The 57,671-nt window shown below is 38.2% G+C and carries 58 protein-coding genes, 2 pseudogenes and 1 other annotated feature (1 of these 61 running past the window's edge); of the genes and pseudogenes, 47 read left to right on the top strand and 13 right to left on the bottom strand.

Going from position 1 to position 57,671, the window contains the following annotated elements; all coding sequences use genetic code 11:
• Window positions 1-128: 128 nt before the first annotated feature.
• Entirely contained in the window at window positions 129-953 is an 825-nt protein-coding gene (comER, locus tag ACSU6B_RS20640; protein ID WP_410888178.1) for a late competence protein ComER, read from the bottom strand.
• A gap of 87 nt (window positions 954-1,040) precedes the next feature.
• Between comER and ACSU6B_RS20645 the strand changes: the two genes are divergently transcribed.
• From ACSU6B_RS20645 to ACSU6B_RS20655, 3 genes and pseudogenes are all read left to right on the top strand, one after another.
• Window positions 1,041-1,679 carry a helix-hairpin-helix domain-containing protein gene (locus tag ACSU6B_RS20645; protein ID WP_410888180.1) on the top strand — a complete coding sequence of 213 codons (639 nt, stop codon included), beginning with the start codon at window positions 1,041-1,043 and terminating at the stop codon, window positions 1,677-1,679.
• 73 nt (window positions 1,680-1,752) lie between these two features.
• Window positions 1,753-2,199 (top strand): annotated as a pseudogene (locus ACSU6B_RS20650) (ComE operon protein 2); the annotation flags it as partial.
• Between the two features lie 88 nt (window positions 2,200-2,287).
• Window positions 2,288-4,615: a DNA internalization-related competence protein ComEC/Rec2 gene (locus ACSU6B_RS20655; RefSeq protein ID WP_410888182.1), complete on the top strand. Its 2,328-nt coding sequence runs from the start codon at window positions 2,288-2,290 to the stop codon at window positions 4,613-4,615.
• A 75-nt stretch (window positions 4,616-4,690) separates the two neighbouring features.
• Here the strand turns inward: ACSU6B_RS20655 and ACSU6B_RS20660 are convergent, their stop codons facing one another.
• Window positions 4,691-4,825, bottom strand: coding sequence for a YqzM family protein (locus ACSU6B_RS20660; protein WP_026563518.1), 135 nt, complete (start codon window positions 4,823-4,825; stop codon window positions 4,691-4,693).
• Between the two features lie 300 nt (window positions 4,826-5,125).
• Here ACSU6B_RS20660 and holA point away from each other — a divergent pair, with 300 nt between their 5' ends.
• Window positions 5,126-6,142, top strand: coding sequence for a DNA polymerase III subunit delta (gene holA, locus ACSU6B_RS20665; protein WP_214998461.1), 1,017 nt, complete (start codon window positions 5,126-5,128; stop codon window positions 6,140-6,142).
• 42 nt (window positions 6,143-6,184) lie between these two features.
• Here the strand turns inward: holA and rpsT are convergent, their stop codons facing one another.
• The gene (gene rpsT / locus ACSU6B_RS20670) at window positions 6,185-6,445 is read right to left on the bottom strand and encodes a 30S ribosomal protein S20 (RefSeq protein ID WP_088089041.1); all 261 of its coding nucleotides are present in this window, start codon (window positions 6,443-6,445) and stop codon (window positions 6,185-6,187) included.
• A 217-nt stretch (window positions 6,446-6,662) separates the two neighbouring features.
• Here rpsT and gpr point away from each other — a divergent pair, with 217 nt between their 5' ends.
• From gpr to ACSU6B_RS20740, 14 genes and pseudogenes are all read left to right on the top strand, one after another.
• Window positions 6,663-7,787: a GPR endopeptidase gene (gene gpr / locus ACSU6B_RS20675; protein ID WP_410888184.1), complete on the top strand. Its 1,125-nt coding sequence runs from the start codon at window positions 6,663-6,665 to the stop codon at window positions 7,785-7,787.
• 126 nt (window positions 7,788-7,913) lie between these two features.
• Window positions 7,914-9,116, top strand: a complete 1,203-nt coding sequence (gene spoIIP / locus ACSU6B_RS20680) for a stage II sporulation protein P (protein ID WP_410888186.1) — start codon at window positions 7,914-7,916, stop codon at window positions 9,114-9,116.
• Window positions 9,117-9,135: 19 nt separating this feature from the next.
• On the top strand, window positions 9,136-9,462 hold the full coding sequence (locus ACSU6B_RS20685; RefSeq protein WP_214998464.1) for a DUF3679 domain-containing protein: 327 nt from the start codon (window positions 9,136-9,138) through the stop codon (window positions 9,460-9,462).
• Window positions 9,463-9,601: 139 nt separating this feature from the next.
• The gene (gene lepA / locus ACSU6B_RS20690; RefSeq protein WP_214731552.1) at window positions 9,602-11,437 is read left to right on the top strand and encodes a translation elongation factor 4; all 1,836 of its coding nucleotides are present in this window, start codon (window positions 9,602-9,604) and stop codon (window positions 11,435-11,437) included.
• An 81-nt stretch (window positions 11,438-11,518) separates the two neighbouring features.
• A complete protein-coding gene (gene hemW, locus ACSU6B_RS20695; RefSeq protein ID WP_410888188.1) occupies window positions 11,519-12,652 on the top strand; it encodes a radical SAM family heme chaperone HemW in 1,134 nt (377 codons plus the stop codon).
• 134 nt (window positions 12,653-12,786) lie between these two features.
• Window positions 12,787-13,818: a heat-inducible transcriptional repressor HrcA gene (gene hrcA, locus ACSU6B_RS20700; protein WP_214731941.1), complete on the top strand. Its 1,032-nt coding sequence runs from the start codon at window positions 12,787-12,789 to the stop codon at window positions 13,816-13,818.
• Between the two features lie 132 nt (window positions 13,819-13,950).
• Window positions 13,951-14,550 carry a nucleotide exchange factor GrpE gene (gene grpE, locus ACSU6B_RS20705; protein ID WP_410888190.1) on the top strand — a complete coding sequence of 200 codons (600 nt, stop codon included), beginning with the start codon at window positions 13,951-13,953 and terminating at the stop codon, window positions 14,548-14,550.
• Window positions 14,551-14,581: 31 nt separating this feature from the next.
• Entirely contained in the window at window positions 14,582-16,414 is a 1,833-nt protein-coding gene (gene dnaK, locus ACSU6B_RS20710; protein ID WP_088089033.1) for a molecular chaperone DnaK, read from the top strand.
• A gap of 122 nt (window positions 16,415-16,536) precedes the next feature.
• Window positions 16,537-17,667 carry a molecular chaperone DnaJ gene (gene dnaJ, locus ACSU6B_RS20715; protein WP_214998468.1) on the top strand — a complete coding sequence of 377 codons (1,131 nt, stop codon included), beginning with the start codon at window positions 16,537-16,539 and terminating at the stop codon, window positions 17,665-17,667.
• A gap of 18 nt (window positions 17,668-17,685) precedes the next feature.
• Window positions 17,686-18,627 (top strand): 50S ribosomal protein L11 methyltransferase, encoded by a 942-nt coding sequence (gene prmA, locus ACSU6B_RS20720; RefSeq protein WP_168245124.1) that lies wholly within the window; start codon window positions 17,686-17,688, stop codon window positions 18,625-18,627.
• 108 nt (window positions 18,628-18,735) lie between these two features.
• Entirely contained in the window at window positions 18,736-19,485 is a 750-nt protein-coding gene (locus ACSU6B_RS20725; RefSeq protein WP_410888192.1) for a 16S rRNA (uracil(1498)-N(3))-methyltransferase, read from the top strand.
• A 5-nt stretch (window positions 19,486-19,490) separates the two neighbouring features.
• Window positions 19,491-20,858, top strand: coding sequence for a tRNA (N(6)-L-threonylcarbamoyladenosine(37)-C(2))-methylthiotransferase MtaB (mtaB, locus tag ACSU6B_RS20730; protein ID WP_410888194.1), 1,368 nt, complete (start codon window positions 19,491-19,493; stop codon window positions 20,856-20,858).
• Between the two features lie 121 nt (window positions 20,859-20,979).
• Window positions 20,980-21,654, top strand: a complete 675-nt coding sequence (gene deoC, locus ACSU6B_RS20735; RefSeq protein ID WP_410888196.1) for a deoxyribose-phosphate aldolase — start codon at window positions 20,980-20,982, stop codon at window positions 21,652-21,654.
• 369 nt (window positions 21,655-22,023) lie between these two features.
• Window positions 22,024-23,397: pseudogene (locus ACSU6B_RS20740) on the top strand (IS1182 family transposase).
• A gap of 244 nt (window positions 23,398-23,641) precedes the next feature.
• Here ACSU6B_RS20740 and ACSU6B_RS20745 read toward each other — a convergent pair.
• Complete coding sequence (locus ACSU6B_RS20745; protein ID WP_410888198.1) at window positions 23,642-24,583, bottom strand: Na/Pi symporter; 942 nt, start codon at window positions 24,581-24,583, stop codon at window positions 23,642-23,644.
• Window positions 24,584-24,799: 216 nt separating this feature from the next.
• Between ACSU6B_RS20745 and rpsU the strand changes: the two genes are divergently transcribed.
• The 22 genes from rpsU to ACSU6B_RS20855 all read left to right on the top strand — a co-directional run bounded on the left by rpsU (window position 24,800) and on the right by ACSU6B_RS20855 (window position 45,403).
• Window positions 24,800-24,973 (top strand): 30S ribosomal protein S21, encoded by a 174-nt coding sequence (rpsU, locus tag ACSU6B_RS20750; protein WP_007087607.1) that lies wholly within the window; start codon window positions 24,800-24,802, stop codon window positions 24,971-24,973.
• Between the two features lie 15 nt (window positions 24,974-24,988).
• On the top strand, window positions 24,989-25,435 hold the full coding sequence (locus ACSU6B_RS20755) for a GatB/YqeY domain-containing protein (RefSeq protein WP_088089026.1): 447 nt from the start codon (window positions 24,989-24,991) through the stop codon (window positions 25,433-25,435).
• A 121-nt stretch (window positions 25,436-25,556) separates the two neighbouring features.
• Window positions 25,557-26,192 carry an NfeD family protein gene (locus ACSU6B_RS20760; protein WP_410888200.1) on the top strand — a complete coding sequence of 212 codons (636 nt, stop codon included), beginning with the start codon at window positions 25,557-25,559 and terminating at the stop codon, window positions 26,190-26,192.
• 17 nt (window positions 26,193-26,209) lie between these two features.
• Complete coding sequence (floA, locus tag ACSU6B_RS20765) at window positions 26,210-27,202, top strand: flotillin-like protein FloA (RefSeq protein ID WP_168245118.1); 993 nt, start codon at window positions 26,210-26,212, stop codon at window positions 27,200-27,202.
• 34 nt (window positions 27,203-27,236) lie between these two features.
• Window positions 27,237-27,686: a hypothetical protein gene (locus tag ACSU6B_RS20770; RefSeq protein ID WP_410888203.1), complete on the top strand. Its 450-nt coding sequence runs from the start codon at window positions 27,237-27,239 to the stop codon at window positions 27,684-27,686.
• An 87-nt stretch (window positions 27,687-27,773) separates the two neighbouring features.
• Window positions 27,774-28,076 carry a sporulation protein YqfC gene (yqfC, locus tag ACSU6B_RS20775; protein WP_168245116.1) on the top strand — a complete coding sequence of 101 codons (303 nt, stop codon included), beginning with the start codon at window positions 27,774-27,776 and terminating at the stop codon, window positions 28,074-28,076.
• Entirely contained in the window at window positions 28,073-29,266 is a 1,194-nt protein-coding gene (yqfD, locus tag ACSU6B_RS20780; protein ID WP_410888205.1) for a sporulation protein YqfD, read from the top strand. The genes yqfC and yqfD overlap by 4 nt, the downstream gene beginning before the upstream one ends.
• Window positions 29,263-30,234: a PhoH family protein gene (locus tag ACSU6B_RS20785; RefSeq protein ID WP_168245114.1), complete on the top strand. Its 972-nt coding sequence runs from the start codon at window positions 29,263-29,265 to the stop codon at window positions 30,232-30,234. Before yqfD ends, ACSU6B_RS20785 begins: the two co-directional genes overlap by 4 nt.
• Before the next feature lie 193 nt (window positions 30,235-30,427).
• Entirely contained in the window at window positions 30,428-32,599 is a 2,172-nt protein-coding gene (locus ACSU6B_RS20790) for an HD family phosphohydrolase (RefSeq protein ID WP_410888207.1), read from the top strand.
• Window positions 32,596-33,066 (top strand): rRNA maturation RNase YbeY, encoded by a 471-nt coding sequence (gene ybeY / locus ACSU6B_RS20795; protein WP_088089019.1) that lies wholly within the window; start codon window positions 32,596-32,598, stop codon window positions 33,064-33,066. Before ACSU6B_RS20790 ends, ybeY begins: the two co-directional genes overlap by 4 nt.
• Complete coding sequence (locus ACSU6B_RS20800; RefSeq protein WP_410888209.1) at window positions 33,050-33,427, top strand: diacylglycerol kinase family protein; 378 nt, start codon at window positions 33,050-33,052, stop codon at window positions 33,425-33,427. The genes ybeY and ACSU6B_RS20800 overlap by 17 nt, the downstream gene beginning before the upstream one ends.
• A gap of 273 nt (window positions 33,428-33,700) precedes the next feature.
• A complete protein-coding gene (gene era / locus ACSU6B_RS20805) occupies window positions 33,701-34,624 on the top strand; it encodes a GTPase Era (RefSeq protein WP_214731518.1) in 924 nt (307 codons plus the stop codon).
• Window positions 34,625-34,815: 191 nt separating this feature from the next.
• Window positions 34,816-34,959: a YqzL family protein gene (locus ACSU6B_RS20810; protein ID WP_066257674.1), complete on the top strand. Its 144-nt coding sequence runs from the start codon at window positions 34,816-34,818 to the stop codon at window positions 34,957-34,959.
• A gap of 34 nt (window positions 34,960-34,993) precedes the next feature.
• Window positions 34,994-35,746, top strand: coding sequence for a DNA repair protein RecO (gene recO, locus ACSU6B_RS20815; RefSeq protein WP_410888211.1), 753 nt, complete (start codon window positions 34,994-34,996; stop codon window positions 35,744-35,746).
• Between the two features lie 50 nt (window positions 35,747-35,796).
• Window positions 35,797-35,980: a binding site (T-box leader), on the top strand.
• Between the two features lie 63 nt (window positions 35,981-36,043).
• Window positions 36,044-37,426, top strand: a complete 1,383-nt coding sequence (locus ACSU6B_RS20820) for a glycine--tRNA ligase (RefSeq protein ID WP_168245108.1) — start codon at window positions 36,044-36,046, stop codon at window positions 37,424-37,426.
• Window positions 37,427-37,539: 113 nt separating this feature from the next.
• Complete coding sequence (locus ACSU6B_RS20825; protein WP_088089014.1) at window positions 37,540-38,172, top strand: helix-turn-helix transcriptional regulator; 633 nt, start codon at window positions 37,540-37,542, stop codon at window positions 38,170-38,172.
• Window positions 38,173-38,209: 37 nt separating this feature from the next.
• Complete coding sequence (locus ACSU6B_RS20830; RefSeq protein ID WP_214998481.1) at window positions 38,210-39,019, top strand: pyruvate, water dikinase regulatory protein; 810 nt, start codon at window positions 38,210-38,212, stop codon at window positions 39,017-39,019.
• Window positions 39,020-39,586: 567 nt separating this feature from the next.
• Window positions 39,587-41,395, top strand: a complete 1,809-nt coding sequence (dnaG, locus tag ACSU6B_RS20835) for a DNA primase (RefSeq protein WP_410888214.1) — start codon at window positions 39,587-39,589, stop codon at window positions 41,393-41,395.
• A 41-nt stretch (window positions 41,396-41,436) separates the two neighbouring features.
• The gene (rpoD, locus tag ACSU6B_RS20840; protein ID WP_168245105.1) at window positions 41,437-42,564 is read left to right on the top strand and encodes an RNA polymerase sigma factor RpoD; all 1,128 of its coding nucleotides are present in this window, start codon (window positions 41,437-41,439) and stop codon (window positions 42,562-42,564) included.
• 576 nt (window positions 42,565-43,140) lie between these two features.
• Window positions 43,141-43,506, top strand: a complete 366-nt coding sequence (cccA, locus tag ACSU6B_RS20845; protein WP_410888216.1) for a cytochrome c550 — start codon at window positions 43,141-43,143, stop codon at window positions 43,504-43,506.
• Window positions 43,507-43,581: 75 nt separating this feature from the next.
• Window positions 43,582-44,301 carry a tRNA (adenine(22)-N(1))-methyltransferase gene (locus ACSU6B_RS20850; RefSeq protein WP_214998484.1) on the top strand — a complete coding sequence of 240 codons (720 nt, stop codon included), beginning with the start codon at window positions 43,582-43,584 and terminating at the stop codon, window positions 44,299-44,301.
• Entirely contained in the window at window positions 44,288-45,403 is a 1,116-nt protein-coding gene (locus tag ACSU6B_RS20855) for a Nif3-like dinuclear metal center hexameric protein (protein ID WP_410888219.1), read from the top strand. Before ACSU6B_RS20850 ends, ACSU6B_RS20855 begins: the two co-directional genes overlap by 14 nt.
• A 37-nt stretch (window positions 45,404-45,440) precedes the next feature.
• Here ACSU6B_RS20855 and ACSU6B_RS20860 read toward each other — a convergent pair whose 3' ends face one another.
• Both ACSU6B_RS20860 and vrrA read right to left on the bottom strand, forming a co-directional pair.
• A complete protein-coding gene (locus ACSU6B_RS20860) occupies window positions 45,441-46,391 on the bottom strand; it encodes a 4-hydroxy-3-methylbut-2-enyl diphosphate reductase (protein ID WP_410888221.1) in 951 nt (316 codons plus the stop codon).
• Window positions 46,392-46,532: 141 nt separating this feature from the next.
• Entirely contained in the window at window positions 46,533-47,192 is a 660-nt protein-coding gene (vrrA, locus tag ACSU6B_RS20865; protein WP_410888223.1) for a VrrA/YqfQ family protein, read from the bottom strand.
• 259 nt (window positions 47,193-47,451) lie between these two features.
• On the opposite strand from vrrA, the gene ACSU6B_RS20870 reads away from it, so the two are divergent.
• Window positions 47,452-48,768: a DEAD/DEAH box helicase gene (locus ACSU6B_RS20870; protein WP_214998488.1), complete on the top strand. Its 1,317-nt coding sequence runs from the start codon at window positions 47,452-47,454 to the stop codon at window positions 48,766-48,768.
• Window positions 48,769-48,789: 21 nt separating this feature from the next.
• Complete coding sequence (locus ACSU6B_RS20875) at window positions 48,790-49,683, top strand: deoxyribonuclease IV (protein WP_410888225.1); 894 nt, start codon at window positions 48,790-48,792, stop codon at window positions 49,681-49,683.
• 27 nt (window positions 49,684-49,710) lie between these two features.
• On the opposite strand, the gene ACSU6B_RS20880 is transcribed toward ACSU6B_RS20875, so the two are convergent.
• Window positions 49,711-49,968 carry a DUF2624 domain-containing protein gene (locus ACSU6B_RS20880; RefSeq protein WP_168245097.1) on the bottom strand — a complete coding sequence of 86 codons (258 nt, stop codon included), beginning with the start codon at window positions 49,966-49,968 and terminating at the stop codon, window positions 49,711-49,713.
• A 173-nt stretch (window positions 49,969-50,141) separates the two neighbouring features.
• Here ACSU6B_RS20880 and ACSU6B_RS20885 point away from each other — a divergent pair, with 173 nt between their 5' ends.
• Genes ACSU6B_RS20885 through ACSU6B_RS20895 form a run of 3 tightly spaced genes read left to right on the top strand, consistent with a single transcriptional unit; the run spans window position 50,142 to window position 52,169 of the window.
• Window positions 50,142-50,915: a metal ABC transporter ATP-binding protein gene (locus tag ACSU6B_RS20885; RefSeq protein ID WP_214998490.1), complete on the top strand. Its 774-nt coding sequence runs from the start codon at window positions 50,142-50,144 to the stop codon at window positions 50,913-50,915.
• On the top strand, window positions 50,912-51,769 hold the full coding sequence (locus ACSU6B_RS20890) for a metal ABC transporter permease (protein WP_214998491.1): 858 nt from the start codon (window positions 50,912-50,914) through the stop codon (window positions 51,767-51,769). Before ACSU6B_RS20885 ends, ACSU6B_RS20890 begins: the two co-directional genes overlap by 4 nt.
• Entirely contained in the window at window positions 51,759-52,169 is a 411-nt protein-coding gene (locus ACSU6B_RS20895) for a Fur family transcriptional regulator (RefSeq protein ID WP_088089001.1), read from the top strand. Before ACSU6B_RS20890 ends, ACSU6B_RS20895 begins: the two co-directional genes overlap by 11 nt.
• A gap of 44 nt (window positions 52,170-52,213) precedes the next feature.
• Here ACSU6B_RS20895 and ACSU6B_RS20900 read toward each other — a convergent pair whose 3' ends face one another.
• Complete coding sequence (locus ACSU6B_RS20900; protein WP_410888228.1) at window positions 52,214-52,816, bottom strand: 5' nucleotidase, NT5C type; 603 nt, start codon at window positions 52,814-52,816, stop codon at window positions 52,214-52,216.
• A 172-nt stretch (window positions 52,817-52,988) separates the two neighbouring features.
• Between ACSU6B_RS20900 and ACSU6B_RS20905 the strand changes: the two genes are divergently transcribed.
• Window positions 52,989-53,471 carry a hypothetical protein gene (locus tag ACSU6B_RS20905; protein WP_308162473.1) on the top strand — a complete coding sequence of 161 codons (483 nt, stop codon included), beginning with the start codon at window positions 52,989-52,991 and terminating at the stop codon, window positions 53,469-53,471.
• 55 nt (window positions 53,472-53,526) lie between these two features.
• On the opposite strand, the gene ispG is transcribed toward ACSU6B_RS20905, so the two are convergent.
• The 3 genes from ispG to ACSU6B_RS20920 all read right to left on the bottom strand — a co-directional run bounded on the left by ispG (window position 53,527) and on the right by ACSU6B_RS20920 (window position 55,953).
• Window positions 53,527-54,627, bottom strand: coding sequence for a flavodoxin-dependent (E)-4-hydroxy-3-methylbut-2-enyl-diphosphate synthase (ispG, locus tag ACSU6B_RS20910; protein WP_214731935.1), 1,101 nt, complete (start codon window positions 54,625-54,627; stop codon window positions 53,527-53,529).
• Window positions 54,628-54,743: 116 nt separating this feature from the next.
• Window positions 54,744-55,082: a hypothetical protein gene (locus tag ACSU6B_RS20915; RefSeq protein ID WP_410888230.1), complete on the bottom strand. Its 339-nt coding sequence runs from the start codon at window positions 55,080-55,082 to the stop codon at window positions 54,744-54,746.
• 97 nt (window positions 55,083-55,179) lie between these two features.
• Complete coding sequence (locus ACSU6B_RS20920; protein WP_214998494.1) at window positions 55,180-55,953, bottom strand: DUF1189 domain-containing protein; 774 nt, start codon at window positions 55,951-55,953, stop codon at window positions 55,180-55,182.
• Between the two features lie 189 nt (window positions 55,954-56,142).
• Here ACSU6B_RS20920 and ACSU6B_RS20925 point away from each other — a divergent pair, with 189 nt between their 5' ends.
• Entirely contained in the window at window positions 56,143-56,625 is a 483-nt protein-coding gene (locus ACSU6B_RS20925; protein WP_088088995.1) for a DUF456 domain-containing protein, read from the top strand.
• Window positions 56,626-56,834: 209 nt separating this feature from the next.
• On the opposite strand, the gene ACSU6B_RS20930 is transcribed toward ACSU6B_RS20925, so the two are convergent.
• Together ACSU6B_RS20930 and ACSU6B_RS20935 are read right to left on the bottom strand one after the other, a co-directional pair.
• Window positions 56,835-56,999, bottom strand: a complete 165-nt coding sequence (locus tag ACSU6B_RS20930) for a hypothetical protein (RefSeq protein ID WP_410888232.1) — start codon at window positions 56,997-56,999, stop codon at window positions 56,835-56,837.
• A gap of 224 nt (window positions 57,000-57,223) precedes the next feature.
• On the bottom strand, window positions 57,224-57,671 hold the 3' portion of the coding sequence (locus ACSU6B_RS20935) for a Crp/Fnr family transcriptional regulator (RefSeq protein WP_410888234.1). It continues 248 nt past the right edge of the window; the window shows 448 of its 696 coding nt (coding positions 249-696); the start codon falls outside the window, past its right edge; the stop codon is at window positions 57,224-57,226.

Genomic DNA, 57,671 nt, shown 5'->3' on the forward strand with positions numbered 1-57,671 from the left:
GGTGAATGGTTAAAGTTAATGTAGAAAATAAGAGGCTGTCGAAAGTTTTCTCGACAGCCTGAGCCATCTAAAAAATAAGATGGCTTTTTATTATGAGAAAAGAAGGAATTTGTCAGTAAATGGCGAAATTAATAATTAGAGAATTGCGTCTCTACTTTATCTAGATCCTCTTTAAATTTTGCCTGTGTAGCCTGAAATAGGTGCCCAAATACGTCTCCGAGCTCGTTATCCAGTACTTTTATACCTTCACCGGTTATCCCGCCCTTTACACATACCTTTTCCTGCAGTGATGAAAGTGTATAATGCCCTTGCTTTAATAATTCACCCAGTCCAACAATCATTTCACTTGCCATAATTGTAGCGGCATCTTCGTCTATTTCTGTCTCTTTTACTGCTGCTTGGATGAAACTTTGGAGAAGATAGCTGAAGAAAGCTGGCCCGCAGCTAACGATATCAGAGGCAGGCCTCGTTATTTTTTCATCAATATGAAACGGCACCCCAATCTTCGTAATTAATTTCTCTACTTCCCTTTTCCAATGGTCTCTGCAATTTTCCCCATAGGTAATCAATGACACCCCAGATAATGCGCGATTTGTAATACTTGGGATTACTCTAACGGCTGAACAGGAAACCTTCTTTTCAATTTGGCTTGTACTGATAGGGCTCGTTATAGAAATGAGACATTTTTCAGGGCTTAAATGTGGTTTAATTTCATCTAGAACTTGAAATACATCTAATGGTTTTACACAAATAAATACCAAGTCGGACTCCGCGGCAACTTCTCTTGGATTCGCTCCAACCCTTAGTTCCCTATATTTATCTTTAAGCACCATAGCTTTTGATTTTGTCCTGTTTGTAATCATGATAGAGGAAGGGGAAATGGCTTTTCCGTCAATCAAGGCCTCCACCAATATTCTCCCCATATTACCGGTACCGATAATGCCTATTTTCATTGTTCCGACCCTCCTTCGCATGCAAGTTTCTTTTATAACCATATGAAAACTGTAAGTGAAATATACCTTTAGAAAGGAAGGATTCAAGTGAAAGACTGGTTGATTGAACACAAGATCATTGTTGTAGTTGTTGCGATTATTGCACTCGGTGGATTTTATTTTTTTTATGTCAATGATACCCCTGAGCCTCTTCCCACTAATTCCCTAAGTAGTGAAGAGAAATTTCAAGGGGAAGAGAAGGAAACAGAAAAGACGAAACCTGCAAATCTTCCGGAATTGCCAGAGAAAATAATGGTAGATGTCAAGGGACAAATCAAACTTCCAGGAGTATACCAAGCAAATACAAGTGAGAGGGTTATTGATGTTATCAGTCGAGCGGGTGGTTTAACGGACAAGGCCGACCAAGGTCAGGTGAATTTTGCCGAGCATGTCCAAGATGAAATGATCATTTACATCCCTGCTAAGGGAGAGGAAGGACTCCCTTCTGCACCCATAGGCGGCAGCCAAATTACTACCAGCGGTAATCAAAAAGAATCAAAAATTAATATAAATAAGGCCGATGAAACTGAATTGCAAAATCTCCCTGGCATTGGTCCAGCCAAAGCGGCTGCCATTATTGAATATAGGAATACAAATGGCCCTTTCAAAGCGATTGAAGACTTGAAAAATATAAGCGGTATTGGGGAAAAAACATTCGAAAAATTTAAAGATTTACTTGCTATATAGTAAATCTCTAATTGACCTAAAGGGACAATCACTATTAAACTTAAGTGGAAGAACATAAAAGGGAGTGGGAGAAGTGGAACGAATCTCATGGGATCAATATTTTATGGCACAAAGCCATTTGCTCGCACTAAGAAGCACATGTACTAGGCTGACAGTGGGAGCTACAATTGTAAGGGATAAACGAATTATTGCTGGTGGCTATAATGGATCAATAGCTGGTGGAGACCATTGTATTGATGAAGGTTGCTTCGTGATTGACAATCACTGTGTCAGAACCATACACGCTGAAATGAATGCGCTGCTTCAATGTGCTAAATTTGGTGTCCCGACAGCAGAAGCTGAAATTTATGTCACCCATTTCCCCTGCTTACAATGCTGTAAAGCGATTATCCAAGCGGGTATTAAAACCGTTTATTACGCGGAGGATTATAAAAATCACCCGTATGCAATTGAACTTTTCCAGCAGGCAAATGTTACCATTGAGAAGGTAGAGCTGCATGAGTCAGTAATTGATTTACGGAAGGTTAGTCAATAATTCTACGGATTGATGCCGGTTATTTCCGGCTCTTCCGTATTTTGTAATGAAAATACCTAAATGGAGAAGTCAAATGAATGGAAAATATATTTATTTTACAATTGCAGCTTTATTTGGTTTGTTATGTGTTCAATTAATATTTCTTCCTTTTTTCTTATTACAAACGCTGTATCTTTATCTTCTTTATAAATACAAACGATTTATGAAATTTCAACTTGGGCTGGTAGCTGTGTGTTTTTTGACCTTCTTGTTTATCGGTCAACACGCAGTCTCAACCAATAAAACAGTCATCCCCCCATCCACTACCACCTTTAATCTTCAATATACCGAGGACCCAAAAATTGATGGTGACTTATTACAAGTGCAGGCTGCTGATGCACGGTACAAGGAAAAACTCCTCATCCGCTACAAAATCCAATCAGAAAAAGAAAAAGATCTATTAAAGACGAAAACCTTTTATCATTGTTTATGCAGGGTGTCAGGCACTCTGGAAAAACCGGCGATTGCCAAAAACCCCAATGCTTTTAATTACCGAATGTATTTATCTAGGAAGAACATTTATTGGATCATCGAGATACAAGAAAACCCATTGCAAACTTGCTCTCCGATGAAACCTTCTCCATTGGAATTGATAAAACAACTTCGATATTCTGGTATTAATTATCTTGAGTCACATTTTCCGATAGAAATTGCTTCGCTTTCCGCCGCCTTACTATTTGGTGACAGAAATTTGTTTGACCCGGAAGTTTTAACTGCGTACCAAAAAACCGGTATTGTTCATTTGCTCGCCATTTCTGGACTCCATGTTTCGTTATTAATTGCGATGGTTTTTTATATCGGCATTCGATTCGGACTAACGAGACAGTATATGATCAATTTTCTTCTCATCATCCTGCCGATTTATGTCATTCTGACAGGCGGTTCACCATCTGTTATTCGCTCAGCGATGATGATTTTCCTCGTGTTACTCACTGTAAAGTTAAGAGCTCGCGTGAGGCTTTTTCCCCTGGATGCTATAAGCATGGCATTTGTTTTCTATTTATTTTTTAACCCAATGGTGATTTTTGATGCTGGCTTTCAACTCTCATTCTCAGTGAGTTTGGTGATCATTTTGTCTGCTCCATATATTTTGCAAGGCTATGAAAAGACCATAACGCGTATGCTTGCGACTTCGTTAGTTGCTCAATTAGCTGCACTCCCGTTCTTACTGTATCATTACTTTGAGGTTTCAATGATAGGTATCATCGCCAATATGGTCTATATTCCTCTTTTTTCATTTGTATACCTCCCAGGATTGTACCTTTTGTTTATCATTCAGTTTATGTTCGGAAAAACTCCGCTTATACTTATTAGTATTTTCAGAACAATCATTAGCCTCTCCAATTATCTTATAGAATATCTTGCTGATTTTACCTTCTTCCGCTTTATCCCTGGAAGACCAAATTGGTTTTTACTCATTATGTATATTTTTATCCTGCTTTTGATTTTTTTTATTTGGGAAACTAAAGCATATCCGAAAAGGAAGGTCCATCTAATCGTATTGAGTGCTGTGCTGATTATTTTTCAACAAGGCTGGAACTGGTTATATCCATATGGTGAAGTGACCATGATTGATGTTGGCCAAGGGGATAGTATTTTGATTCACCTTGCACATGGTGAAGGAACCTATCTCATTGATACAGGCGGAACAATGAATTATACAGAAGAAAAGTGGAGGGAACGAGCTAGTGCCTTTGAGGTAGGAAGGGATGTAGTGGTTCCCTTTTTAAAAGGACAAGGTATTACCAAGATTGACAAACTAATCTTAACTCATGGGGATATGGACCATATTGGGGGGGCATTCTCGATATTAAAAGAGCTTGAAGTAAATCAAATCTTAATGCCTTCAGTAGTCGAGCCATCAACTACTGAACTTGCCATTTTGGAGGAGGCGAAAAAGAAAAACATTGCTGTCATAAAAGTGTCAGAAGGAGACAAGTGGATTAGCGGGGAAAATGAATTTTATATCCTTTCACCTGAAAAGAATTTTGCTGGTGAAAGAAACAGCGGCTCCCTTGCCTTTATTGCTCAATTAGGGGGAGTTAGTTGGTTTTTCGGCGGAGATCTTGATCAAGAAGGGGAAGAGAAAATCATAAAAAAATATCCTAACTTAAAGGTTGATGTTTTAAAAGCTGGTCATCATGGGAGTAAAACATCAAGTGCAGAATCTTTTATTAATCAAATTAACCCAAGAATAGCATTAATTTCGGTCGGTGAAAAAAATCGTTTTGGCCACCCACATTCAGAAGTGCTTAACCGATTAAGAAAAACAAATACAGTTATTTTTCGAACCGATCAGCAAGGAGCAATAACCTATAAATTTTATCAAGGAAAAGGAACCATTTCTCCCTATTTACCATAGGATAAAGCATCTCAAGAAAAATTAAAAAAGACTGCACGAATGCAGTCTCCTATATTACCCATATGTAGCCATTCATTATGAACCGATTACTTTAATGACTGTAGCAACAATAAACATTATGGCAAAAAAACCAAAGGAAACCCCAAATCCTACCCCAGAATCAATCGCGTCGTTTCGTTTACTTTGCACATCTTTTTCAAATTCATTCACAGTCTACCCCTCCTATTTCACATATAGTATAAGTCATTCTCAAGAAAAAATCCAGCGTACATCAAAATGCTTTCCTTAACTGACAAGAGTTGTCAAAATAGTGAGACTGATAAAAGGCTACACTAAACTTACACAAGGAACTCCGCCAGACAATAGAATATCCTAGGGCTTCTATTGCAGGCGTTCATTATAGATTGGGAATTAGCACTTATTGATAAGTGCTAATTCCCTTTAAATGCTTGTCAAATTGTCCAAGCTTCTTTACCATATATATGAGTGGGAGAAGGGGAGCGCTGACAAATGGTAGTGGATATTTGGAGAAAAATTAAACAAAAGGAAATTGCTCCTATTTATTTATTATTTGGAACAGAGACATTCTTAATAAATGAAACAAAGCAATTATTACTTAACCATATTTTAAACGAAGAAGAAAAGGATTTTAATTTTGCAAGCTATGATTTAGAGGAAACGCCAATTGAGGTTGCAATCGAAGATGCTGAAACCTTTCCTTTTTTAGGAGAAAGAAAAGTTATCTTTTTACATAATCCTGTTTTTTTAACGGCAGAAAAATCAAAAGAAAAGATTGATCATAATTTATCTAGGTTCGAAATGTATTTAAAAGAGCCGGCACCCTACTCAGTATTAGTTATTTCGGCACCATATGAAAAATTGGATGAACGGAAAAAAATAACGAAAGAATTAAAAAGAAATGCTGAAATAGTCGAAGCCAAAAAGTTAAATGAACATGATTTACGAAACTGGGTAAAGAGCAGGGCGAAAAGAAGTGGGATTGAATTTGAACCTGATGCTATTGAACAATTGCTCGCATTGGTTGGAACAAATATGTTTATGATTACAAGTGAAGTGGACAAATTAGCATTATACGCTGCAGATGAAAAAAGAATTGATGTCAGCCTAGTGGAAAAATTAGTTGCTCGTTCACTTGAGCAAAATATTTTTACGCTCATTGAAAAAGTGGTTCAGCGAAAACTCGATGAAGCCTTAAGAATTTATTATGATTTGTTAAAACAAAATGAAGAGCCGATTAAGATTCTGGCATTGTTGGCAGGACAATTTAGGTTAATTTATCAAGTGAAGGAGCTCTCGAGAAGAGGATATGGACAGCAGCAAATATCAGGTTTCTTGAAAACACACCCATTCCGAGTCAAACTTGCTCTCGGTCAAGCTCCTAAATTTACAGATGAAGAATTGGCTAATATAATTGACCTCCTTGCTGAAGCGGATTACCAAATGAAAACAGGAGGCATGAATAAATCTTTATTGATTGAGATGTTTCTATTTCATTTGAAGAAATAAAAAAACGATTCCTGTTCAAGGGAATCGTTTTTTTACGCTCAATTATAGAGCGTTAGTTTTTTTCATTAGACGGGATTTTTTACGAGCAGCAGCATTTTTGTGGATAAGACCTTTTGCAGCAGCCTTGTCTAATTTACTAGCAGCAGTTGCAAATACTTCTTTAGCAGCAGCACCGTCGTTAGTAGAAATAGCAGCTTCTACTTTCTTAACAGCAGTACGCATTGCAGATTTCGCAGTTGTATTTTGAGCATTACGAGCTTCGCTTGTTTTTACACGCTTAATAGCAGATTTAATATTAGGCATTACTTTCACCTCCTACAAAGAATCGAGACACTATATGAACTCGACTTAACATTCATAAAAAATAATTCAGAACATGAAATATTTTATCAAATGGAAGCCTATAATGCAATACTTGTTTCTACGAAGAAGAATATCATTTGCATGTTTTATGCCGGAAAGGGCAAAAATAGGGAATAGTTTCTAGATTTTAGGAAAATTTTGATGGGAGTGAATAATAATGGGTGAGTCGATTGACTTAAGTCAGTACTCTGTTCGAACGGATTTGGCAATTGAAGCAAGGGAAATGGTCCTTACACAGCAGAAAGGAACTGTTGGGCAAGAGAAGGATCTTTCACAGATTGAAGGCGTGATTATTAAGGAAAAAGATGTTGATGACATAAAGATTTCATTAGTTGAAGTGACCAAACAGGGTGAACAACAGCTGGGCAAAAAAGCTGGTAGATATTTAACGGTGGAAGTACAAGGGATTCGTCAGCAAAATACAGAGATACAGCAAAAGGTGGAAGAAATTTTCGCTAGAGAGTTTGCTTACTTTTTGGAGGGAACTGGGATTAAAAAGACGGATTCATGTCTTGTTGTTGGGCTCGGAAATTGGAATGTAACCCCCGACGCACTTGGGCCCATGGTTTGTGAAAACTTGTTGGTTACGCGTCACCTTTTTCAGCTTCAGCCGGAAAATGTCGAAGAAGGCTATCGATCCGTAAGTGCACTTTCACCTGGTGTTATGGGTTTAACCGGGATTGAGACAAGTGATATCATTTTTGGAGTTGTTGAAAAAACAAAACCTGATTTTGTGATTGCCATTGATGCACTAGCATCTCGATCGATTGAAAGAGTGAATTCGACGATCCAAATCTCTGATACAGGCATTCATCCTGGTTCTGGTGTTGGTAATAAAAGAAAAGAACTGAGTAAGGAAACCTTGGGTATTCCTGTCATTGCGATTGGAGTTCCGACCGTTGTCGATGCCGTCTCCATTACAAGTGATACGATTGATTTTATTCTCAAGCATTTTGGGAAAGAACTTCGTGAAGGAAATCGGCCTTCGAGGGCACTTGCACCAGCAGGAATGAGTTTCGGAGAAAAGCGAAAATTGACCGAAGAGGATTTACCTGAGGAAAAGCACCGTAAGACGTTTCTTGGGATGATTGGTACACTAGAGGATGATGAAAAAAGAAAATTAATTTATGAGGTGTTATCTCCGATCGGACATAATTTAATGGTCACTCCAAAGGAAGTAGACGTTTTTATTGAAGATATGGCAAATTTGATTGCGAACGGATTGAATTCCTCGCTTCATAGTGCAGTGGACCAAGAGAACGCTGGATTTTATACAAAATAGAAGAATTTTAAGAGGTACTTTCGAAATCTATGTTTTACAGGAAGTGCCTCCAAAATATAACTAGTGGTTCTATCGATTCTAGTATCTTCATAAGATTTACTAGAATCCGATTTGCGAGGTGGAACCATGAAAGCTAGAAATTCAGGAACGTTTGTTATGGTACAAGGATCAAGTTTACTAAAAGCCGCTGGATTACTGTTAATATTTATGATAATGATTTTCTCTATTAGTGGATTATTAACCTCGTTAAAGCCACAATATCGGCCTATGTCATCTTCAGTAAATCAGGCTGCAACCAACGTGAATGGAGCGCTGCTTTATCAATTAATGGGCTGGGAAAACCATCATTTTTTATCAGTTGGACAAGATTGGACGTCAACTCCTAAATTAACCAACTTGGTATTTAAGCTATCAAGCAATATAAATTTAAATGATCCTCGAAGCTTGCTTGGCAGAGAGCTTCCCGGATTCTTTCAATTTGATGGGAAAATTCTTGTGGCTGGTGAGGGTACTAATTATACTAATATGCCAATTGAATCTGCACCTCCTATCAAAATTATGAAAGCAGAGAGGGAGGCTGCTTTGCAAAATTTAGAAGGTATCGAGAAGCCATCAGGTGAAAAGCCCCCTTCAACACCGGGACAAACAACAGGGAATCATAAGGTTGTATATGTTTATTTTACACATACGCGGGAATCTTATTTACCCTATCTCAAAGGTGTGACAGATCCTGATAAAGCTTACCATTCACAAATTAACGTCACCAAAATTGGCGATCAATTAAAAACGAGCTTAGAGGATCGAGGAATCGGTACTTTTATTGATAAAACTGATATCCAGGCGAACTTAAATAAAAAAGGTTTAGGTTACCCAAAATCGTACCAGGAATCTCGCCCGGTTGTTCAAGCAGCCATGGCATCAAACCGTGATTTAGATTATTTTATTGATATTCATAGAGATTCACGCCGCAAGAACCAAACAACAGTTAGCATTAATGGAAAGTCCTTTGCAAAGCTTGCGTTTGTAATCGGTGGCAAAAACCCAAATTATGAAAAGAATGCAAAACTAGCAACAGAACTCCACAATCAACTGCAAAAAAAATATAAGGGTTTAAGTAGGGGAGTAATCATTAAAAATGAAGCTGGGTCTAATAGTATCTACAACCAAAACCTTTCCAATAATGCAATCTTAATTGAATTTGGCGGAGTGGATAATACGTTTGAAGAATTAAATCGGTCAGCTGACGCTCTTGCGGATGTATTTAGTGAATTTTACTGGCAGGCTGAAAAAGTTAACAAGGATGTTGAGCAATCAACCAATAAACAATAGATGTAAGGGAGCATTTTTTATGAAGATGTTCATGTTAAAAAGCTTATGCTTAAGCGCTCTCATGTTAATCTCTGTTTTAGTAGGAATGCAATTAGCAAATGATGGTATTCATAAAATGAAAGGCTATGATGATCCCAATTTTCAAAATGCTGTCAGTTTAAATGAAACGGACAATGACCTAAGAGCTACCTTTCTGGGGAATGATATCTCAAGCCATGATCTTGAGGCAAAGAAGAAGAAACTCGAAGAAATAAGTGCTTATAATTTTTTCTCTTCAATGGGAAAGAAGATGTCTGAAGGGATATCAGGTGCCTCCGAAAAAATAGTTGATCTCATAGCTGATTAAAACGTGTAAGTGGCACCTTTTGGGTGCCGCTATTTTATTTCAGGAAATAATCTTATTAGAGTTTCCATTGAATCTTGTTAATCCTATTGATATAATTCAAAATAGTGTATATGTGCGAGTATAGTAGGAGTGAAATACCGTGAACAATAATGAAAGACTTAAACGACAATCAAAAATTAGAAATTTCTCGATTATTGCCCATATCGATCATGGGAAATCAACATTGGCTGACCGTATTTTGGAAAAAACCAATGCCTTAACCTCTCGGGAAATGAAAGACCAGCTATTAGATTCAATGGACCTTGAAAGAGAACGCGGGATTACCATTAAGTTAAATGCCGTCCAGTTAAAATACAAAGCTAAAGATGGGGAAGAATATATTTTCCATTTAATTGATACACCGGGACATGTCGATTTTACGTATGAGGTATCAAGGAGTCTTGCAGCCTGTGAAGGGGCTGTTTTAGTCGTTGACGCTGCACAAGGAATTGAAGCACAGACACTAGCGAACGTTTACCTTGCCCTTGATAATGACCTTGAAATATTACCAGTCATCAATAAAATCGACTTACCTAGTGCTGACCCTGAACGGGTCCGCGGTGAAATTGAGGAAGTCATCGGCTTGGATGCTTCAGAAGCTGTATTAGCTTCAGCAAAAGCTGGTATCGGGATCGAAGAAATCCTAGAACAGGTTGTACAAAAAGTTCCTGCACCAACCGGAGATCCGGAAGCACCATTAAAAGCGCTGATTTTCGATTCCCTCTATGATGCCTATCGTGGTGTTGTTGCCTACATCCGTGTTGTCGAAGGAACTGTTAAAGTTGGCGACAAAGTAAGAATGATGGCTACTGGGAAAGAATTTGAAGTGAATGAGGTAGGTGTATTTACACCAAAAGCGACGTTGCTTGATGAGTTAACTGTCGGAGATGTTGGCTTTTTATCTGCATCGATTAAAAATGTCGGCGATACTCGTGTCGGTGATACGATTACAAATGCGAAAAATGGGGCAACAGAAGCCCTTCCTGGTTACCGCAAACTCAACCCAATGGTTTATTGCGGGTTATATCCAATTGATACAGCGAAATTTAATGACCTGCGTGAAGCGCTTGAAAAGCTGCAGTTAAATGATTCATCACTTCAATTTGAACCTGAAACATCGCAGGCTCTTGGATTCGGTTTCCGTTGTGGATTTTTAGGACTTCTTCATATGGAAATCATTCAAGAACGGATTGAGCGTGAATTCAAAATCGACCTAATTACGACTGCACCAAGTGTTATCTATCACGTTCACATGACAGATGGTTCTGAAATAAAGGTGGATAATCCATCGGATTTACCAGATCCACAAAAAATAGACCGTGTGGAAGAGCCATATGTAAAAGCAACAATGATGGCTCCGAATGATTATGTAGGAACTATTATGGAACTTTGCCAACTTAAACGCGGGATTTTTGTTACGATGGAATACCTGGCTGAAAATAGGGTGAGTATCATCTACGAGATGCCATTAGCGGAAATTGTTTATGATTTCTTTGATCAATTAAAATCAAGCACAAGAGGATATGCATCTTTTGATTACGAACTAATTGGTTATAAGCCTTCGAGTCTGGTTAAAATGGACATATTGTTAAATGCTGAAAAGGTCGATGCACTCAGCTTTATTGTCCATAAAGATTTTGCGTATGAACGCGGAAAAATCATCGTCGAAAAGCTGAAAGAACTTATTCCAAGACAACAGTTTGAGGTTCCTATTCAGGCTGCAATTGGTCAAAAAATTGTTGCTCGTTCCACAATTAAAGCCATGCGTAAAAACGTATTAGCAAAATGTTATGGTGGAGATATCTCTCGTAAACGTAAATTGTTAGAAAAGCAAAAAGAAGGTAAGAAGCGGATGAAACAAGTTGGATCCGTTGAAGTACCACAAGAAGCATTCATGGCTGTCTTAAAAATGGATGATAACAACACAAAAAAATAAACTAGCGGGAGGTTAGGACAAGCCATTTTTTCGGGCGAATTCTAGCCTCTTTTTGTTACAAGAACAGAGGAAGTGAAAGAAATGATTAAATCTGCTTATCTCCATATCCCCTTCTGCGAACATATTTGCCATTATTGTGATTTTAATAAAGTATTTCTTAAGGGACAGCCGGTAGATGACTATTTAAATGCACTTGATCAAGAAATGAAAATGACGGTTAACCATTTTCCTACAAGTGATCTCCAAACGATATTTGTCGGTGGAGGTACGCCGACATCGTTAAATGAGCAGCAACTGGATCGTTTTTGCGAGAGTATTAACAGGAATTTACCCAAGAGCAAGCAGTTGGAATTTACCTTTGAAGCGAACCCAGGTGATTTAACGAAAGAAAAATTACGAATATTAAAAGATGCAGGTGTAAATCGCCTATCCCTTGGTGTGCAAACCTTTAATGAGGAATTACTAAAAAAAATCGGTCGCGTTCATAAAGCGAAAGATGTTTATCAAACAATTGATAACGCAAAATCTTTAGGCTTTGACAATATCAGCATCGATCTGATCTTCAGTTTACCGTCACAAACGATAACTGATTTTAAAGAGTCGTTAACAGAAGCTTTTTCCCTTGATATCTCACATTACTCAGCCTATTCCTTAATCATTGAACCGAAAACGGTCTTTTATAACCTACTGAAAAAAGGAAAGCTGCCAACTCCTGGTGAGGATGTGGAAGCAGCCATGTATGAATTACTAATGGAAGAAATGGAAAAGCATGGCTTTAACCAATATGAAATTAGTAATTTCTCCAAACCTGGTTTTGAAAGCAGGCATAACTTAACCTATTGGAACAACGAACCCTATTATGGGTTTGGAGCAGGGGCACATAGTTATTTAAATGGGATAAGACGTTCAAATACAGGCCCGTTAAAAAGATATATGGACCAAATTAATAGTGGTATACTCCCTGTTATTGAGGAACATCAGACCTCAAAAGTAGAACAAATGGAAGAAGAAATGTTCTTAGGTTTACGCAAAACAGCCGGGGTATCGGTCCGTCACTTTATTGAAAAGTTTGCTGTTGATCCACTTCAGTTATTCGAAAAAGAGATTGCGGAATTAACTGCTAAACAGTGGTTAGAAGTGGGGAAAGATCATATATTTTTAACAAAAAAGGGCCGGTTGTTAGGAAATGAAGTTTTTCAGGCATTTTTAAGATAACCATTGGATTTTATTAACAGTCTTACTTCAGCTCGTCTATGTTTCTTTTTGATTGACACCATCCCCCCTTTTTTGATAATTTATTAATATAATTAGCACTCGGTAACTAGGAGTGCTAACAGAGGTGATGAATGTTGTTAACAGATCGTCAATTGTTAATTCTTCAGGTTATTGTTGATGACTTTATTCGATCTGCCCAACCAGTCGGCTCAAGAAGCTTGTCGAAAAAAGAGGAAATTTCCTTTAGTTCGGCAACTATTCGCAATGAAATGTCCGACCTTGAAGAGTTGGGATATATTGAAAAGACACATACCTCTTCAGGGCGTGTCCCATCGGAAAAAGGTTATCGGTATTATGTTGATCATCTCCTGTCTCCACAGGTGTTAAATCAGCATGATGTATCCATTATTCAGTCGATTTTTGCTGAGAAACTTTTCGAGTTCGAAAAAATTATTCAAAGGTCAGCAAAAATATTATCGGAATTAACCAATTACACATCGATTGTCCTTGGTCCTGCAGTAAGTATTAATAAGTTGAAAAGAATTCAAATCATCCCATTAAATAAAGAAACCGCGGTGGCTATTTTTGTAACAGATACGGGACATGTTGAAAACAGGACCTTTTCTTTACCGCCCTCCGTGGATGCAAGTGATTTAGAAAAAACAGTAAATATCTTGAATGATCGTTTAGCAGGAGTTCCTCTTGAAGACTTAAATGATAAAATTTATAAGGAAGTTGCCATGCTCTTAAGGCAGCATATCCATAATTATGATTTAATGCTGCATACGATCGCTGATTCATTAAAAATGCCTAGCAATGAAAAACTTTTCTTTGGTGGAAAAACAAATATGTTAAGCCAGCCGGAGTTTCATGATGTAGCAAAACTGCGCAGCCTGCTAACAATGATTGACCAAGAAGAGTGGATCTATAACTTAATCAGAAATGATTCAGCAGGTATTCACGTCAAAATTGGCAGAGAAAATAATAATAGTGTCATGGATAATTGCAGCCTAATCACAGCTACCTATTCAGCAGGGGCTGAAAATTTAGGAACGATTGCCATCCTTGGTCCTACAAGAATGGAATATTCTCGAGTCATTAGCTTATTACAATTTTTTAGTAAGGATTTAACGGCTGTTTTAACAAAGTTGTATCAAAATAAATAGCACTGGAAATATTGAGTAAGGGTGAAAAACCGTTTATTTCACCTAGGTGAAATGCCGTATTTTTCATGCCCTTTCTTGTGAATATGAATTTTAATATAAATGGGTGCAAATGCTTTAAGGGAGGTGAGTAAGTTGACAAATGAGAATAATAACACGATAAATGAAGAAGTTGAGATTGAAAATAATGATAATGTTGAACTTACCGATGATAAAACGGTTGAGACTATTTTTGAAGAGGATGGCACAACAGAAAAAGTTGATGTCCTTCCAGTTGATGAAAAGGAACAGGAAATTCAATTGCTGAAGGCAAAGTTAGAGGAAGCAGATAATCGATATCTACGACTACAAGCAGACTTTGATAATTTCCGGAGGCGTACTAGATTAGATCTAGAAGCGAGCCAAAAATATAGAGCACAAAAATTAATTACAGATTTACTGCCTGCAATAGACAACTTTGAAAGAGCAATGAAAGTTGAAGCAGATAATGAACAAACAAAGACACTTCTGCAAGGGATGGACATGGTTTACCGTAGTTTGCTGGATGCCTTGAAAATTGAAGGTGTTGAACCTATTGAATCGGTAGGCAAAGAGTTTGATCCGCATCAGCATCAGGCTGTAATGCAGGGTGAAGACGAGAACTATGGCTCTAACATTGTGACGGATGAATTTCAAAAAGGTTATATGTTAAAAGATCGTGTCATTCGCCCAGCAATGGTGAAAGTAAATCAATAAAACTACATATTTTTTTTAGGAGGAAAAGGAAATGAGTAAAATTATCGGTATTGACCTTGGTACAACCAACTCTTGTGTGGCTGTCCTTGAAGGTGGCGAACCTAAGGTTATTCCAAATCCAGAAGGCAATCGTACGGCTCCTTCAGTTATTGCTTTTAAAAATGGGGAACGCCAAGTTGGGGAAGTAGCAAAACGCCAAGCAATTACAAACCCAAATACAATTATGTCGATTAAACGCCATATGGGCACAAATTATAAAGTGGAGATTGAAGGCAAAGAGTACACACCACAAGAACTGTCTGCCATTATTCTTCAATATTTAAAATCTTATGCAGAAGATTATCTAGGCGAGCCAGTTACAAAGGCCGTTATTACAGTTCCTGCGTACTTTAATGATGCAGAACGCCAAGCAACAAAGGATGCTGGGAAAATTGCTGGTCTTGAAGTAGAGCGTATTATCAACGAGCCAACTGCAGCAGCTCTTGCCTATGGATTAGACAAAACGGATCAAGATCAAACAATCCTTGTTTATGACCTTGGCGGTGGAACATTTGACGTTTCAATCCTTGAATTAGGCGATGGTGTATTCCAAGTTAAGTCAACTGCCGGTGATAATCGACTTGGAGGGGACGACTTTGACCAAGTCGTTATTGATTACCTCGTTGATCAATTCAAGAAAGAAAATGGGATTGACCTAGCTCAAGATAAAATGGCGTTACAGCGCCTAAAAGATGCAGCTGAAAAGGCGAAAAAAGATTTATCTGGTGTGACTTCTACTCAAATTTCACTACCATTTATCACTGCTGGTCCAGCTGGCCCGCTTCACCTAGAAGTAACGATGACTAGAGCAAAATTTGACGAATTATCTGCGCATCTTGTAGAGCGGACAATGGGTCCAACACGTCAAGCATTAAGCGATGCTGGTTTAACACCTTCAGAAATTGATAAAGTGATCCTGGTTGGTGGTTCAACACGTATTCCGGCTGTTCAAGAAGCAATTAAACAAGCAACTGGACAAGAGCCTCATCGTGGTGTTAACCCAGATGAAGTTGTAGCAATGGGTGCTGCTATTCAAGGCGGTGTAATTACTGGTGATGTAAAAGACGTTGTATTGCTTGACGTTACACCATTATCCCTTGGTATTGAAACAATGGGCGGCGTTTTTACGAAGTTAATTGATCGTAATACAACAATCCCTACATCTAAATCGCAGGTTTTCTCAACTGCTGCAGATAACCAAACAGCTGTTGACATCCATGTTCTACAAGGGGAACGTCCAATGGCGGCCAATAACAAGACTCTAGGACGATTCCAATTATCAGATATTCCACCAGCACCACGTGGAATTCCACAAATTGAAGTAAACTTTGATATTGATAAGAATGGTATTGTAAATGTTCGTGCGAAAGATCTTGGTACAAATAAAGAACAACAAATTACCATTAAGTCTTCAACAGGACTGTCAGACGAAGAAATCCAAAAAATGGTCCGTGAAGCAGAAGAAAACGCAGATGCAGATAAGCTTCGCAAAGAAGAAGTGGAACTTCGTAATGAAGCAGACCAACTTGTCTTTACAACAGAAAAAACCTTAAAAGACCTTGAAGGTAAGGTAGATGCAGGGGAAGTTGCGAAAGCAAATGAAGCGAAGGATGCATTAAAAGAAGCAATTGAGAAAAACGATCTTACTGAAATCCGTGCGAAAAAGGATGCATTACAAGAAATCGTTCAAGCTTTGACAGTTAAGCTTTATGAGCAAGCAGCAGCTGCGCAGCAAGCACAACAGGGCGGCCCTGAGGCTGGAAATACTGCCGGTAAAGATGATGTTGTCGATGCAGAATTTGAAGAAGTAAAAGAGGACAAATAAGAGTTTTTTACAGCTCAGTAAAAAGTCAAAGTCAGAACTATGGGCTTTGGCTTTTTTATTGCAATACCATTGGTATAAATGATAGAATAATCTTTATGTGACAGATTCGGGAGTGGGTAATCATGAGTAAACGGGATTACTATGAAGTACTTGGGATTAGTAAAAGTGCTTCAAAGGATGAAATAAAAAAGGCCTATCGAAAGCTTTCAAAAAAATATCATCCAGATATTAATAAAGAAGCAGATGCGGCGGATAAATTCAAGGAAATAACTGAAGCTTATGAAATATTAAGCGATGATCAGAAAAAAGCACATTATGATCAATTTGGTCATACGGATCCGAACCAAGGCTTTGGCGGCGGTGGAGATTTTGGCGGCGGTTTTGGCGGGTTTGAAGATATCTTTAATACCTTTTTTGGCGGCGGTGGAGGCGGAAGAAGACGTGATCCGAACGCACCAAGACAAGGTGCTGACCTTCAGTACACGATGACCGTAACTTTTGAAGAAGCGGCCTTTGGAAAAGAAACAGATATTGAAATTCCACGTGAAGAAACTTGTGGTACATGCAGTGGGTCTGGGGCAAAGCCTGGAACCAAACCAGAAACTTGCCAGCACTGTCATGGAACCGGGCAGTTAAATGTGGAGCAAAACACTCCATTCGGCAGAATTGTAAATCGTCGTACATGTAATCACTGTAATGGTACCGGGAAAGAAATTAAACATAAGTGCTCTACATGCGGTGGTAAAGGAAAAGTACAAAAGCGCAAGAAAATTCATGTTAAAATACCTGCGGGTATTGATGATGGACAGCAGCTTCGCATGTCAGGTCAAGGAGAAGCCGGGATTAACGGTGGGCCAGCTGGAGATCTTTATGTTGTTTTCCATGTGAGACAGCATGAGTTTTTTGAAAGAGATGGCGATGATATATATTGTGAAATGCCAATCACTTTTGTTCAAGCATCCTTGGGTGATGAGATTGAAGTACCTACATTGCACGGGAAAGTAAAGTTGAAAATTCCTGCTGGGACGCAAACGGGAAAAAAATTCCGATTAAAAGGAAAAGGTGTTCCTAACGTCCGCGGATACGGTGTTGGAGATCAATATATTCTAGTTCGAATCATTACTCCAACAAAACTAACAGATAAACAAAAGCAACTTTTAAAAGAATTCGCAGATCTTAGTGGCTCTTCTCCCATTGGTGAACACGAAGAAAGTTTTTTCTCAAAAGTAAAACGAGCCTTTAAAAGCGAGTAAGGATTGGAGTTGGTAGATGTGAAATGGTCCGAAATCAGTATTCACACAACAAATGAGGCGATTGAACCTATTTCTCATATTTTGCATGAAGCTGGGGCGAGCGGTGTTGTCATTGAAGATCCATTTGAACTGACGAAAGAAAGAGAAGATCAATTTGGTGAAATCTATCAACTCAATCCCGATGATTATCCAGAAGAAGGCGTAATATTAAAGGCTTATCTTCCGGTTAACAGCTTTTTAGGCGAAACGGTGGATGCGATTAAAGAATCAATTAATAATTTAATTATTCACAATATCGATATCGGTAAAAATAAAGTAACCATAAGTGAAGTAAATGAAGAAGAATGGGCAACAGCATGGAAAAAATATTATCATCCTGTGAAAATTTCTGAAAAGTTTACAATTGTTCCGACTTGGGAGATTTATACTCCGGTCAGCAGTGATGAATTAATTATTGAATTAGATCCAGGAATGGCATTTGGAACAGGTACACATCCGACAACTGTCTTGTGTATTCAAGCACTTGAAAGAACGGTTCGTCCTGGTGACCGGGTTATTGATGTGGGAACAGGTTCGGGAGTATTAAGTATTGCAGCAGCAATGCTTGGTGCCGAAGATGTCCGTGCCTTTGACCTTGATGAGGTAGCGGTAACAACTGCTAGAGTGAACATTAAACTCAATAAAGTGAGTGATCGTGCAACAACAGCACAAAATAATCTGCTCGATGGCGTGGAAGAAAATTCTGCTGATGTAGTGGTTGCTAATATACTAGCTGAAGTAATTCTGCGGTTTACTGAGGATGCTGCGAAGGTTGTCAAACCTGGCGGATCTTTTATTACCTCGGGAATTATCAATCAGAAAAAAGATCAGGTTAAAGATTCATTGGTAGCGGCTGGTTTTGAAATTATCGAAACGATTTTGATGGAAGATTGGGTTGCAATCATTGCCAAAAGGTTATAATGGTTGAAAAAAGGGGTGATACTTACCCCTTTTTTTCATGCTATACTTTTAAATGAAGATTTTCTTTTGTAAAATAAATTGTAAATGTTTAGAGAGGGTGCAGGAAGTTTGCAACGATACTTTGTTAAACAACGAGCAAATGGTAATCGTTTTTTGATTGATGAAGAGGACCGCCATCATATCGTCAAGGTTATGCGCATGCAACTCGGTGATCAGATTATTTGTGTTGACCCAGAGGGGAAGCAAGCTGTGTGTGCCCTTGCAGAAATTACCGATACAAGTGTTGTTGCAGACGTTGTACAATGGAAGGATATCGGCTCCGAGCTTCCGATTTCAATAACGATTGCTAGCGGACTACCTAAGGGAGACAAGCTGGAATGGATCATTCAAAAAGGAACAGAACTGGGTGCACATCAGTTTCTCCCATTCTCAGCGGCTCGTTCAGTTGTAAAATGGGACGAAAAAAAAGCAGCGAAAAAAATAGACAGATGGCAAAAAATAGCAAAAGAAGCTGCGGAGCAATCCCACCGTGCCTTTTTACCGGAAGTTAGTAGTGCGATTAGCTTTAAAGAATTGATTTCAAAAAGCATAGACTTTGATTATAAATTGGTTGCTTTTGAAGAAGAGAGTAGAAATGGCGAAACATCCGTTTTTGCGTCTACCCTCAATAAAATGAGCAAAGGTAATTCTCTTCTTTTGGTTTTTGGACCAGAAGGCGGCTTATCTGATGCAGAAGTACAGCAATTAAAGAATAACGATTTTGCAGTTTGTGGGTTAGGCCCAAGAATACTACGAACGGAAACCGCTCCATTATATACATTAGCGGCTATTTCCTATCATTTTGAATTAATGAGGTGAAAATAATGGCAACAGTTGCGTTTCATACATTAGGATGCAAAGTTAATCACTATGAAACTGAAGCTATTTGGCAATTATTTAAACAAGAAGGCTACGAGCGAGTTGATTTTGAATCAATTTCGGACGTTTATATTATTAATACATGTACCGTGACAAATACCGGCGACAAAAAAAGCCGACAGGTCATTCGTCGCGCAGTCAGGAAAAACCCGGATGCGGTAATTTGTGTAACAGGTTGTTATGCGCAAACATCACCTGCAGAAATTATGGCAATTCCTGGTGTGGATGTTGTGGTCGGAACGCAGGACCGGATTAAAATGCTGGAATATATTGAGCAATATAAGCTTGAACGCCAGCCGATTAATGGTGTAGGCAATATCATGAAAAGTCGTATCTATGAAGAACTTGATGTCCCGTCCTTTACCGACCGGACACGTGCCTCTTTAAAAATCCAAGAAGGTTGTAACAATTTCTGTACCTTCTGTATTATTCCATGGGCACGCGGCTTAATGAGATCTCGTGATCCCAAGGAAGTTATCCGTCAAGCCCAACAATTAGTTGATGCTGGTTACCAAGAGATTGTTCTGACTGGTATTCACACTGGCGGTTATGGAGAAGACATGAAGGATTACAATCTGGCACAATTACTTCGTGACTTGGAAACAGTCATAGGGCTAAAACGATTACGTATTTCATCCATTGAAGCAAGTCAGATTACGGATGAAGTGATTGAAGTAATTAAACATTCAACTATTATTGTCAGTCATTTGCATATTCCGTTGCAATCTGGTTCCAATTCTGTTCTAAAAAGAATGCGACGCAAATATACGATGGAGTTCTTTGGAGAAAGATTGGATCGGCTTAAGGAAGTTCTTCCGAGATTAGCAGTAACCTCCGATGTAATTGTAGGTTTCCCAGGTGAAACAGAAAAAGAGTTTATGGAAACTTTTAATTTTATTAATGACCATAAATTTTCTGAACTTCACGTATTCCCGTACTCAAAACGTACAGGAACACCAGCAGCCCGCATGGAAGATCAAGTCGATGAAGAAGTAAAAAATGAACGAGTTCACCGCTTAATTTCCCTTTCAGATCAGCTGGCAAAGGAATATGCCTCACAATTTGAGGATGAAGTGGTAGAAGTGATCCCTGAAGAGGTATCTAAGGATGAAGCTAATTCTGGTTTCCTAATCGGATATACTGATAATTACATGAAAGTTGTTTTCTCAGGGACAGAAGATATGATTGGTAAAATTATTAAAGTAAAGATTACCAAAGCAGGCTACCCATACAACCAGGGACAATTTGTGAAAGTTATTGAGGATTCCGTCTCAAAAACAGATTTGTTAATAGAAGAAGAAGCTGCCATATAAGGACCATTTAGGTCCTTTTTTTTTGTGGTATTTAGGTTAAACTATTTTCAGCCGCAAATTTCATTCTAATCTACTTTGGAGCGTTTTATTTATTCGAATGGACATCGAAGGGAGCATGGTAATGGCTACTACAAATATTGCTGCAATGATTGACCACACCCTACTGAAGCCGGAAGCAACGAGACAGCAAATTGTATCTTTATGCCAAGAGGCGAAGGAATATAAATTTGCTTCGGTGTGTGTAAATCCAACATGGGTAGGCACAGCAAAAGAACTGCTACAAGGCAGTGGTGTAATGGTTTGTACCGTAATTGGATTCCCGTTAGGAGCGACTACTTCTGAAACTAAAGCGTTTGAAACAAAAAACGCTATAGAAAATGGTGCAGAAGAAGTGGATATGGTCATAAATATAGGGGCATTAAAGGATCATAACGATGAGTTGGTGGAAAAAGATATTCGGGCGGTGGTTGAGGCTGCAAAGGGCAAAGCACATACAAAGGTTATTATAGAAACAAGTCTGTTATCAAATGAAGAAAAGATTCGCGCCTGTGAACTTTCTGTTAAAGCAGGAGCAGATTTTGTGAAAACTTCCACCGGATTTTCAACTGGAGGAGCGACAGCGGAAGACATCGCCTTAATGAGGAAAACTGTCGGTCCAGATTTGGGTGTTAAAGCCTCAGGTGGAGTTAGAAGTACGGAAGATGTCCAAAAAATGATTGAGGCTGGAGCGACAAGGATTGGAGCCAGTTCAAGTATCGCCATTGTCAACGGAAAAACTGCTACTTCAGATTATTAAGATGATGTAAATTCCAATAAATATCCAGTAAATCCAGTATGAGACGGCTAAAAAGCCGTCTCAGGCTGTCGAGAAACTTTCGACAGCCTCTTATTTTCTACAATAACTTTAACCATTCACCGCGTTAATTTATTATAATATTATTAATATATAGGCTTTGCAACATGTCTGTTGATTTGTGCTCCAGGCACTTCGCTTTCCGCGGGCGTGCCGGGGAGCCTCCTCGGCGCTGAAGCGCCTGCGGGGTCTCCCCTGCCCCGTACTCCCGCAGGAGTCTGCGTGCCTTCCGCGCAAATCAACAGAGCTGTAAAATCAATAATACACTGCTCTTAACACAACCAAACAATAAAAAATTAAGTGGTGAAATCTATGTTTAAACCAAGAGTATCTACCCAAAGTGAATATGAATTTGTTTCTATTGATGAATTGGTTCCTGACAATCACCTTCTTCGTTTAATCGATAAATAGATTGATCTTTCATTCCTTCTTGAAAAGGTACGTCCTTATTATAGTGATGATAACGGACGCCCTTCCGATCCCACTATTCTATTTAAAATGATGTTTATTGGTTATATATATGGCATCCGATCCGAGCGACAATTACAAAGAGAAATTGAAATGAATGTTGCCTACCGCTGGTTTTTAGGCCTGAAATTTAAGGATCCTGTTCCACACCACTCAACGATTAGTTGGAATCGCCAACATCGTTTTAAAGGTACCGATATCTTTCAGGAAATATTTGATGAGATTGTTCTCCAGGCAATGAATCACAAAATGGTAGGTGGTCGTGTCTTATTTTCGGATTCTACTCATTTAAAGGCTAACGCTAATAAACATAAATTCACAAAACAAGAAATTGAAGTAGAGACTCGTGAATATTTTGATGAATTGAATAAAGCCGTAGAAGAGGACAGATTAGCTCACGGAAAAAAGCAGTTAAAGGAAAGGGAAGAAGTGAAGGAAACTAAAGAAATTCGGGTTAGTACCACTGATCCTGAATGTGGATTTATGTCTCGTGAAAATAAGCAGGAAATGTTTTGTTATCTCGATCACCGGACTACTGATATGAAATTTAACATTATTACCGATGTATATGTTACTCCTGGAAATGTTCATGATTCTGTTCCTTACCTAAGCCGGTTGGACCGTCAGGTCCAACGATTTGGATTTAAGGTAGAAGCTGTGGCACTTGATTCCGGTTATCTCACGAACCCGATTTGTAAGGGATTATCTGACCGAAATATCTTTGGAGTAATTGCCCATAGAAGATTTCATCCTACTACTGGTTTATTCCCAAAATGGAAATTTACATATGATAAAGAACGAGATCTATACGTTTGTCCTAATAATCAAGAATTACCCTACAGTACAACAAACCGTGAGGGTTATAAAGAATATAAGTCTGATTCGAAGAAATGTGAAAACTGCCCACTTCTTTCCCAATGTACACGCTCCAAAAATAAGGTAAAAGTAGTGACACGTCATGTTTGGGAAGAGCACAAGGAAAGGGTAAGGGAAAATCGCTTATCTAAATCTGGAAAAATGCTTTATAAATTTAGAAAGGAAAAAATTGAGCGAAGCTTCGCAGACTCAAAAGAGCTGCACGGGCTTCGCTATTGCCGGTTACGGGGATTGAAGAAAGCAAACGAACAGGCTCTCCTTACGGCAGCCTGCCAAAATATGAAAAAGATTGCAACACAATTAGCAAGGCTAGAAAAAGTGTGTTGCAATTCTTTAGGTTGATTACCTCCCTGTTGATTTCCGCGGAAGGCACGCAGACTCCTGCGGGAGGACGGGGCTGGGGAGACCCCGCAGGCGCTAGCGCCGAGGAGGCTCCCCGGACCGCCCGCGGAAAGCGAAGTGCCTAGAGCGGAAATCAACAGGCCCATTAGCAGGTACAATGAATAATTAAATGCTGAGAATAAAAAATTGCCGAGAAAAATACCCTTTCTCGACAATCTGAGACGGCTAAAAAGCCGTCTTATTTTTATGTACTTGGATTTTTAGGTGTTTTATCATGTAAAAATAAAATCATTTTCCCAAACCTCGTTGCAAAAGGTAAGACCAATAAAGAAGTGGCAACATTAAAGATGACACTTATATGGGCTAATTGGACATTTTTTGTATCTGCAAGAAGTGGGGCATTGTCAGTAAGTGATGGGATGAGCGGGATAAAAAGCAATACCCCAAATACATTGAGCCAAACGTGGGCAAATGCAGCTAATCTCGATTCCTTTCCCCCGCCAATCGAAGCAACAAGGGCGGTAATACATGTCCCAATATTCGCCCCGAGGACAATAGCAATACCTGCATCAAGCTGCAAGAGCCCAGCTGTTAGGAAACTCATTGCAATTCCAGTCATCGCCGTACTCGATTGAATAATAGCTGTCATTATGGTACCAGTTAACAGGCTTAAAAGAATCTGATCATTTATGGAAAGGATAAAATTATTGATCATATTCATCGATGTTAACGGGACAGCAAGCATTTCGAAGCCTTTCATAGCTGCAAAAACAGAGGATATTCCAAATAGCAGCATCCCGATACTTCTCGCTTTTTTATTTTTAAATAATATAAGAAGGGCTCCACAAATAGCGAGTGGAACGAGGACTTTATCAATATTAAATGTAATTAATTCTGTTTTAAAGGTAGTTCCAATATTTGTCCCTAGAATAATCCCAATCGACTGAGGGAACGTCATGATCTTTGCTGAAATTAATCCAATTGTAATCACCATTACGGCAGTGCTGCTTTGTAATAATGCTGTAATAAATGTCCCTGTTAGCATCCCTTTTAAGGGAGTACTAGTAAGTTTAATCAGCCAGCCCTTTAATTTATTTGCTGATAAATTAAACAGCGCAAATCTAATAATGGTCATTCCAAAGACAAATAATAAAATGCAAAGAATAAATAATAATATGTATAACATTTGTATGGCCCCCCTCGCTTCATTGTATGGTGGGGGAAGGAGGGACATGCCACTTTTTAAGGGAAATTAAGACAAGTCTTTATTTAATTGAATAAAAAATAAAAAGCATGTATTATCACTGTGAATTTCAGTTGACCTTGTATCAAGGTTATATTATAATTGCAAGGTACATGGATTGAATGTTAGTGTGTTGTGTTTCGGAGGGAGGGAAAGAGAATGTCTAAAACCGTCGTTCGTAAAAACGAATCGCTTGAAGATGCTCTTCGTCGCTTCAAACGTACAGTATCAAAAACTGGTACTTTGCAAGAGGCAAGAAAGCGCGAATTCTATGAAAAGCCAAGTGTAAAACGCAAGAAAAAGTCTGAAGCAGCTAGAAAACGTAAGTTTTAAGAGAGGGTGTAATACATGAGTCTTCTCGAGCGTTTGAATAATGATATGAAACAAGCGATGAGAAACAAGGAAAAAGACAAACTCTCAGTAATTCGGATGGTAAAAGCTTCATTGCAAAATGAAGCTATCAAGCTCGGTACAAAAGAGCTTGCAGAAGATGTAGAGTTAACAGTCCTTTCTCGCGAAGTAAAACAACGCAAAGACTCCCTCCATGAATTTGGTAAAGCTGGTCGTGATGACCTAGTTGATAAGTTGCGTACAGAGTTGGCTATCGTTGAATTGTATATGCCAAAACAGCTTTCTGAAGAGGAACTGGTGGAAATTGTTAAAGAAACAATTTCTGAAGTCGGCGCAAAATCAAAAGCAGAAATGGGAAAAGTGATGTCTGCGATTATGCCTAAAGTAAAGGGTAAAGCAGATGGGGCACTTGTAAATAAACTTGTACAACAACACCTTTCATAGTATTCTGACAGGAAGACTGTAGGCTTTTAGCCTGCGGTCTTTTATTATTTTTAATGAAACTTAATTGACTTTCAAACGTAATAGTAATTGTCGAAGCTAAAGAAAGAAAGGGGGCCTTGGAATGATTGGATTTCTTACTGACCCGATTGTGGTAACCGTTCTATTATCGATTGCGGGAATCGGAATTGTATTAGAGCTTTTTTCATCCAAGTTTGGTGTGGCAGGATTTATTGGTGTGTTTGCGCTCATTTTATTCTTTTATGGGCATTTTCAAGCAGGACTTGCAGGTTATGGTACTTTACTATTATTTGTGGCAGGATTATTGCTGATTTTCTTGGAGTTCTTTTTACCTGGAGCTATTTCTGGCACACTTGGTGTTGCCGCTTTAATTTTAAGTCTTTTTTTAGCAGGAGCGGACACCATTCAAATCGGGGTATCCATCTTAATTGCGATTTTCTTATCTGTCCTAGTTTTCTTTATGATGATTAAGATTTTTGATAAAAAGCTTGTTTTATTTAATAAAATGGTTCTTTTTGATTCAGCCAGAAAAGAAGATGGTTATGTTTCTAATATTAATCGTACCGATCTGTTGGGAATGGAAGGGATTGCCTTAACCATATTACGCCCAGCAGGAACCGTTATTATTAACAACGAAAGAATTGATGCGGTAACCGAAGGCGGCTTTATCGAGCAGAGTGCAATCGTTAAAGTCATTAAGGTTGAAGGAGCGCGTATTGTTGTAAGAGAATTAGAATAAAAGAAGGGGGTTAAAAAATGATTGTAGGCAGTGGAACGATTTTTATCATTGCAGTTGTCGTTGTTGCTTTAATCTTATTTGGGATCTTATTATCCTTTGTACCAGTCATGCTCTGGATCTCTGCGCTTGCGGCAGGAGTCCGTATTAGTATCTTTACGTTAGTTGGGATGAGGCTTAGAAGGGTAACGCCAAGCAGAGTGGTTAATCCACTCATAAAGGCCCATAAAGCTGGTTTAAACGTTACCACCAATCAACTGGAAAGCCATTATCTTGCCGGCGGGAATGTTGACAGGGTAGTCAATGCTCTAATTGCTGCACATCGGGCAAATATTGAATTATCGTTTGAACGCTGCGCTGCCATTGACCTAGCAGGGCGTGATGTTTTAGAGGCGGTACAAATGAGTGTTAATCCGAAAGTAATTGAAACTCCATTTATTGCCGGGGTTGCTATGAATGGTATCGAAGTAAAGGCTAAAGCGAGAATTACCGTTCGAGCTAACATTGAGCGTCTTGTCGGTGGTGCTGGGGAAGAAACCGTGGTTGCTCGTGTCGGTGAAGGGGTTGTTTCCACTATCGGTTCATCGGATAGTCATAGCAAGGTGCTCGAGAATCCAGATTTAATCTCGCAAACGGTTCTTTCAAAGGGACTAGATGCCGGAACAGCTTTTGAAATCCTATCGATTGATATCGCTGATGTGGATATCGGTAAAAATATTGGGGCTGAACTACAAACCGAACAAGCTGAAGCGGATAAGAAAATTGCCCAAGCGAAAGCTGAAGAGCGCAGGGCAATGGCTGTGGCGTTAGAACAAGAAATGAAAGCTAAGGTCCAGGAAATGAGGGCAAAGGTTGTGGAAGCGGAAGCGGAGGTTCCTCTTGCAATGGCTCAAGCGCTCAAATCAGGAAATATTGGTGTAATGGACTATATGAACTTTAAAAATATTTCAGCAGATACTGAAATGAGAGGTTCAATCGGTAAGATAACGGGAGACAAAAAAGACGGACAATAAAGCCCGCGTTGGGATAATAAAGGGGTGGTGATTTTTGGAAACCTTAGTATTTTTGATTGTCATGGGTATTGTCTCTGTTGTTTTCCGTAAGGCAAAAGGTAAGACAGGTCAATCTCGCAATAGAACATTTTCAAGGGATACTTTTGAAGAAATTAGGACACTAGTTAAAAAGCAACTCAATTATGATGAAATTCCAACAACCAGCACCTTAAAATCAAAGAATATACAATCGGAAATTCCACTGGATCAACTCGAAAAGCTCGAAAATAAATACCAGCAGTTGAAACAAGAGTCTGAGGTTAAACGGATTGGAATGTCAGTAGCCCAGCCAAAGGTCGAGAAAGTAGAAGTTAAATCCGGGCAAGAGGATAGTAGCATCATTTCTCTTTATCCAGATGAAAAAACGCTCATTAATGGTATGGTTTGGTCAGAAATTCTTGGTGAGCCGCGATCCAAAAAGCCCTTTTTCCCAAGAAAAGGTTAGTTGTAAATCAACATAGCTAAATAGAAAAAGGTGTGCTAGAACCTCCTTTCATTTCATAAATATGAGATGAAAGGGGGTTCTTTTTTTATGGCGAAAAAATGGGGCCAACGGGTCCGTAACTGGATGGCTGAAAAAATGGATCTTCCTCAAGATGTCATGATGGATTTACCCCGCATTACGATGGTTGGGCAAATTCATATATATATTGAGAACCATCGCGGCTTGCTTGTGTTTACAGATAAAGAACTCCGTCTGCTATTAAAGCAAGGGCAGTTGTTAATAAAAGGTAAATATTTTGTAATTAAAACGATTTTACCTGAAGAAATTTTGCTCGAAGGGAAAATTGAACAGGTCATCTATATAACTGATAATCCGGGAGGAACAAAATGAATAACCAGTGGGTCGAATTTTTATATGGCAGGGTTACTGTTAAAGTATCAGGAAAGGGTATTGAACGCTTTTTAAATGTCCTTACCAGGAATGGACTCCATATTTGGCATGTCAAACGGCATGGAACAGAAACAATTACTTTTAAGATGAGACTTAGAGATGCCAAGAACATCAGACACTATGCAAGGAAAAGTGAATGCTCCATTTCCTTCCTGCGAAGGAGCGGAGTGCCTTTTTTAATTAAGAGAGTGCTTAAAAATAGTGGCTTTTTAGCGGGGGCAGGAATTTTCTTGCTTATCTTAATGGTTTTATCCAATGTTATTTGGGGGATTGAAATAAAAGGGGCAAAACCAGCGACAGAATATCAAATTCGTAAAGAATTGGACAAGATGGGTGTTAAGATTGGAAAGTTGCAATTATTTGTAGATAATGTGGAAGGTATTCAAAGGCAACTGACAAATAATGTTGGGGATTTAACATGGGTAGGAGTGGAATTAAAAGGGACAACCTTCCACCTTCAAGTTGTCGAGAAAAATGAGCCAAAAAAGCCAGAGCAATTATCACCGAGGAACCTTATCGCAAAAAAGAAAGCGATAATCGTAAATATGTATATTGAAAATGGCCAAAAAATGGTAGAAATTAATGATCATGTGGTGCCGGGGCAATTACTCGTTTCAGGTGAATTTGGGCAAGAAGGTACTCCGGAATTGGTTGCGGCCAAAGGAGAGGTTTGGGGAGAAACTTGGTATAAAAGTCATGTGGAGCTCCCGTTAGTAACCAACTTTAAAGTATATAATGGCAAAGAAAAGGAAAAACATTTTATTTTACTGGGGAATTTCGAACTCCCTATTTGGGGCTTTGGTAAGCCTGAATTCTTGAAATATGAAACCGAAATGAATGTTCATAAAATTCATTTCCTAAAGTGGGAATTGCCAATTTCTTATCTCAACAAAACCCTTCGCGAGCGGGAAGAAGTTCAGCGTACCTATTCAAATAAAGAGGCCCAACAAATTGCAATTGAGCTGGCAAAAAAACAAATAAAAGGTCGGTTAGATGAAAATGCTATGATAAAAGATGAAAAAATTTTACACAAAGCAATTAAAAATGGTAAAGTTATACTGGATATTCATTTTAAGGTAATTGAAAATATTGCAGTCGGACAACCGATTTCCAAGGAGACTAGTGAATGACAGAAAAGTTAACTACCATAAATGTACAACTTGAAAATCCTGCAGAAGCAATTAGTTTGCTAGGGAATTCTGATACCAATTTAAAAATTATTGAACAAGAGCTTGATGTTACCATCATTACTCGGGGTGAAGGTGTCAGTTTATCCGGTGATGAGGAAAATGTAAATCTGGCCGGACAAATATTAAATAAATTAATGATTGTGATTCGAAAGGGAATTAATATTAGTCAAAGAGACGTCCTATACGCGGTTCAAATGGCGAACGCAGGGACACTTGAATATTTTGTGAATTTATATGAAGAAGAAATTGGCAAAAATGTTAAAGGTAAAACCATTCGGATCAAGACGCTTGGACAAAGAGAATATGTAACAGCCATTAAAAAAACAGATCTTGTATTTGGGATTGGACCTGCCGGAACCGGAAAAACATATCTTGCTGTTGTCATGGCCGTGGGCGCACTCAAAAATGGGCAAGTGAATAAAATTCTTTTAACAAGGCCTGCTGTTGAGGCAGGCGAAAGTCTTGGGTTTCTTCCAGGTGATTTAAAAGAAAAGGTAGACCCATATCTGCGACCACTATATGATGCTCTCCATGATGTGCTTGGGGCTGAACATACGCAAAGGTTAATTGAACGAGGAACTATTGAAATTGCTCCGCTCGCCTATATGAGAGGTCGAACATTAGATGATGCTTTTGTTATACTGGATGAGGCCCAAAACACAACCCATGCACAAATGAAAATGTTTTTGACAAGACTTGGCTTTGGGTCAAAAATGGTCATTACGGGTGATCAAACACAGATCGATTTGCCAAAAGGTGCAAAATCAGGCTTAATTGCAGCCGAAGGAATTTTAAAAAATGTAAAGGGCATTTCCTTTGTCTTTTTAGAAACAACTGACGTGGTTCGTCATCCACTTGTTGGCAGAATTATTGAGGCATACGAGAACAAAGCGAATCAAGAGGGGTAAACCTATTTGTGGTTTACCTCTTTTTGGTATGGAAAAGTGAACTTCAAACCAATCTTCTTCCAAAGAGGTGAAACTTCTTCGAAAAACTGTTATCATTTTACATAAAGCAGGAACAGTGAAAATATGACAATTTTTGAGAAATGATTTTTTTAATATAAAATCATTTTCATGGGCCGTGGTTGGAGGGATTTAGTTGGGTAAACTACAGCAATACTTCATACGGATACGCAAACTGCTAGATATCACTTTTTTTCTAGTTCTCTTTTTTATCATGTTAGGTACCGTATTATTTGCAGCGATGTATAGTAATGTAAAACCTGAAAAGTTGGATTTAAGCCTGTTTTCAGTAGCAGAAAAAACTATCCGTTCCCCTGGAACAGTGGAGGATAAGAAAAGTACTGAAAATAAGCGTAGGGATGCTCTTGACCAAGTGCAGGATGTGTATGCCTTGAAAAAAGAGTATACGCAAAATCGGGTCGATTTAATTAGCTCCATTTTTCAAGCAGTTACAGAAGTGAATGATGAAATAAATGCAGAAATCAAGAAGTTTGAAGAACTGGCCCCAGAAGAAAAACCAGCAAAAACGGAACCTAGTGATTCTGAAAAAGTGATCAGGTTAAAGGCAAAATTAACATCGAATGTATCAAAGGGGCTTTCTGACCAGGTTTTTACGGCCTTAGTCCAAGCTAGTAATGATGAATTATCGATCGCGAAGGATTTAACTGTTACTGCGATTAACAATGTTATGGCCCAACGGATTTCTGCTGATGAAGTAGAGAATGCCAAAAAAAGAGTGGAGGAAGAATTAAAATATACAACTTTAAATGATAATTTAAGAAATGGTGTCATTGAACTCGGCAGGTATGCTGTTATTCAAAATGAATTTTATGATCCCAATGCAACAGAAGAGCTGCGACAGCAAGCGGTAGAAAGTGTGGAGCCTGCCAAAATTCTTCAGGGTCAAATTATTGTTGAAGAAGGAGAATTAATCAACCAGGATATTTATAGACAGTTAAAATTAGTCGGCCTTCTTGATAATGAGAGATCCTTTAAGCCTTTTATTGGATTAATGGTTTTGATTACCATTATTCTGTCTTCAATCTATTTTTATTTTTACCAAATAAAATCAATTCCAGGAAAGAGACAGACAGACTTGTTGTTGTATGGGATTGTTTTCATACTTTCAATCTTTATTATGAAAATAATCAGCATGCTGCAAATTTTTAATTTTGCCGGAATTGGCTATCTTTTCCCTGCAGCTTTAGGGGGAATGTTAATTAAGATCTTGATTGATGAAAAGCTTGCCATTCTTATGTCGATTATTATGGCGGTATGCGGAAGTATTTTATTTAACGAGGGAATTACAGGGACACTAAATTTTTCAGAGGGGATTTACATCCTATTCAGTGCCTTAGCTGGAATTTTGTTTCTTAGTAACCAAAACCAGCGTTCAAAAATCTTGCAGGCTGGCTCGTTTGCGGCAATCGTAAATATTTTGTCTATTTTAGCGTTAATATTTCTTCCAAATGGCCAATTTTCTGGTATGGAGTATGGATATTATATAACCACTGCTCTTGTTTCAGGTATAGGTTCTGCTGTGTTAACGATTGGATTACTGCCTTTTTTTGAGGCGAGTTTTGGCATTCTGTCGACGATGAGGCTGATTGAACTATCCAATCCAAACCATCCACTATTAAGAAAAATATTGATGGAAGCACCAGGTACATATCACCATAGTGTGATGGTTGCTAATTTAGCGGAATCAGCATGTGAAGCAATCGGTGCAAATGGACTTTTAGCAAGAGTGGGCAGCTATTACCATGATATTGGAAAAACACGACGTCCGAATTTTTATATCGAGAATCAGATGCATCTAGAAAATCCTCATGATCGTCTGCCGCCAGATAAAAGTGCAAACATTATTATTGCCCATGTAACAGATGGCTCTAATATTTTAAAGAAGTACCATATGCCAAAAGAAATTATCGATATCGCTGAACAGCATCACGGGACAACCTTGCTAAAATTCTTTTATCATAAGGCAACCCAAGGTGAGACTGATGTAAAGGAAGAGGATTATCGTTATCCTGGTCCAAAGGCAAAAACAAAAGAGTCTGCGGTGGTTGGTATAGCAGATAGTGTCGAGGCGGCAGTCCGCTCATTATCCCAGCCTACGCCAGAATTAATAGAATCACTGGTTAAAAAAATCGTTGCTGATCGTCTTCAAGATGGACAATTAAATGAATGTGATATCACAATGAGAGAAATTGAAACCGTATCTGAAGCTTTATGTGAGACTTTAAAGGGGATTTTTCACTCCAGAATTGAATATCCAGAAATGATAAAGAAGGTGAAGCAAGCATGACATTACTAATTGATTGTATCGACGAAACGGAAAAACTGACAGAAGAACAAATGCTTGAAATCGAAAGGATCCTTACCTTTGCGGCTAGAAAACAGGATGTTGAAGAACATAGCGAAGTTTCAGTAACATTTGTTTCAAATGATAGAATACAGGAGATCAACAGGGAATACCGCGATAAAGACAAGCCTACGGATGTTATTTCGTTTGCAATGGAAGAGCTTGGGGAAGGTGAGGTGGAGCTGGTAGGGGTTGATATGCCTCGTGTCTTGGGGGATATTATTATCTCTATCCCAAAAGCAATCGAGCAAGCAGAAGAATATGGACATTCTTTTATACGTGAGCTTGGATTTCTAGCTGTACATGGTTTCCTTCATCTCCTTGGTTATGATCATATGACCGATGAAGAGGAAAAAGAAATGTTCACATTGCAAAAGGAAATATTAGACGAGTATGGACTCAAACGATAAACGATCACAGCAGTCATGGTTGGGTACATTTTCAAATGCAATCGCCGGGATTTTAGTGGCCCTGAAGTCAGAGAAAAATATGCGGTTCCATTTCTTTTGCTCCATTCTTGTTGTACTCGTCTCTTATTATATTTCCATTACAAAGACTGAATGGATAATCATCCTGTTTGCTATTGCGGGAATGTTTGTATTGGAATTAGTCAATACCGCAATCGAACGGGTTGTCGATCTAGTTACACAAGAGTATCATCCATTAGCAAAACAAGCGAAGGATATGGCAGCAGGAGCGGTGTTAGTTTATGCCGTTCTATCGGTTGTAATTGGCCTATTAATATTTTTACCCTACATACAAAAGCTTTAAAAAATTAAGCTGAATAGAGTTTATTTACCATCATTTGAAATGGGATACTGGATTAGGTAAAATAACTTATCAGCAAAATAATTAAGACTTGCTGATTTGTGAGAAAATTCTAATTTTTATAAATTTTTTGCTTCAACCTAATGATTTTCAATCAATTTTGAGGTAAAATAAAGAAACAGCAGATTCCTGCTGGAAGGGAAGAACACTAGTGAACATCGATCAACTAATTAAAGAAACAAAAAAGGCAAGTTCCTTCATAACAGGAGGATCTATATGCTGAATAATGACAACGGAAGCAAAGGATACAAGTCAGGTTTTATTTCGATTATTGGCCGGCCAAATGTAGGTAAATCCACGTTTCTTAATCGCGTGATTGGCCAAAAAATTGCCATAATGAGTGATAAAGCACAAACAACTCGTAACAAAATCCAAGGTGTGTTAACAGTAAATGATGCCCAGATGATTTTTATAGATACACCAGGTATCCATAAACCTAAGCACAAATTAGGCGATTTTATGATGAAGGTTGCTGTTAATACGCTAAAAGAAGTTGATTTGATTTTATTTATGGTAAATGCTGAAGAAGGATTTGGACGTGGTGAAGAATTTATTCTTGAAAAATTCCAAACAGTTAATACGCCAATCTTTCTTGTAATTAATAAAATTGATCAAGTTCATCCTGATAAATTATTGCCGATTATTGAATCCTATAAAGAAAAATACCCTTTTAAAGAAATTGTCCCAATATCTGCGCTTGAAGGAAACAATGTGGAGCCATTGTTAGGACAGATTAAGTCCTTCTTGCCGGAGGGACCACAATACTATCCAGCAGACCAGGTCACAGATCACCCAGAACGGTTTATTATCACCGAGTTAATAAGGGAAAAAGCACTCCACTTAACACGGGAGGAAATTCCCCATTCTTTAGCTGTGGTTCTTGACAAAATGGAGCGGAGAGAGGGTAAAGAAATTATTGATGTCATGGCAACCGTCATTGTCGAACGTGATTCACAAAAAGGAATTATTATTGGTAAGCAAGGCAGCATGTTAAAAGAAATAGGCAAACGTGCACGAGTTGATATTGAAAATCTACTAGGGTCAAAAGTATATTTAGAGCTATGGGTAAAAGTTCAAAAAGATTGGCGCAATAAGATGTCCCAGCTGCGAGATTATGGCTTCAATGAGGATGAATATTGATTAATAATGGCCGACCAAGGCGCTTCAGCTTTTCTAATAACCCTAACTAAAATATTACCGATTATTTCAAATTATGCATGGACAACATTAACAAATATTTCGTCTTATGATTTTTGCGCTGGCAGGCTATGATAATTGTAAGGTTTGGGACCGAATGAAAGCTAGTCTAAATATGAAAGGTGGGGTTTTCGATGATGGATTTTACGTGGAAAGTATTCCTCCAAACAGGTAATATTGACACATATCTTCTCATTAAAGAACTTGAGAAGGAAAACCAAGAAATACCCGGAAATCTGAATGATGAGCTAGCACAAATCGATTTTCCCGTTTCATAAGTTTGTCTTCGTGCTACTTTAGAAGGTGACAATAATGCTTCAGAAGTGTGAAGGCATCGTTATTAGAACAACAGATTATGGTGAAACAAATAAAATAGTGACAATATATACAAGGGAATGGGGAAAGATTGGTGTGATGGCGCGTGGTGCAAAAAAGCCAAACAGCCGCCTTTCCTCCATTACACAACTTTTTACACATGGTTATTTTCTAATTACTAGAGGATCTGGTTTAGGAAGCATGCAGCAGGGTGAAACGGCTACATCCTTAAGATCGATTGGTGAAGACATTTTTTTAACTGCCTATGCTAGTTATATTGTTGAGTTAACCGATAAATGCACGGAAGAAAAAAAACCAAACCCTTTTCATTTTGAATTGCTCTATCAAACATTGAATTATTTGAATGAGGGCTATGACCCGGATATTCTCATGAATATTTATGAGATGAAAATGTTAAATGTATTGGGATTAAACCCAATCTTAAATCAATGTTCCGTTTGCGGCAGTACAGACGGACATTTTTCTTTTTCCATTCGTGAAGGTGGGCTTATCTGTCATCGTTGTCTGGATAAAGATCCGTACCATTTCAAATTAACACCGAGTACGATTAAATTATTAAGGCTATTTTATTATTTTGATCTTTCAAGGTTAGGAAATATTTCTGTTAAGGAAGTGACTAAGGCTGAACTTAAGAATGTTATTACTTCTTACTATGAAGAGTATTCGGGACTTCATCTCAAAACAAAGAAGTTTCTTAATTCCATGGATAAATTCAGAAATCTCTTATAAGCACACTGTTGACAATGTTTGGAGTTTTCGTTATTATTTTCATTAATAAAATATTTGCATTGACGGAGAAGAGTACTTAGTCATCTCTATAAAAGCGAACCTAGGGTGGTGGAAGCTAGGGTATAGGGCACTAAGGAAGGCGTTCCTGAGCAATCTTTGTGTTTATTAACACGATTAAAGAGGCTGTTTTTTGCAGCAATTAGGGTGGAACCGCGGGTAACTCTCGTCCCTATGCTTACAAGCATAGGAACGAGAGTTTTTTTGTTTGAATAAAATTTATTAAAAGGAGCAATTTCAATGAATGTAACAATGGAACAAATCGTCTCACATGCAAAACACAGAGGATTTATTTTTCCAGGTTCAGAGATTTACGGAGGACTTGCAAATACTTGGGATTACGGCCCGCTAGGCGTTGAATTTAAAAACAATATTAAACAGGCATGGTGGAAAAAGTTTGTTCAAGAGTCGCCTTATAATGTTGGCTTAGATGCAAGTATTCTGATGAATCCTCGTACTTGGGAAGCATCAGGGCATATTGGGAACTTTAATGACCCAATGATTGATTGTAAAAATTGTAAAGCACGCCATCGCGCGGATAAATTAATTGAAAATGCACTAGATGAAAAAGGCATTGAAATGATTGTCGACGGCTTACCATTTGAAAAAATGGAAGAACTGGTTAAAGAACACAATATCGCATGCCCGGACTGTGGCAGTCATGATTTTACTGGTATCCGTCAGTTCAACTTAATGTTTAAAACCTTCCAAGGGGTAACAGAATCAAGTACGAATGAAATTTTCCTTCGTCCTGAAACGGCCCAAGGTATTTTTGTTAACTTTAAAAATGTTCAGCGTACGATGAGAAAGAAAATGCCGTTTGGAATTGCTCAAATAGGAAAGAGTTTCCGAAATGAAATTACTCCGGGGAATTTTACATTCAGGACAAGAGAGTTTGAACAAATGGAACTTGAATTTTTCTGTAAGCCTGGTGAAGAACTTAAATGGTTTGATTATTGGAAACAATTTGCTGAAGACTGGTTAATGTCCTTAGGTCTTACCAAAGAAAATCTAAGGCTACGAGATCACTCTGAAGATGAACTATCCCATTATAGTAATGCGACTACTGATTTTGAATTTAAGTTCCCGTTTGGTTGGGGGGAACTTTGGGGTGTCGCTTCAAGAACAGATTATGACTTGAAGCAGCATATGGAGTATTCCGGTGAAGATTTCCATTATCTTGACCCTGAAACAAATGAAAAGTATGTCCCATTCTGTATTGAACCTTCCTTAGGAGCGGATCGGGTTACGTTAGCATTCTTGATTGATGCCTATGATGAAGAACAGCTTGAAGATGGTACATCTAGAACGGTCATGCATTTCCACCCTGCTCTAGCCCCATTTAAGGCGGCAGTCCTTCCATTATCGAAGAAGCTGTCTGAAGAAGCACGAGAAGTTTTTGCTGCTTTAGCGAAGCACTTTTCAGTGGATTATGACGAATCAGGTTCCATTGGGAAACGCTATCGTCGTCATGATGAAATTGGTACACCTTTTTGTATCACTTATGATTTTGACTCTAAAGAAGACAATATGGTTACTGTTCGAGACCGTGATACAATGGAACAAAAACGGATCCCAGTAAGTGAACTTGTTAGCTTTTTGCAAGAAAAGATGACGTTTTAATGGAAAACTCGCCAATTGGCGAGTTTTCTTAATACATTCCATAGTATATAATATTCCTAATAAAGTATGACTTTTAGAGGGTTGTGGGTAACCCTTCATGATGTCATACAAAGGTGGTGTGTACAATCGAACTGACCAAACGGCAAGAACATATTTTACAAATTGTAAAAGAAAATGGGCCGATTACCGGAGAGCATATTGCCGATCAATTAAGTTTGACTAGAGCAACATTAAGGCCAGATCTGGCAATTTTAACAATGGCTGGCTTTTTAGATGCAAGACCGCGTGTGGGTTATTTTTATACGGGTAAATCTGGGACACAGCTGTTAACTGAAAATTTACAAAAAATATATGTGAAAGATTATCAATCCATCCCTATTGTGGTGAATGAAAATATTTCTGTATATGATGCGATCTGTACCATGTTCCTTGAAGATGTGGGAACATTATTTGTAGTGGATCAAAATACCATCCTTGTTGGGGTGTTGTCCAGAAAAGATTTGCTCAGAGCAAGTATAGGCAAACAAGAGCTTTCCACCATTCCTGTCAATATTATTATGACTAGAATGCCGAATATAACTATGTGTGAACGGGACGATTTATTAATCGATATCGCCAAAAAATTAATTGAAAAACAAATTGATGCCCTTCCAGTGGTTCGGAAATCAGAAAATGGATATGAGGTTATCGGTAGATTAACGAAAACAAACATTACAAAAGCATTTGTTGGACTGGGTGATGAGTAAGTCACAAGTTAACTTGTAGAGGGGTTGTGTAGGGAGAATGGGTGTACCAATTATTTATGTTGTATCTGATTCAGTGGGGGAAACGGCTGAATTAGTTACCAAAGCAGCAATAAGCCAGTTTAATGGCTCTGGAATGAATTTAAAAAGATTTCCCTATGTAGAGGACCAGGAACATATTGATGAAGTTCTTTCACTTGTTTTACTAGATAAAGCTATGATTGCATTTACGCTTGTCAAACCTGAAATGCGTACCTATATCAAGGAAAGAGCGGAACAAGAAGGGATTCTGGCAGTCGATTTAATTGGTCCAATAATGGACAAGATTCAAGCTTTCAGTGGGAAGACACCTTTATGTGAACCAGGACTTGTTCGAAAACTTGATGAGGATTATTTTAAAAAAGTAGAAGCGATTGAATTTGCCGTAAAATATGATGATGGCCGTGACCCAAGAGGAATCCTAAAAGCGGATATTGTCCTAATTGGCGTTTCAAGAACTTCAAAGACACCACTTTCCCAGTACTTAGCCCATAAACGTTTAAAGGTTGCTAATGTCCCGCTGGTACCTGAAGTGGATCCGCCAGAAGAACTGTATAGGGTTCCGATCGAGAAATGCTTCGGTTTAAAAATAAGTCCTGAAAAGTTAAACAATATCAGACGAGAACGATTAATTTCCTTAGGATTAAATGATAAGGCAAGTTATGCCAATATTGAACGGATTAAAGCGGAGTTAATCTTTTTTGAAAAAGTAGTGGAGAAAATAAGTTGTCCCGTTATTGATGTAACCAATAAAGCAGTTGAAGAAACAGCAAATGTTATCCTAAATTATATTCATAAAGGGAGACCTTAACACATAATCATTTGATTATGTGTTTTCTTCTGAAAGAAAGTGGAATAATAATGATAAAAAGTTATGGTAAAATGATAATAAATGTACTATAATAAAAAATTGTGATAAAAATATATCTTTTTAGGTTTAGACTTGCTTGTGAACGAATAAACTATTTATTGTTAGATGTCAAGGGGACCCCCTAAAAAGAATTCGACATAAATCCTTTTACAAAAATTATTTGTTAAAGAAGGAATATGCGGAGAGATGTAGAATTAATACTAATGTAGAAGGCAATCCGACTATTTTTGTCGATGCAGATTCATGCCCACTGGGCAGAGATTGTCGAAATAGGATCCAAGATTAGCGTCCGTGATCTTTTTGATGCTTCCTCCGTCTCCATATGAATGAAGAAAAATCTACATAGGAAGAGGAAATATGTTGACGCTGGGAAGGGAGAGGCCCTAAATCCTCCCAAACAGAAGATCGTTCAAAATTTATGACAAAATTAACAAAAATTTTGTCGAAATTTGCAGGAATTTAAAGATTGCCTGCCGAATACCTGATAGTACAAATGGAGTTGTTTTCATGGCAGAGCGTATTGCCGAAGAAAAGATTAATCAAATTCGTCAGGCTGTTGATATTGTCGAAGTAATCAGCGATTATGTTCAACTGAAAAAACAGGGGCGAAATTACTTCGGATTATGTCCATTCCATGGAGAAAGTACCCCATCATTTTCAGTATCAATTGATAAACAAATTTTCCATTGTTTTGGCTGTGGCGCTGGCGGTAATGTTTTTTCTTTTTTAATGGAACTTGAAGGGATTTCATTTCAGGAAGCTGCCATTAAACTAGCTTCGAAGGTAAATATCGACCTTGAAATTAATTTATCTGGGGGACAAGGCGAGAAAAAGGTTTCTCAAGAGCACCAAGCTTTTTTAGGGGCTCATGAGCTGTTACAGAAATTTTACCATCACTTGCTTGTAAATACAAAAGAAGGCGGGCAGGCTTTAGAGTATCTGCTGAGCAGGGGATTTACTCGCGAATCGATTGATAAGTTTCAAATTGGGTATTCCCTAAATTCATGGGATTTTGTTTATAAATTTCTATCTAAAAGAGATTTCCCACCTGAATGGATGGAGAAAGCCGGATTAATTATCAAACGTGAAAGGGATGGGACTTATTTCGATCGATTTAGGGATCGAATAATGTTTCCGATTTTTGACCGAAATGGTAATACGATTGCTTTTTCAGGCAGATCACTCGGGGCCGAAGAGCCCAAATATCTAAATAGTCCTGAAACGCCAATCTTTAATAAAAGTAAAATTTTATATAATTATCATAATGCGAAGCCAAGTTTAAAAAAATTGCAATATGCTGTTTTATTTGAGGGATTTGCCGATGTAATTTCCGCAGATCGCTCGGGTGTGGAAAATGGCATTGCCACAATGGGGACATCCTTGACAGATGAACATATAGCCCTTTTAAGGCAAAGTGTCCAATCCGTAACCATCTGTTACGATTCAGATAAGGCAGGAATTGAAGCTGCTTTTCGAGCGGGGAACCATCTTAACAATGCTGGCTTTCAAATAAAGGTAGCGATGATGCCAGACGGCATGGACCCCGATGAATACATTAAAAAGAACGGTCCTGAGAAATTCCGAAATGAGGTTATCGCAGCCGGCTTAACATGGATGGCGTTTAAATTTCTTTACTTTCGCAGAGGTAAAAATCTTCAGCTAGAAGGAGATAGGCTTGCATATATCGAAGTGATAATTAAAGAAATCAGCAATTTGAATAAAGCGGTTGAAAGAGATCATTATTTGCGGCAACTTGCAGCAGAATTTTCACTCTCATTAGATGCATTGAAACAGCAGCAAAAGCAAATTTTCTTCGCTGATAAAAGAAAAACAACCGGAAAAAACCAACCTGTTGATAAACCTATTTTAATTCCTAAGAAAGCAAGTGAACTCAAGCCAGCGCATTACACAGCAGAAAGGCGATTAATCGCACACATGCTAAAAGATCGAGATGTTGCTTATAAAGTTCAGGATTTATTACAAGGAAACACGTTTAATATTGATGAACATCAGGCAATAATAACCTATCTGTTAGGATTTTATGAGGATCATTTCCAACCTGATTCAAGTGCATTTTTATCCTATATTCATGATGACAATCTTAGAAGAATGGTTGCTAATATTGAAATGATGTCCATAAATGACGAATTAAGCAATCAAGAATTAACTGATTATATCAAACAGGTGTTGAATTATCAAAAATTGTTAAAGATAAAAGAAAAAGAAGTGGAACAAAAAGAAGCAGAGCGACAAAGTGATCTTGGTAAAGCTGCTGCAATTGCAATGGAAATTATTCAATTGCGTAAATCTCTATAGATTCCATTTTACTGTCTTTGATTCTGGAAGGAGGGGGACATATGGCTGCTGAAAAATCAGCCCGTTCAAAAGAAGTTGAGAATGAATTCACTTTTGAACAAGTGAAAGACCAGTTAACGGTACTGGGTAAAAAAACCGGCGTCCTTGCCTATGATGATATTGCTGAGAAATTGGCTAATTTTGAACTAGATTCACACCAAATGGACGAATTTTACGAGTTCCTCGGTGATCAAGGTATTGAATTAGTTGGTGAAAGTGAGGAAGATCCAAATCCTAAGCAATTAGCTAAAGGTGATGATGATGAATTTGATCTAAATGATCTTAGCGTCCCTCCAGGGGTTAAGATTAATGATCCAGTTCGTATGTACTTAAAAGAAATCGGCCGTGTTGATTTGCTTTCTGCTGAAGAGGAAATTAAGCTGGCTAACCGAATTGAAGCAGGCGACGAAGAAGCAAAACGACGTCTAGCTGAAGCAAACCTCCGTCTTGTAGTAAGTATTGCAAAACGCTACGTCGGTCGTGGAATGCTCTTTCTTGATCTTATTCAGGAAGGTAATATGGGTCTAATCAAAGCTGTTGAGAAGTTTGATTATCGAAAAGGCTTTAAATTTAGTACCTATGCAACTTGGTGGATTCGTCAAGCCATTACACGCGCGATTGCAGACCAAGCAAGGACCATTCGGATACCTGTGCATATGGTTGAAACCATTAATAAATTAATTCGTGTTCAGCGTCAATTACTTCAGGATCTTGGCCGTGAACCAACACCAGAAGAAATTGGTGAAGATATGGATCTAACACCTGATAAGGTTAGGGAAATTTTGAAAATTGCCCAAGAGCCTGTATCACTGGAAACACCTATTGGTGAAGAAGATGATTCCCACCTTGGTGATTTTATTGAAGACCAGGATGCAACCTCACCTTCAGAGCATGCTGCCTATGAATTATTAAAAGAGCAACTTGAAGATGTCTTAGATACTTTAACAGACAGGGAAGAAAATGTCCTTCGCCTGCGTTTTGGACTAGATGATGGACGTACTCGTACACTCGAAGAGGTAGGAAAGGTCTTCGGTGTTACCCGTGAGCGTATCCGTCAAATTGAAGCAAAGGCATTGCGGAAATTACGCCATCCTAGTCGCAGCAAACGATTAAAAGATTTCTTAGAATAAAATATTTCTAATGAATAGTCTACTTCATAACTGAAGTAGGCTTTTTTCTTATGCATCAATTAATGAATACACAGATGAAACACTTAAGTAAATGTAAGCACTTTCTCTATTTGAATCCATTTTACTGAATTGTCTCTCATTTTGCAAATAGACTTAAGAAAATTCATGGTCTCGCTTTTTATTCTTTTATTTTAGGAGATGGGCTTGAATTTATCAAATACAACCGAACGTTTGTTAGAAGATACCTGAGTACCTGTTAAGAACCTTTTAGGTAAGCTTAGAGAGGCCTTAAACAGTTTTTAATTATGGTCGATGGGCCAAACACGTATAGGGATTGCTGCAATGGCCGTAGGGATTGCTCAGGGAGCCTATGAATAATAAAATAAATTAGCAAATTTATAAACAGGCTAAACTAGATATTTTCACTAATTTGGCTTGTTTTCTTTTTTTTATTAAGATTATAGTGATAAAATAAGTTTAGGGCTTTTCCTTCTGTTCATTTTCAAGTAAAATAGTAGTTGTTTGTAGACTTTATTCAATATTTAACAGACGTTCGTACATAAGGGAGGTTATATCATGAAGCGAAATCCGGTTATTCCTTTCGTTCTCATCATGGCATTTGGACTTGTGTTAATTCTAATTTTGTCTTTCAAAGGCCTTGGTGATATGAAAGAAGTTGCTAAGGAAAATGGGGAAGGTAATGAGAAAACAGAGGTTGCCGCATCAAAGCCAGAAGACATTTACAAGCAATCTTGTATTGGCTGTCATGGCGATCAGTATCAAGGGGTAGTAGGACCTACATTAAAAGGTGTGGGCAGCAAGTATTCTAAGGAAGAACTTATGACCATTGTTACAAAAGGTAAGGGTACAGTCATGCCAGCAGGTCTTGTTAAACCAGAACAGGCTGCTGCAATGGCAGATTGGTTAGCAAACATTAAATAACTAGAAAAGGTCCTTTGCATCTGTAAAGGACTTTTTTTATACTATATAAATTACATATAAAAAGTGGTGGTATGATTGAATACAGATAAATTGTCAGCAAGATTGGCTTCGGTTTCTAACTATGTTCCAAAAGGAGCGAGGCTCGCAGATATTGGCTCAGACCATGCTTATTTACCTTGCTACTTAGCAAAAAATGAAGGATTACCATTTGCCATTGCTGGTGAGGTTGCTAAGGGACCCTTCCAGTTGGCTGAGAGGAATGTATTAGCAGAAGGGTTAGCGGGGGTTATTTCCGTGCGATTAGGTGATGGTCTGGAAGTTATTCAACCGGGTGAAGTGGATTGTATTACAATTGCTGGAATGGGGGGTGCCCTAATTGCAAACATTCTAGAAAATGGTAAAGATAAGCTGACTTCTGTCAAGCGCCTGGTGTTACAACCAAATATTAGCGCGATTTCTATCAGAAAATGGTTTATTGAAAATAACTGGGAACTAATTGACGAAGAAATACTCGAGGAAGATGGGAAAATATACGAGATTTTAATAGGTGAAAAGGGCGATCCGAATAAGCCTTATAAAAAAAATCTTGATATGGGGCTTTTAGTTGGTCCATTCCTTCTACAAAAACAAGATAAAACCTTTAAGAAAAAATGGACAGCAGAAATAAACAATTGGCAGCGTATTTATGAAGCACTTGAGGGTGCCAGCCAATCTCCTGAAACGAATGAAAAAAAACAAGAGATGATCGCCAAAATTAAGCTGGTAGAGGAGGCTTTAAAGAATGAAAATTCCTAACGGTCACGAAGTCATTCAACTATTTGAACAGTTTTCCCCGAAAGGGTTAGCGATGGAAGGGGATAAGATTGGCTTACAAATAGGACGCTTAAATAAAAAAGTTGAGCGAATAATGATTGCCCTTGATGTACTGGAAAATGTAATCGATGAGGCAATTGAAAAAAATGTTCAGCTCATTATTGCCCACCATCCGATTATTTATCGACCTCTTAAGAATTTGCTAACTGACACGGTTCAAGGGAAAATGATCGAAAAAATATTAAAACATGATATTGCTGTTTACGCAGCCCATACGAACCTTGATGTCGCAAAAGGCGGGGTAAATGACCTGCTTGCAACTGCTTTAGAGTTGGAAGATGCAGAGGTACTCGTGCCGACTTTTGATACAAAGCTAAAGAAACTAGTTGTTTATGTTCCAGTAAGCCATGCAGAAGTAATTAGGAAAGTCCTAGGAAATGCAGGCGCAGGATTTATTGGAAATTACAGCCATTGTTCATTTTCCGCAAATGGGACGGGAAGATTTATACCTGGTGAAAATACCAATCCATTTGCTGGTGAGGCAGGCAGGTTAGAAGAAGTGTCGGAAGTAAGAATCGAGACCATTATTCCTGAACCACTTCTAAAGAAAACGATTACTGCTATGATCAAAGCGCATCCATATGAAGAGGTGGCCTATGATGTCTACCCGCTGGAGAACAAAGGAGAAGTACTCGGTCTTGGCCGAATCGGGAAAGTCCGTGAAATGACATTAGGAGAATTTGCGGAAAAAGTGAAATTAGCACTTGAAGTTTCAACTGTCCGTGTGGTTGGCGATTTAAGCACTAAAATTAAAAAGGCAGCTGTTTTAGGCGGGGATGGAAATAAATACTTCATGAATGCCAAGTTTCAAGGGGCAGATGTGTATGTTACAGGGGATATTTATTATCACACGGCCCATGATGCAGCAATGCAGGGCTTGAATATGATTGATCCAGGCCATAATGTGGAAAAGGTGATGAAAAAAGGCCTGACGGCAACATTACAAAAGATGTGTCAAGAAACGGGTTATACCGTGGAGATTTTTCCTTCTGAAGTAAATACAGATCCATTCCAATTTGTATAAAAGCAAAGAACCGGTCCACAGACTCGGTTCTTTTTATTTACTGCACTTCAGTTTTTTTTACCTTTGGTAATATTCTGCTTAATTGGACCTTTTTTCGTCGTTCCCATGTAGCTTCATTATTTGGGTTAAATTGTTCAAGGAATGTGATTACTTCCTTTGTTATCGGTGTTGGAGTAGAGGCTCCGGATGTTACCGCGACATTTTTGGCATCCTTAATCCACTCAATTTCTAACTCAGTTATATCAGCAATGCGATACGCTTTTGTTCCAGCAATTTCCTCAGAGACCTGTGCAAGGCGATTGGAATTATTACTTTTTGGATCACCAACTACAATCGTCACATCAGCTTCTGTTGCTTGTTCTGCAACTGCTTCTTGGCGAATTTGCGTTGCATGGCAAATTTCATTAAAGACTTCCACATTTGGATATTTTTCCTGAACTTTTTTCATTGTATCAGCCACATCCCATTGACTCATCGTTGTTTGATTTGTGACAAGTAACTTGTCACAGTCAATCGTTAATGCTTCTACATCATTTGGAGTTTCAACCAGATGGACCATATCAGGGGCCACACCAACTGCACCCTCCGGTTCTGGATGTCCTTTTTTTCCAATATAAATTACTTGGTAGCCTTCTTTTGTTTTTTCTTCAATCAAATCATGGGTTCTCGTTACATCAGGACATGTCGCATCTATCGTTACTAGCCCTTTCTGTTTTGCGAGTTCTCTAACTTCTGGCGATATTCCATGAGCAGTAAAGATAACAGTACCTGTTTCCACTTTATCGAGAATATCTTTACGGTTTTTTCCGTCTAGGGTAATAATCCCTTCTTCTTCGAAAGCATCTGTAACATGTTTATTATGAACAATCATCCCTAAAATGTAGATTGGGCGTGGTAATGTTTTATCTAAAGCAGCATTTCGTGCAATAACCATGGCATCGACGACACCATAGCAGTAACCGCGTGGTGAAATTTTGATAATTTGCATATAAAAAGTCCTCCTAAAAAAGACAGTGTTTAATAGTTTTACGTGTTTATTATATAAAACTAATAGAAATAATACAAAGATACAATTTTCCTTAGCAGTTTTAGGAAGAAAAGAAAGAATGCCGTCTCCAGCATTCTTCATTTATATATACATTTTCGGAACAGAACTTCCTTTTTGATATGGACTTTTATTTGAAGGTATTTGCTGTTGCTTATTTTTACGTTGCCCTTTTTTATTGGACGTACTATTTACAGGCTCTTCATGATTTGATGATTCATCGACGGCGGCATCAGTTGATTGGTTATTTTCTACTGTTGCTTCATCCGTAGATTTTGAAGCATTTTTGAATCCTTTATAAATTTTCCACATTGCAGGAAGATTTTTTATCATTGGGCTATATTGTTGGATCATCGGTCCAATCGACTGGGCTGTCTTTAGCACCTGCTGCGTATTGTTCAACATGCTAGTTAGTCCGCCAGGGTTACTTAAAGATTGGAGGAGTCCTCCACCTCCTGATGCTGCTTTTCCTGCTCCTTGCATTCCCATAAAGCCGCCAGCTTGGCTTCTTCCTCCGAGAATTTTCGAAAGTAATCCCCCTCCGCCTTTGTTCATAGGATTAGACCTTCCCATCATTTGCCCCATCATGGGGTTATTTCTTCCTCCAAACGGATTGGAAGGGGCTCCCATCATTGGATTCCTGCCGCCAAAAGGGTTAAAACCAGGGTTCATCATCTGATTATGTGGTCCAAAAGGTCCTGGCCCCATTCGCCCCTGCATAGGCATTCTTGGTCTTGGTTGCATCTCGTTGCCTCCTTTCAATTGCCTCATGCTTTAAATTATGCATTTACCCTAATTTGGTTTAGGTATTATACACAGGACAAAGACCAAATTTAATTGTTTAAAAGTCAGTAAAAAGTAGAAAATGATATTAAAACGAAAGATAACTGGAGTTTTGATGAAATATTGACTATAATTGCATGATGGAATAGAAAGTGTTGCACTTGCTAAAGTAAGAAAACTACTCCAAAATCATGAGATTTTAACTATAAGGAGCAAATATATGAAAGAAAATCGTTTTGATCGTTTTACGTTTCAACCATTTATTATAGAAACAGTTAAGGAGTTCGGTTTTACTGAGCCGACTGAAATTCAGGAACGGATGATTCCTGTCGTTTTAAAGGGAGAGAGTGCTATTGGTCAGTCACAAACAGGGACGGGTAAAACGCTTGCCTATGTTCTTCCAATCCTCGAAAAAATTGACCCGTCACGACAGGAAGTTCAAGCTGTCATTACTGCACCTACAAGAGAGCTTGCCTCTCAAATTTATCACCAAATATTAAAAATAACGTCACATTGCAGCCCAGAGCAATCCATTATGACTAGATGTTATATTGGGGGGACGGATAAGCAGCGGTCAATTGAAAAATTAAAGGTTCAGCCACATATTGTTGTTGGAACTCCGGGTAGAATCAAGGACCTGATGAGTGAAAAAGCTTTATTTGTTCATACTGCGGGAATGCTTGTCGTGGATGAAGCTGATATGATGTTAGATATGGGATTTATTGAAGATTTGGATCGAGTAGCAGCTAAAATGCCGGAAAACTTGCAAATGCTCGTTTTTTCAGCAACGATCCCGGAAAAATTAAAACCCTTTCTTAAAAAATATATGGAAAATCCAAAAACTGTTCAGATAGAACCGAAAAGAAGAGCAGCAGAAAATTTAGAGCATTACCTTTTGCCGTCAAGACACCGGAGTAAAAAGCAGCTCGTTCATGATGCCCTTCTTGCCTACAATCCTTATCTAGCGATTGTATTTACGAATACAAAAAAAATGGCTGAAGAAGTGGCATACTTTTTAAATGAAAAAGGTTTAAAAGTTGGCCGAGTTCATGGTGATCTAAATCCTCGGGAACGGAAACAAATGATGAAGCAAATTCAGGATTTGGATTATCAATATATTGTCGCAACAGACCTTGCTTCTAGAGGAATTGATATAGAAGGGGTCAGCCATATCATCAACTACGAACTCCCATCAGACTTAGATTTTTATATCCATAGAGTCGGGAGAACAGCGCGTGCCGGAAATTCGGGCATTGCCCTCACAATTTATGAGTCATCGGATGAAGATGCGTTAAACCGGTTAGAAAAAATGGGGATTCAATTTAAGAATGTCGATCTTAAAAATAACGAATTTGTTACCGTCGATGAACGAAATAAAAGGAAGACACGTGTAAGGCAGGAGGATAAGGCCGATCAAAAAGCTAAATCGTTGGTTAAGAAGCCAAACAAAGTAAAACCGGGTTATAAAAAGAAAATGCAATGGGAAATGGATAAAATTAAAAAGCGTGAACGAAGGATTGAGCAAAGAAAAAAATAATCAAACCAGGGAGAAAAAGGTATGCTTAAATTAGGATCACATGTTTCGATGAGTGGGAAAGATATGCTGCTTGCCGCAAGTGAAGAAGCAGCTTCCTATGGTGCAAACACGTTTATGGTCTATACAGGGGCACCGCAAAATACAAGAAGAAAAAAAATCGAAGATCTCAATATTGAAGCAGGGCGGAGGCATATGGAACAGAACGGTATCTCCGAAATTGTCGTTCATGCTCCTTATATTATCAATATTGGAAATACAACCAATCCAGATACTTTTGAATTGGGTGTTAGATTTCTTCGAACAGAAATTGAAAGAACTGAGGCAATTGGAGCAAAGCAAATCGTCCTGCATCCTGGAGCACATGTAAGTGCTGGTACCGAGGCTGGTATTAAAAAAATTATCGAAGGATTAAATGAAGTACTGACTGGCAAAGAGCAAGTACAAATTGCCTTGGAAACGATGGCTGGAAAAGGCTCCGAGTGTGGAAAATCCTTCGAAGAAATAGCGATGATAATGGATGGAGTTAACTATAGTGATAAGTTATCCGTTTGCTTTGATACCTGCCATACTCATGATGCAGGCTATAATATTGTTGAGGATTTTGATGGTGTATTAAATGAGTTTGACAAAATCGTTGGCTTGAACAAATTGAAAGTACTGCATATTAATGATAGTAAAAATGCGGTCGGGATGCGAAAGGATAGACACGAAAATATCGGGTTTGGCCATATCGGTTTTAAGGCCCTAAATTATATTGTCCACCATCCACAGCTTACCGATGTTCCAAAGATTTTAGAAACTCCATATGTGGGTGAGGATAAGAATAATAAAAAAGCCCCATATAAATTTGAGATTCATATGCTTCGGGAACAAAAGTTCAATGAGAACTTGCTTGACCTTATCATGCAATCATAAAAAAGAGCTGTGCAAGTGCACAGCTTTTTACTTTTTAGTTAACTGTATAAATAATTTATTTACTTCTCGGGCCGTTGCTGGACCGGCAGTTTTAGCAATTTCTTTCACTAATTGAGCCCGCTGTGAATCATCAAATATATTCACATTTTTCCCTCTTAAGTATTCGGCAATTTTCACTGCCTGCTGCCTAGTCACTGATATATTAAATTGATCCGCATATTTTACCAGTTCTTCAGCTGTTATCGTGTTAATTTTATGATTAATGATGCTCTGAAAAATTGTCACCCTCACCACTCCTCACCTTAATGTATGAAGAAGTTCCAGGAGTGTGATTAGAGATTTTTGTGAATCAAAGCGACGAATGCCGGAGTGGCAGACTTTACATTCAAGAAAACCTATTGTATACTACTTTAGGTTAAATCGGAATGATTCTTATAATTAAAGGTGATGCGCTGACTATGCAATCAATTATAGAAGTAAAAAAACTTTCGTATCGTTATGAAAAAGATGTTGTTCTAGAGGACATTAACATTACTATTCCAAGTGGTTCTTTTTTAGCGATTGTCGGTCCTAATGGGTCCGGAAAATCAACACTATTGAAGTTGATATTAGGGTTATTAAAGCCGCAAAAAGGGGACATCTTTTTATTCGGTAAGGAAATTAATAAGTTTAAAGATTGGCAAAAAATTGGCTATGTTTCTCAAAAGGCTAATTCCTTCAACACAGGTTTTCCTGCTACTGTATTTGAAGTTGTCGAGAGTGGTCTAACCAAAAAGCTTGGGATGTTTAAGTTTTTTAAAAAAGAACATGCGCAAAAAGTAATCGAAGCCTTGGAGGCAGTCGGTATGGAAGGGTTTAGCAACAGAAATATTGGTGAGCTCTCAGGAGGCCAGCAACAAAGAGTTTTCATTGCACGAGCCCTCGTTAGTGAACCAAGTCTCCTCATTCTGGATGAACCTACGGTAGGCGTTGATGCCGAGAACGTTAATAATTTTTATCAAATGCTGGGCGATTTAAATAAAAGTCATGATATTACCCTTTTATTGGTTACTCATGATATTGGGACGATTTCGGATAAAGTCTCACATGTTGCGTGCTTGAATAAACATTTGCATTTTCATGGGGAAACAATGGAATTTGAACAGCTCCGGGCTGATGGTATTTCTAAAATTTATGGCCATGATGTTCACATGCTAGACCATCATCATGAGCACGGAGGCGTTGTAAAATGATTCAAGGAATTTTTCACTATGAATTTTTACAAAATGCTTTTTTAACGGGGCTTATGATCGGAATTATTGCCCCGTTACTAGGAGTGTTTGTTGTTGTAAGAAGACTATCGTTAATTGCGGATGCACTCAGTCATGTTACTCTTGCAGGCATAGCTGCGAGCCTGCTTCTTGAAAGAAATATTGCGATGATGGCAGGAGTAAATCCACTATACTTAGGAATGGTTTTTTCTGTTGGGGGATCACTGTTCATCGAAAAACTTAGAGGCGTTTATAAGCACTACCAAGAACTTGCGATTCCAATTATTCTCTCTAGTGGTATTGGCTTAGGGGTTATATTTATTTCGCTTGCCAATGGTTTTAATACTGATTTGTTTAGTTATTTATTTGGAAGTGTTTCGGCAGTTAGCAGAACCGATTTATGGGTCGTATTTATTATCGGTATCTTGGTAATTTTAGTGATTATTTTATTGTATAAAGAGCTTTTTTTATTATCCTTTGATGAAGAACACGCAAAAGCCTCAGGGATAGCTGCCAAAAGTATTCATTTTATTTTTATTGTCATGGTGGCCTTGGTAATTGCAGCTTCTATGAGAATTGTCGGAATTTTGTTGGTTTCATCTTTAATGACGTTACCTGTAGCTGCCAGTATAAGGCTAGCCAAAGGATTTAAGCAAACTATTTTTTTATCTGTCCTATTTGGTGAAGTGTCAGTACTTGGCGGCTTGTTTACTGCGTATTACTTAGATTTAGCTCCCGGTGGAACAATCGTGATGATTGCTGTTCTTATCTTAATTTTTTCTATTTTTTATAAAAAATTCTTAATTCGTAAGGGGGTACCGTCAGGTGAACGTTAATGAGGCAATCCAATACTTAAAAGAAAAAGGGTTTAAACAAACTGGTAAAAGAGAAGATATGCTTCAATTGTTTGCTGACAGTGATAAATATTTAACGGCTAAGGACGTCTTGGATCAGCTTAAAGATGATTATCCAGGTCTGAGCTTTGATACTATCTATCGTAATCTTTCCTTGTTTGTGAATATGGGGATTCTTGAGATGACAGAATTATCAGGAGAGAAACATTTCCGTTTTACATGTTCAAGACATCACCATCATCATCATTTTATCTGTATGACCTGCGGAAAAACGAAAGAAATTGAAACTTGCCCAATGAACGACTTAAGTGAAAATTTAAAAGGATACGATATTTCAGGTCATAAGTTTGAGATTTACGGTCTTTGTCCTGAATGTCATTAAAAAACAGCTTGTCTGCATACAAGCTGTTTTTTTTGTATCTAAAATTAAATGCTGGAACTAGCCATTTCCCTGTGGACCTGCTGCTGCTTTTCCCAGTTTTCTACCCAAATATAAGCTTCTTTCCAGTTATTAACCCGGATGACACCTTTTGGAAGAGGATCCTGATTATATGGTGTATCAAATAATATGACAGGAATCTGACACTCTTCATGGATCATCACAGCATTATCGTGTTTATCCTCAAAAAAGATATCAACCGAATGCTTTTTCACTGTGGCTACTTTGTCATGTGATCCAATTAATTCAATGTGGTCAAAGGTTAAGCCTTTATCAAGGAACCATTGGATGGTTACATCGAGTAAATGGGAGCCGCGTGCACTAATGAAAAATAACTCATGCTCTTTTTCCCATTTATTTAATACTTTTCCCGCTCCATCTGCTAGAGGAGAGCCTTTATAAATCATGGGTTCATTTTTAGAAAACCATGTGGCGAACTCTTTTTCTGAAACATTTACGAATGGAGTTAATTCATATTGATTAACGTCCTCATACAAAATATTCAAGTCAAATGCTTTATTAATAAAAGGGATGATGGATTTGGGGCATGTAACCGTTCCATCAATATCGATTCCAAACCTTTTTCTCATTTTTGCTCTCACCTTCATATAGCTTTTAGGATTCTCCTTTTAGTTTACCAAAATTGAGTGGTCAACGGGGGAAAAGAAACAAAAAACTAATTTAGGCAAACATTAACATACTAAAAAGCAGACAGAGGCAAACAATAATTAATGCTCCTATTACTGAAAGTGAGGGATTAGGATGGCAGATGAAAGAGACACGAAAGTGCAGGAAGCTCTTCAAAGTGCAAATATTGGCCAAGATATTCCCAATTCTCCTACATCATATCGGGAGGAAACAGCATCAGAAATTGCCGCACCTATTAAGGCCCATTACACATTGAAAAAAGATGACAATACCCCTAACATTGGTGCTTCTGTTCCGATACGATCTTCAGAATATAGGGAAGAAACAGCAGCGGAAATAGCTGCTCCTGTTCCACTTATTCGAAGAAAGGAACAGACCGGGCAAAAGGAAAATGCTGCAGGTGGTACAGGTCTAGGAACGCTTGCTTTAGCGCTTTCGATTTTATCACTGTTTGTATTACCTATTCTTTTTGGAGCTGCAGGTATTGTGTTAGGTTTTGTTGCCAGAAGGAGAGGGGCCACAGGACTAGGTGCCTGGGCCATTGGTATCGGTGCAATATCGATTGTTATTGGTATCTTTATTCTTCCGTTCTTTTAACAAAACCTGCATAGGAGCAAAAAGAAACCCGGTGAAAATACCGGGTTTCTTGATGTTAATTCGTAATTTTATCTTCGACTGCTTTTTTCTGAAAATATTCTTCTGCAATTTGGTCAATTTCTTTTTTCAATTCCTCAACTAATTGCGCTTCAGGAACCTTGCGGACGATCTCACCCTTCCTGAATAATAACCCTTCACCTCGAGCACCAGCAATGCCAATATCGGCTTCACGGGCCTCTCCAGGTCCGTTAACGGCACAGCCTAAAACAGCTACTTTAATCGGAGCTTTAATTTTTTCAATGTATTCTTCGACTTCATTTGCAATACTAATAAGGTCAATTTCAATCCGGCCGCATGTTGGGCAAGAGATCAATGTGGCCGCGTTAGAAGAGAGACCGAATACCTTTAAAAGTTCTCTAGCAACCTTTACTTCCTGAACTGGGTCTGCACTTAAGGAAACACGTAGTGTGTTACCGATTCCCATGTGTAAAATAGTGCCTAAACCTGCCGCACTTTTTATGCTGCCTGCAAAAAGGGTTCCAGACTCAGTGATCCCAAGATGAAGGGGATAATCGAATGCTCTCGATGCCTTTTCATAAGCTTCAATGGCAAGATTTACATCAGAGGCCTTCATGGAAACGATAATATCATGGAAATCTAAATCCTCAAGAATTTTAATATGGTGCAGCGCGCTTTCGACCATACCATCTGCTGTTGGATATCCGTATTTCTCTAAAATTCTCTTTTCGAGCGAGCCAGCATTTACCCCGATTCTGATGGGAATACCTTTCTCCTTCGCGGCTTTTACGACAGCCTCGACTTTTTCTCGTTTTCCGATATTACCGGGATTGATTCTGATTTTATCTGCTCCGCCTTCAATTGCTTTAAGAGCCAATTTATAATCGAAATGAATATCGACAACAAGTGGAATGTTGATTCTTTTTTTGATTTCAGGAATGGCATTCGCAGCCCGTTCATCCGGACAAGCCACCCGAACAATCTGACAGCCAGCTTCCTCAAGACGCTTTATTTCAGCAACGGTTGCTTCAACATCATGTGTTTTTGTTGTGGTCATACTTTGTATAAATAATTCGTTACTCCCGCCAATCGTTAAGTTACCAACTTTAATTGGTCGAGTTTTTGTGCGGTGTAATATTTCACTCACGAGTAATTCGCTCCTTCAAAATGGGATTCGAATAAGGTATATAAAAACAATCCGACTCTATTCTATCAGCCTTTCACTATTTTTGACAAGAATAAGCACTATCCTCTTTATTTTGAGTAATCAGGGAAATGATATGTAGACCCGATTTGAATTTTTTCTGGAGTCTCCCCAGGATTTAATTTTCGAAAGTCCTCGATTAAGTCAGAAATCGATACGGGAAGTGATTTATCCAGTTGATGTTCCACGATAGATAGCACTGTTTCACCTGGTTCAACTTGTGCTTCGAAAGAAGGTATATTTGTTTCTGTTTTCAACTCCGTATTTTGTGTTTCGATTTTAGCATCCACCTGCTGTATGAATGAGGAAGGCAGCGTGCCAACAGTTAAATCAATATAAATTACATATATGATTAAAACGGCTAATAAGAAACCAAATAACTTTTTCATCGGACAAGCCTCCAAATAAGACAGTTTGTACATTGCTATGCTTGTCCGAATGTAAAAAGAACAAGTTAATAAAAAAAACGCCCGCTTTGGGCGCCTCTTAGTTCACTTTTTTGGGTTTTGGAATTTCAATTATGGCTAGGTATAAAACGATGATCACAACAAACCAATTAATCAAGAAGCTGTTAGGAACGGTTGTTTTAATTGCCGCCATAATGGTAAAAAACAATGTTGGTAATGTTTCGCTGTATGCAGCCATTCGCCACAACTGCCTGTAATTTAGTTTCCTACCTAAAAGGTTCTTTAATAATAAACCAATTAGAGCCAAAACCGATACCTCGATAAAACTGCCAGCACATGCAAACAAGTAGATAAACACAGAAACCACAGGGATTATTATCCATTTTATTCCGCTAATTGTGTTAATAAAATCCACAATGTCTCCCTTTGCAATGTTTAGCCCTTCTAACATGGAATAGGGATATGTATCAAATCGGCCGCCTGCAGCTAAAACAAATTGATCTTCTAACATGGCAAAAGAATTTCCCTCATCTTGGATATCATCTGCAGAAATAGCTCCAGTTGGGTCTAAAATAATAGAAAAATCATCCTTATTTAATGTAATGGGCACTTTAGTATCAGCAGTTAGATGCCCGTCTTGAATTGAAAAATCAGGTAATTCGTCAGTAATAATGGTTCTAGCCGTATCGACACCCGTGGTAAGTGCCGTACTTAAATAAATTACTGACGGCAGAATCGATATTAATGTTAAGAAGAAAACATATAATATTGTTTTTCCTATCCCTTGGAATCGAAATAAGGCAATATCTTTAGGAGAGTAGATACTTTTATACAATTGCTTGAAAATATTCATAATGACCACCTTTATACATTAAATCATAAATGATTGCTCCAGCATCTATTGTATCTTTAGTAAAGGTTATATACAAGAATGACAGCAACTCAAATTTTATTTTTGAAACCTATTCCAAGTTTTAATCGTATGAAGGAAAGTGTACACTGTATAAAATATCTAGAAAAAGTTTTATAAGGGATGGATAAAATGGAATTGGTCTATTGGAGTATCATCATTTTGTTATTTATTGTTGCATTTGTTGGTTTGGTGTATCCGATTGTTCCAAGTGTGTTATTTATACTGGCAGGCTTTTTATTGTATGGAGTCTTTTTTAATTTTCAACCCTTTCGATGGTACTTTTGGTTGATTCAAGGTTTGTTTATTGTACTTTTATTTGTTGCCGACTATATTGCTAATATGATTGGAATTAAAAAATATGGAGGTTCCAAGGCCGGAATCTGGGGAAGTACGATAGGGATTATCGTTGGACCATTTGTTATCCCTTTTTTAGGAATCCTTATTGGTCCATTTATCGGGGCAATAGGAGCTGAATTAATCTTCAACAAAAGAAATTTCACTGATAGTATTAAAATTGGTTTTGGCTCGGTCATTGGATTTATAAGCAGTGTTATCACAAAAACAATTATTCAAATTCTTATGATAGTTTATTTTTTTATTTTAGTCTTGTAAAAAGCCACCTATATGGGTGGATCAAATTGTCGAGAAAGGGTCATTTTCTCGGTAATTTTTTATTTTGTCTGAATCTAAGATCCCGATTTTTATTAATTGATTGCCCCTGCTAAATGGCCTGTTGATTTCCGCTCCGGGCACTCGCTTTCCGCGGGGAGATCCTGGAGCCTCCTCGACGCTTTGGCGCCTGCGGGGTCTCCAGGACCTCTCTATCCCGCAGGAGTCGAGTGCCCTCCGCTCCAATCACCAGGGAGGCAAATGAACTTAAAGCATTGCAACATACTTTTTTCTAGTCCTACTAAATCTTTTGGAACAAGTTCATCAATTGACACAAATTCATATTCACTTTGGCTAAACTCTTTTGGCTTAACCATTGATTTCACCACTGATTCTTATTATTTTTTATATGAGGTTGAAGGTCTTTATTGAATACTACACCGTTGATTGGAGCGCAAATCAACAGTCAAGTTGAAAATCCTATTATATTAATATTATTTTAACAAATTAACGCGGTGGATAATTAAAGAAAGAGAATAAAAAAAGGCTATCGAAAGTTTTTCGACAGTCTGAGCTACTTATATGGGTGGCTTTTGTTTGATTAATTTAAGCCGCAAATTTCAAAGGAACAATTTTGACAGTCAACTTCTTCTTTTAAATAGTTGAGTTTTTTTATGGTAAACTTTTGATTATCGTAGGTAATGATCTCTTTCTCGCGAAGATCTTTTAAGGCTCGTTGAATAACTTCACGCGTCCCATAGGTTAAATTAGCTAATTCCTGATGAGTTAGGGGCAGATCAATAAGAATTCCATCCACTGTCTTAATTCCATAAGAATTAGATAAGCGGATGAGGATAGAATATAAACCGCCTTTTTTACCATTCATAATTAGGTCTTGGCATTTCATTTGTGCCTTTAAATAACCTGTACTTAGCCATGCAACAAGAGCGCTCATTGCTTCCGGATCATTTTTAATAAATTCTTCAAATTGTTCCTTCTTGATAAAGATCATTTCACAATCTGTCATCGTTTTTGCGTAAAATTGATAA

This window comes from Neobacillus sp. C211 (assembly GCF_051842875.1).
Classification (GTDB): Bacteria; Bacillota; Bacilli; order Bacillales; family Cytobacillaceae; genus Neobacillus.

Coding starts and splice junctions, on each gene's coding strand:
- comER (WP_410888178.1), bottom strand. CDS start 953: ATGAAAATAGGCATTATCGGTACCGGTAATATGGGGAGAATATTGGTG.
- ACSU6B_RS20655 (WP_410888182.1), top strand. CDS start 2,288: ATGAATGGAAAATATATTTATTTTACAATTGCAGCTTTATTTGGTTTG.
- holA (WP_214998461.1), top strand. CDS start 5,126: ATGGTAGTGGATATTTGGAGAAAAATTAAACAAAAGGAAATTGCTCCT.
- rpsT (WP_088089041.1), bottom strand. CDS start 6,445: ATGCCTAATATTAAATCTGCTATTAAGCGTGTAAAAACAAGCGAAGCT.
- gpr (WP_410888184.1), top strand. CDS start 6,663: ATGGGTGAGTCGATTGACTTAAGTCAGTACTCTGTTCGAACGGATTTG.
- spoIIP (WP_410888186.1), top strand. CDS start 7,914: ATGAAAGCTAGAAATTCAGGAACGTTTGTTATGGTACAAGGATCAAGT.
- ACSU6B_RS20685 (WP_214998464.1), top strand. CDS start 9,136: ATGAAGATGTTCATGTTAAAAAGCTTATGCTTAAGCGCTCTCATGTTA.
- hemW (WP_410888188.1), top strand. CDS start 11,519: ATGATTAAATCTGCTTATCTCCATATCCCCTTCTGCGAACATATTTGC.
- dnaK (WP_088089033.1), top strand. CDS start 14,582: ATGAGTAAAATTATCGGTATTGACCTTGGTACAACCAACTCTTGTGTG.
- dnaJ (WP_214998468.1), top strand. CDS start 16,537: ATGAGTAAACGGGATTACTATGAAGTACTTGGGATTAGTAAAAGTGCT.
- mtaB (WP_410888194.1), top strand. CDS start 19,491: ATGGCAACAGTTGCGTTTCATACATTAGGATGCAAAGTTAATCACTAT.
- deoC (WP_410888196.1), top strand. CDS start 20,980: ATGGCTACTACAAATATTGCTGCAATGATTGACCACACCCTACTGAAG.
- ACSU6B_RS20745 (WP_410888198.1), bottom strand. CDS start 24,583: ATGTTATACATATTATTATTTATTCTTTGCATTTTATTATTTGTCTTT.
- rpsU (WP_007087607.1), top strand. CDS start 24,800: ATGTCTAAAACCGTCGTTCGTAAAAACGAATCGCTTGAAGATGCTCTT.
- ACSU6B_RS20755 (WP_088089026.1), top strand. CDS start 24,989: ATGAGTCTTCTCGAGCGTTTGAATAATGATATGAAACAAGCGATGAGA.
- ACSU6B_RS20760 (WP_410888200.1), top strand. CDS start 25,557: ATGATTGGATTTCTTACTGACCCGATTGTGGTAACCGTTCTATTATCG.
- floA (WP_168245118.1), top strand. CDS start 26,210: ATGATTGTAGGCAGTGGAACGATTTTTATCATTGCAGTTGTCGTTGTT.
- yqfC (WP_168245116.1), top strand. CDS start 27,774: ATGGCGAAAAAATGGGGCCAACGGGTCCGTAACTGGATGGCTGAAAAA.
- yqfD (WP_410888205.1), top strand. CDS start 28,073: ATGAATAACCAGTGGGTCGAATTTTTATATGGCAGGGTTACTGTTAAA.
- ACSU6B_RS20785 (WP_168245114.1), top strand. CDS start 29,263: ATGACAGAAAAGTTAACTACCATAAATGTACAACTTGAAAATCCTGCA.
- ybeY (WP_088089019.1), top strand. CDS start 32,596: ATGACATTACTAATTGATTGTATCGACGAAACGGAAAAACTGACAGAA.
- ACSU6B_RS20800 (WP_410888209.1), top strand. CDS start 33,050: ATGGACTCAAACGATAAACGATCACAGCAGTCATGGTTGGGTACATTT.
- era (WP_214731518.1), top strand. CDS start 33,701: ATGCTGAATAATGACAACGGAAGCAAAGGATACAAGTCAGGTTTTATT.
- ACSU6B_RS20810 (WP_066257674.1), top strand. CDS start 34,816: ATGATGGATTTTACGTGGAAAGTATTCCTCCAAACAGGTAATATTGAC.
- recO (WP_410888211.1), top strand. CDS start 34,994: ATGCTTCAGAAGTGTGAAGGCATCGTTATTAGAACAACAGATTATGGT.
- ACSU6B_RS20820 (WP_168245108.1), top strand. CDS start 36,044: ATGAATGTAACAATGGAACAAATCGTCTCACATGCAAAACACAGAGGA.
- ACSU6B_RS20830 (WP_214998481.1), top strand. CDS start 38,210: ATGGGTGTACCAATTATTTATGTTGTATCTGATTCAGTGGGGGAAACG.
- dnaG (WP_410888214.1), top strand. CDS start 39,587: ATGGCAGAGCGTATTGCCGAAGAAAAGATTAATCAAATTCGTCAGGCT.
- rpoD (WP_168245105.1), top strand. CDS start 41,437: ATGGCTGCTGAAAAATCAGCCCGTTCAAAAGAAGTTGAGAATGAATTC.
- cccA (WP_410888216.1), top strand. CDS start 43,141: ATGAAGCGAAATCCGGTTATTCCTTTCGTTCTCATCATGGCATTTGGA.
- ACSU6B_RS20855 (WP_410888219.1), top strand. CDS start 44,288: ATGAAAATTCCTAACGGTCACGAAGTCATTCAACTATTTGAACAGTTT.
- ACSU6B_RS20860 (WP_410888221.1), bottom strand. CDS start 46,391: ATGCAAATTATCAAAATTTCACCACGCGGTTACTGCTATGGTGTCGTC.
- vrrA (WP_410888223.1), bottom strand. CDS start 47,192: ATGCAACCAAGACCAAGAATGCCTATGCAGGGGCGAATGGGGCCAGGA.
- ACSU6B_RS20870 (WP_214998488.1), top strand. CDS start 47,452: ATGAAAGAAAATCGTTTTGATCGTTTTACGTTTCAACCATTTATTATA.
- ACSU6B_RS20875 (WP_410888225.1), top strand. CDS start 48,790: ATGCTTAAATTAGGATCACATGTTTCGATGAGTGGGAAAGATATGCTG.
- ACSU6B_RS20885 (WP_214998490.1), top strand. CDS start 50,142: ATGCAATCAATTATAGAAGTAAAAAAACTTTCGTATCGTTATGAAAAA.
- ACSU6B_RS20890 (WP_214998491.1), top strand. CDS start 50,912: ATGATTCAAGGAATTTTTCACTATGAATTTTTACAAAATGCTTTTTTA.
- ACSU6B_RS20900 (WP_410888228.1), bottom strand. CDS start 52,816: ATGAGAAAAAGGTTTGGAATCGATATTGATGGAACGGTTACATGCCCC.
- ACSU6B_RS20905 (WP_308162473.1), top strand. CDS start 52,989: ATGGCAGATGAAAGAGACACGAAAGTGCAGGAAGCTCTTCAAAGTGCA.
- ACSU6B_RS20915 (WP_410888230.1), bottom strand. CDS start 55,082: ATGAAAAAGTTATTTGGTTTCTTATTAGCCGTTTTAATCATATATGTA.
- ACSU6B_RS20920 (WP_214998494.1), bottom strand. CDS start 55,953: ATGAATATTTTCAAGCAATTGTATAAAAGTATCTACTCTCCTAAAGAT.
- ACSU6B_RS20925 (WP_088088995.1), top strand. CDS start 56,143: ATGGAATTGGTCTATTGGAGTATCATCATTTTGTTATTTATTGTTGCA.
- ACSU6B_RS20930 (WP_410888232.1), bottom strand. CDS start 56,999: ATGGTTAAGCCAAAAGAGTTTAGCCAAAGTGAATATGAATTTGTGTCA.